This is a genomic window from Ureibacillus sp. GCM10028918 (genome assembly GCF_042666115.1).
In the GTDB taxonomy this organism is placed as follows: domain Bacteria; phylum Bacillota; class Bacilli; order Bacillales_A; family Planococcaceae; genus Ureibacillus.
The window spans coordinates 173,014-219,217 of record NZ_JBHTFK010000041.1; the positions used below are offsets into that span (position 1 = coordinate 173,014).

The following is a 46,204-nucleotide window of genomic DNA, read 5'->3' on the forward strand; positions in this document are numbered from 1 at the left end:
CGAAATTCTTGCCTAAAAAGAATACACCTGCAATAAACAGCGGAATATTAAACGCATATTGAACAATACCTGCATTCCATCCAAAAAGACCATTCAAAATGGTACTAATCCCACTGACGCCTCCGGAAGCTACTTGATTGGGGAATAAAAATGCATTAAATCCAAATGCTATTACTGCTGCTCCCAGAAGTACATAAATGTATTCCTGAATAATATCTTTTGTAGAATTAGATACATTATTCTTATTAATTTTACTCATATATTTCCTCACTCACATCAATTTCTCATTTTCAAAATTTCATCTGCATGATTATAACAAACAACCTGGGAAAAGAGAACTTTAGTAAGATGAAGGAATTTTTGCTAACGAAATTTACTTTGATTTCATATCTTTTCAACTAAAAAAGACAGCCTCAAAATAAGGCTGCCAAACAAATCACATACTTAGTCTTCTTTAAAAATAGTCGACCTTTGGTTACGGTTTTCAAACATTTCTGCCGCTAATTCTTTTGCTCCTTCATATCTACAACGCAATCAGTATGGTTGCGGATATTTTCTGCCATCAAGTGCTCGAGTGAAGAGCATCCATTTTTACTATGCTTTTACTAAATAGTCTTCAAACCATGACACAATATGTTCTAATCGTTCAATTCGTAAATTTGGCGTTCCCGTACGAGACAGATTATGATTATTGTCTGGGAAGCGAACAAAGCTTGTTTCTTTCCCCATTGATTTTAACGTGATAAATAACTGCTCTGCTTGTTCAATCGGGCAACGGAAATCAAGTTCACTATGCAGGATCAATAGCGGTGTCTCGATATTCTTGGCATATTTCAACGGAGAATGCTCCCACAGTTTTTCCGGGTCGGTCATATCTGTACCGATTTGCCATGGCGTGAAGTAATAACCGATATCCGAGACACCAAAGAAACTTACCCAGTTTGAAATACTGCGTTGTGTTACTGCTGCTTTAAAACGATTTGTCTGTCCAACAATCCAGTTTGTCATAAAGCCGCCATAGCTGCCACCTGTTACACCTAGACGCGTCTCATCAATCCATGTTTCCTCACCTAGAACAAAATCAAGTCCAGCCATAATATCCTCATAATCTCCACCACCATAGTCTCCACGCACACCATTAACAAACTCCTGGCTATAGCCATGGCTGCCGCGTGGATTTACATAGAGGACACCATAACCTTGTGCAGTCAGCAATTGAAGTTCATGGAAGAATGAGTTGGCGTACATCGTATGAGGTCCACCATGTATTTCAACAATTAATGGATATTTCTTATTCTCTTCAAAATTAGCAGGTTTCATCAACCAGCCATGAACTTGTACATCATTTGTACTCTTATAGACAATCGGCTCTGCTTTAGATAGTCTTACTTCATTTAGCCATTCTTCATTGAAATGAGTGACTTGGTTTCTCTCACCTTTTGCAATTTCATAAACAAATAACTCACCGGGGAAGGTCGGGTTCGATACTGCTATAATTGCAAATTGGCCATCCTTTGAAACTGTATAATCATAGACATGCTCACCCTCCGGAGAAGCAGGATAAATGGCCCCTTCTAAGCTGGCATAATAAAGCTGCACATCTCCTAAGTTTGAAAGTTGGAAGTATAGGTCATTTGTGTCTGTCCAAATAATGCTTGGAGCATTCACCCCTTGCTGCGTATCCGCAACCGCATAATCACCAACCGGGCAATCAATACTCTCTGTTAAATTATGAGTAACGCCATTTTCGATATCATAAATATAAACATTTGAATGGGTCGCATTTTTGAATGTGGCATCACTGCCAGAATAGGCAATATATCGTCCATCATATGAAAATTTCGCGCCACCATAGTAGCCCTCATGATTCACTAACACCGTTTCTTCTTTCGTTTCGACATCTACCATAATTAATGGCTGGCTAAAATCATAATCATTCTGCTCCTTGCGATTTACACCAATAACCACCTTTTTACCATCTGGTGAAATATCATATAAGGAATGAGAATGATTTCCTTCAGAAAATTGTTCGATAGATTCGTCCTTTAAAGAAAGGATGGCAATTTGGGAGTGGACTCCTTGTTTTGTTAACCCATGTCCCTTCAAACCATCCGCTTTATATCGCATTTTATCCACTATATAAGCTTTTGGCTTTTCTTTATCTTCATTTTCTTTTTCGGCTTTGTCCGTAAATGCAGCATCCTCTTTCAAACTGCTTGTAATCCAGATTTTCTCACCGCATGGAGACCATAGAAAGGAGTTAATATCTGATTCAACATTGGTGATCTTTTTAGCTTCCCCACCACTTTTATTCATAATATACAATTGACTTTTTTCATTGCGATTTGAGATAAAGGCAACCTGATTACCATCCGGCGACCATTTCGGCGAGGAAATGCGTTCATTCCCAAAAGTCCATTGAGTTACTTTTTGAGTCTCCACATTAAAGTGAAAAATTTCCGAGAAATATTGATTTTCCTTTTCATCTATCTTCGTTTTGATAAATACAGCTTCTTTGTCATTTGGAGAAAGCTGTGGATTTGTAACAGATTGAATTTTGAACAAATCCTCTTTTTCTACTACTCTTTTTTCTACCATCATTTCCACCCTTTCAAAATAATATTTCGATTTCCGTAATATAAATTTTATCACTCCTTCATCCTATGTCAAACAATTTCTAAAAATCAAAATTGTTCGGGTGCCAGGCACCCAAACAACTAAAAAAAGTGATGTCTCGTTTCTGAGGCATCACTTCAATACGCTATTTAGCTTTGACGATTTCTTTTAAGGAACGACGAAGTATTTTCCCGGTTGAGCTTTTTGGGAGTTCATCCAATAGCTCAATTACTTTGGGTACTTTATATTTCACAAGTCGCTGTGCACAGAAGTCCTGGAGCTCTTCTACCGACGTTTCGCCATCTTTTAATACGACATAAGCATGAACTGCTTCTCCTAGATTTACATCCGGAAAACCAACCACTGCCGCTTCGACTACATTTGGATGTGTAAACAATACTTCTTCTACTTCACGCGGATAGACATTGAACCCTCCAACGATGATCATATCTTTTTTGCGATCTACAATGTAGAAATAGCCATCTTCATCCTTTTTTGCCAAATCCCCGGTATATAACCATTCGCCCCTTATAGCATTCGCTGTTTCTTCAGGCATTTTATAATAGCCCTTCATCACATTTGGACCACGAACGATCAGTTCTCCAACTTCACCTACCGGCACTTCTGTCCCGTATTCATCCACTACTTTGTTTTCAACATTTAATATGGACATTCCAATGGAGCCAGCTTTTCGTTCACGATCAAGTGGATTAAAGCACGTTACTGGTGATGCCTCTGATAGTCCATATCCCTCTGAAACTTTAACTTTAAACTTCTCTTCAAAATCATGCAGGACTTGAACCGGTAATGGTGCTCCTCCAGATACAGCGAGTCGTAAAGTAGAGAATTGTCCAGCATCCCCATCAAATTGATACAGGAAATTATACATTGTCGGTACACCAGCAAAAACGGTTGCTTTTTGACTACCCGCAAGTTCATAAATTTCACCCGGGCTAAAACGAGGTGCTAACAATACTGTAGCTCCTTGAAGAAGTGGTGCATTAACAACAACCGTTAAGGCAAATACATGGAATACCGGCAATGTCGCAATTACCCGATCTTCAGGAGTCATGCTTAGGTATTCGCCCACATCACGGGCATTAGAATATAGATTGCGATGTGTCAACATAGCACCTTTCGGATATCCAGTTGTTCCTGATGTATATAAAATAACCGCTACATCCTCTTCTTCTACGTAAACCGGGTCAATCGATTGTGTTGTTTGAGCAAGCATTTGAGAGAAAAGTTTCGTTTTCTCTTGTGCACTATTTGAGAGCGCATTCAATTTTTCGCCTATATCTTCGCTTGTTTCACAAATGATATAGTTTTCTACCTGTGGTAATACTTTCACCCCTGTTTCCACTAAAGGCAGTAACAAATCAAGTGCAATAACCGTCTTTACATCACCATTTTGAAGAATATAAGCAATCTCATCTTGCGTGTACATCGGATTTACAGGAATTGCCGTTGCTCCGATTCGCATAGTGGCATACAACGAGATTAAAAAATGTGGTGTATTACCTAACAAAAACGCCACATGATCCCCTTTTTCTATCCCTAGATGCCTAAGACCTGCTGCAAATCTACTAACAGTTTGTTCAAATTCACCGTATGTAGTGTCTCTCCCTAAAAAATGATATGCATGTTTTTCGGGTTGTTCTAATGCGGTTTGTCGAACACGTTCAACTAAATTCAAAACACCCATCCCCTTTGCATTTGGCTTTCGTTCACAATTTATGTAAACAAAGCAAAAATGAATAACTATTCATTTACCAAATATTATAAATTAAATATATTAATAAAACAATAAATTTTTGTACCTTATGTCGCATTTTTTATCGAAAATCAGATATTATTCTATTTATAACATTCTCTTTGCTAATCTCTTACATGTGCGATATATCGCCATCGTATTAAATTAAAATATATAATCTCTATAATAATTAAAAAAACAAATGCAAATACAACTTCTTTTACAATGGAGACATTTGCAAAATTCTTCATTATATTTTGCAGTGCGAAAAACGCGAATAGACTATGACATAGAGCGATACCCCAAGGCAAGAAAAATTGAGGAAATAGTAGCTTTGTTACTAAGGATTTCAACTCATTATTTGAAATCCCCATACGTTTTAAGACATCGAATTTCTTCTTCTCCGCCTCTAAGCTTGTGTGGAGTTTGAAATAAATAAAGCTTCCTGCTGCCAGTAAAAATACTGCTGCTACTAATAACCCCACTAAAGTAAATAAAGAATAGGTGGATAATATATAGGAATAATTCAATCCTGCATTCTCAAAATAATATGGCAGTTTATATTCTTCCTTTAAATACTCTTCCGACACTTCTTGTTGAAGAGCTACTGCTATATTCTCCGCCTCCATCCACTGTGGAATATCAAAAGTAAATAAGTGGTATCCTGGTTCTACATGTGGATATATATTATACGGCTTTACTAATCTTCTAAAATCTACATCACTTACAATAATGGAATTTAAGCTTACGATAGATGAAGGAAAAATAAGCTCTGGATACACTTGATCAATCGTAATCTCAACATCATTTTCAAGTAAAACGGTTTCTACCCTTTTCTTTGACAATTCTTTGATCGAATCCTCCGAATAGGGAATAAACATCGCTTCTCCTCTAGCTAATCGAACCAACGGATATCCATAAGAAAACAGCAAATTATTGATATCTGACTCTTTAAAAACCTCTACTTCAAACTTTGTGAAGGAAGATGTCTGCTTTAATACTGTAAAACGTGTTAAATTATAAGATAATTCTTTATCCTCCAACTCAGCTACAATAGAGGAAATATGCTCGTGCTCTTTTGGATTATCAATATGGCCTTTATAAATTAACCCTAAGGGATTCAATTTATCATATTGAGAAGTATAGGAAGATAGAGTAGCAAGTAACCCAATCGATAGGAAAGCCATTGTTGTTACGATTGTCATAACGAAAAACATCTTCCCATTATTTTTCAGTACAAAAGTTTGTTCTGCCAAAGGTAGCATTCTTGATTTTTTCCAATAGATAAGCTTTCTATTTTTTACTTTGTCAACAAAATACTGCGTTGTATCTGTAAAGAACAAATAGGTTCCAAATATAATCAAGAACGGGATAAAAACTGAAAATATAATCATCGTGGATCGTGTCGTCAAGAGTGCCAGCACATATCCACCAAGAATAAGAACAATGCCAAGAATTGCTTTCTTTCTCGTAAAGTCTACATCGATTTGAATATTTTTGTATCCATTTAACAGATCAATTACTTTTCGTTCAGGTGAAAAATGTACACTAAATACCGAGATAAGGATAAACGCACTAAAATAAACTGCAATGGTTAATAAAAACGGCTCCCAGGATAGGTATAAAGGCAAATCTTCCAGCATGAGAATTTCACGAACAATCATAAAGAAAAATTTTGAAAAGGCATAACCAAAGATAATTCCAAGTAAGATGGAGATTGAACCAATGATAATGGTCTCTAAAAAAATCAATCTTGAAAGCTGTTTTCTTTCCATTCCTAAATGAAGCAGGATGGCAAATTCCTTCGCTCTAGCCTCCAAAAAAGCTTTCATCGAGTAAAATATAAAGAACCACGAAAACACCACTAATATGACTTCCGCCACAACCATCCAAATAATCGGCACATTTCCTAAAAACCCATTTTCAATTTCAGGGTGAAACATGAGCATGGAATAAATGAAAAATACGAATACCGAAAAAAAACTCGCCATAAAAAATGCCGCATATATCCGGATATTTCGAATGACGTTACGGTAAGCGAATTGATGAAAGGTCACCTACTTGTCCTCCCCCTAATAAACTAAGTACATTAAGTATTTTTTGGAAAAACGTTTGGCGCCTGTCATCACGGTGAATTTCATTGAAAAACTCCCCATCTTTTATGAACAGCACCCGATCACAATAACTCGAAGCTATTGGATCATGCGTTACCATAATGATGGTTGACTGCCTTTCTTTATTAATATTGCTTAACAATTCAAGAACTTCCCGTGTATTATTCGAATCTAGATTACCGGTTGGTTCATCTGCTAAAATAATGGCGGGTTCATGGATTAAGGCCCTGGCGATTGCCACTCTCTGTGCCTGTCCCCCTGAGATTTCATTCGGCCGTTTATGTAGAATGGCCGTTAAATCCAACCTTTCAGCCAGAAGCCTTAAACGTTCTTCCATTACCTTCACCGGTATTTGGTCTAATGTTAATGGGAGCACTATATTTTCTTCTACTGTAAGCATTGGCAGTAGATTAAAATCCTGAAAGACAAATCCAAGCTCTCGCCTTCTAAAGTAAGCTAGTTCTGTTCCATTTAAATTTTGCGGCTTCATATCATTGAAAATAATCTCTCCCGATGTAGGTCGATCTATCGTTGAAATGAGATTGAGCAATGTCGACTTACCACTGCCCGATGGCCCCATCACAGCTAAAAATTCTCCCTTTTCAACCTCAAAAGAAAGCTGGTTTAGTGCACGATTTGTCACTTTCCCTTCATATACCTTTGTCACATCTTGTACTTGTAATATTGACATCGTTTCTTCCCTCTCTGACTTAAAGTTCATTCTAGGAGAGTGGCCGCTGCTTACTGAAATGTAAGCGTGATTGTCGTACCTACCCCTACTTCTGATTCAATTTCGAATTGATGACCCAGTTTTTCACAGATTTCACTTGCCAAATATAAGCCCATTCCTGTGGATTCACCTGTTTTTCGTCCATTTTCCCCAGTGAAAAAGGCTTTTGTCACTCTCGTTAAATCAGATTTAGGAATCCCGATTCCTTCATCACGAATCGTTAATTTTACTGCCGAATTGTCTTTCGTTGCTGCGACAATAATACGTTTATTCTGTTCAAATGTGTATTTTACAGCATTTGTTATAAATTGCCCCAGAATAAATTTTAACCATTTTGAATCGCTGGCAACGATTAAATCCTCATCTATTTGCGTTTCAGGGAAGACGCGATTTGTAATAAATAAACGCTTATTTTCATTGATAGTTGCATTCACGATATGTTTGAGGCACACTTGCTCAATTTGCATATCATCCTCAAACCTATCAAGCCTCGCATTCATTAACACCATTTCAAGTCCTCTTTTAATGCGATCCACTTCTTCCTGAACACTTTTCTTATCAAGTGGTTCATCTTCCTGCAATAACAATTCCAATACGGATACAGGTGTTTTCATTTGGTGTATCCATTGGTTTAAAAACTTTTCCTGTCTATTTTGAGAGGCATATAAAACCTGCACCTCATGCTGATACACACGATACAACTCTTGCAGATAGCTTTCCGTTTGGCAATGTTCTGATGACTTTGCATTCTTTTGCAGGGCATCCTCCATTGTTTGGGGTAAATAGGTGATTTTATTTAGGTAGCTTTGTCGTCTAAAATACCGTAAACCTAGAAATGAAATGATGAGAATAATACTAATAATCATTGTGTAAATCGCGGTACTCATATTTCGAAATCCATCTAACCAATACAGCGACAAAATAAAAAGCACAAGAAGTACTTCAAACAATACGAAGGAAAGATGCTCCCTAATAAATAGCTTTAGCCCCATTACTCTTCCTCCGAATTGAGAACAAAGCGATATCCCGCTCCTCGCACTGTCTCCACCACAGAATGCACACCATAATCAGCCAACTTCTTCCTTACTCGCGTCATATTCACATTAAGTGTATTTTCATCTACGAAGGCTTGATCGTCCCAGAGTTCTTCAAGTAATTTTTCTCTCGAAACTACCTTTGGAGCTTGTCCCATAAGCAAGTCCAAAATAATGCATTCCTTTTTTTGCAATGGAATCTCAATATCTTTTTTGTGCAATTCCATTCGTTCAAGGTATAAAGTTAGTTGTCCCAAAGAAATTGTTCTTTCTTCTTGTCGAGAAGAGTATTCGCCATAAGTTCTTCTTAAATGACTTCGAATCTTGGCCAGGACAATCTCATAATTAAACGGCTTTGTGATAAAATCATCTCCACCATTTTCCAATGCGAAAATTTGGTCCATTTCTCCTGAACGTGCTGAAATGAAGATGATTGGGCATTTTGTATGCTGTCTTAACTGCCTGCACCAATAATACCCATCATAAGAAGGCAAATTAATATCCAACAAGATCAGATGAGGTGCAAAGGCTACGCTTTCTTCCACAATCCCTTCAAAGCTTTTAACTATTTCAACTTCATATTGATATTTTCTTAATGTATCTGCTAAAAGTGAGGCGATTTTTTGATCATCCTCGACTATAAAAATTCGTGTCGTTTCCATATTCATTCCTCCATTCTTCTACTGGAATGTTTTTTATTTTAAAAGTACGGCATATTTCCGTTTCATTATGATTCTCTAATGTATTTCATGATTTCATGCTACCTTAACAGTGTATCAAAAAACAGGTCCTCCATAAACAGGAGCCGACGTATGCAAATTCATCTTGTTAATTAATTTTCATTTGGTGAATCTAGATCAAAGTAATCCACACAGAAATTTTTACAATAAAAAAAGACTCTAAAACATTTAGAGTCACTTTTTTTATAATTTTAAGAATATCTAGGCCCGCTATGAAACGCGTTCACTTTTAATAAATTAACTTTAAAAATTCTTCTTTTGTTACTGCGCCAAAATAATGTGTTGTGTCAATCTCTTCTAATGCTTGAGCGATGCTTGAACGCTCATACTTCACACCGACTAATCGGTTCTCAATATCCGTAACGTCCCCAACACCAAAGAAGTCACCAAAAATTTTAATTTCTTCAATAATGCCTTTATTCACCTCTAGGCGGATATCAATTCCACCTGAAGGGAATCGATTTGTTTTTTGAATATTAAAGCGTGGAGATTTCCCATAGTTCCATTCCCATTTTTGATAGCGTTCTTCCGAAATTTCATGGATTCTTTTCCAATCTTCTTCCGTTAGCTCATAATATTGAATATACTCTTCTCCACCAAAGATGGATTTTAATATTTCCATTCTAAAATCTTCAATTGTCATTGGCTCTTTTAAGTAGTCCGATATATTCCCTACACGAGAGCGAATCGACTTGATTCCTTTTGATTCAATTTTATCTTTTTTCACCTTTAGAGAAGACGCTACTGCATCAACATCTGTTTTAAAAAGTAAAGTACCGTGGCTGAACATTCTACCTCTAGTTGAATACTGCGCGTTCCCGGAAACCTTGCGACCTTCTGCTAATATATCATTTCGCCCCGATAATTCTGCATTGACCCCCAATTTCTCCAATGCATCCACAACAGGCTGCGTGAACTTCTTATAATTATGGAAGCTGTTTCCATCGTCTTTTGTTAAAAAACTGAAATTCAAATTATTCAAATCATGATAAACCGCGCCACCACCAGATAAACGTCTTACAACAATGATGCCATTATCTTCAACATAATCTGTATTAATTTCTTCGATTGTGTTTTGGTTTTTCCCAATAATGATGGATGGTTGATTAATATAGAACAATAAAAAATCGTCCTTTTCAATATCCATATTTCGTAGTACAAATTCTTCAATTGCTAAATTTATGCGTGGGTCCGTAATCCCTTTGTTATCAACAAAATACACTGTCTTCACTCCTCTATAGCCTTTATTTTACACGAAAAATTAAGAAAATCACGGTATATGCCATTTATATTGTCTATGGATGCATTTTTATATTTTCCATCTAATTTTACTTCACTTTATTTGGCTTTAAACTCTGTGTAAAACTTACCTGAATGAACATAAATAATATTCCGATACCAATTATGCTTATGATTTGCGAGTTTCCAGAGAACACGGAATAATACATCAGGGCAAACGCCAATATAAATAATCCCCATGAAACAAAAGAATAAATTTTATAAAGTCCCTTTAGCATGACATACTTTTCTCCATCATCAAATTGGTCAAAATATTCTTGTTGATAGTTTTTAGATGCAGGATCCGGCATTTTAAATGTCGGATTTGTAATTTTAGTAATTTTATCACTAGGAAACAAACTTAAGAACGATATCGCCATTAATATAAAACTAACAAGAACAATACTCGGTTGGCTGTCTCTTAATAAAATAAATCCAACAAGTGTTGCAACAGTTGCTAAGGAAAAGGCAACTTGTATGTATACCGTAGCTGAGTAAGCTTTTCTTTCCAACTCCACTTGATGATCATCTTCATCTTCACTTTTCACTTCGAGCAGACTTCCTCGTATTGCTTTGTTTATTTTAAATCGAGCCATTATTAAACAAAAAACAATCAATAAATTAACGGTAAATAATATATTTTCCTCAAGCAGTTGATCGTTAAACCTCGAATTTAGTTCGAATAAACCAAATAAGAAAATCACTGTGTGTATCCCCAACATCTTCACGATAATTCCTCCTCACTAAAAATAAATACATTTTCAATCGGCTCTTGAAATACATTCGCAATTCTCACAGCAATAATTAGGGAGGGCATATATTCGTTTCTTTCAATTAAACTTACCGTTTGTCTAGAAACTCTTGCTTTTTTCGCTAGTTCAGTCTGATTAAGCCCATCCCTCGCCCGTAATTCTTTAAGTCGAGTTTTCATTAATTCACCTCAAATATAGAGTAAATGATTATCGTCATTTTGACAATTATACTAGTCAAAAAGAAAAGTAAACGTTACATATTATGCTAATAAACAAATCATTTACTATCGGTTTTGATAATTTTTATAAATGGTAATCCGTTTTCTGAGTTTAACGCTTAAAAATTATTTTGAAAATTAATATTTTAATAGGCAAATATGTATTGACGAATCCAAACTGTTATAATACAATGAAAATAATTAAATCAGTAATATAACAGATATCCAAAAGGAGGGACGAAGGCATGTTAGAAAACGTTGTTGAGTTTTTCAAAAATTTACCTGACAAAGTATGTGTACAATGTGGAGATAAAATTGAAGAACAAAGCGAATGCTACAGCAGCACTTGCGAGAAATGTAACGCTCTATAGTCGTCGTCAGTTGTTTTATTATTGATTTTGGACCCTCATCTATGAACAGATGAACCTATAAGTAAACTGCTTACACTACAAACCCCTCAAGGCACGCTCATGCTTTGAGGGGTTTTTCGTTGTAGTATTATTCTGGAGAAAACTGCAGTTTAGATGTGTTCATCTTTCATGTGAAGTACTTATAAATGGATGAGTATGTGGCTTCTATCGTACTGTTCTACCTAATTGGCGCTTCCTTTCATCTTACTGATAGTTTTTTCGAAAACCATCCAATGTATTTAAGCATTTCAAAGCTGAGCCCTGCTAAAACGTCCTTCATCAACCCTATGATGGCCATTTTAAAGCTAAATCCCTCTCAGAACGTCCTTCATCCTCCTTATGAAGCCCCTTTCAAGTCTATATCCTGAACAAAACGTCCTTCATTCACCCTATGAAGCCCCTTTCGATGCTAAATCCTGACCAAAACGTCCTTCATCACCCTTATGAAGTCCTTTTCGATTCTAAATCCTCCCCAAAACGTCCTTCATCCTCCTTATGAAGCCCCTTTCAAGGCTAAATCCTCCCCAAAATGTCCTTCATCCTCCTTATGAAGCCCCTTTCAAGGCTAAATCCTCCCCAAAATGTCCTTCATCCTCCTTATGAAGCCCCTTTCAAGGCTAAATCCTACTCAAAACGTCCTTCACCAATAAAATGAAACGCATCAACTTATCTGTAAATCGTCCCCATTAACCAAATGAAACACGTTTCATATAATAACCCGCACTCACTCGAAAAAAACTTCACTAGTTCACCCAAAACATGTTACTCAAACATGCTTTACTTTTAACCGGCATCGGCTTCTTACAGTAAAACCTCGTATACACAAAACAGGTTGTAGAATAACAATCCGTTTTCTACAACCTGCTATATATACATTTACTTTTATTCGTGATCATGTTCACTTTCATCTTGAGCGCCATGGTCCTCATGGTTCATTTCCTCTTCTGTTTCTGAGGTATCATTGCCAGCCCCATGTCCTTCCATATTCATGTCTGTTGAATTGTTGCTATCGTCTTCTTTTACTTGGCTCATATCTGGTTGGCCCACAATAATTTGCTGTTTTGGCATTACGTGCAATCCGCGTGCTGTCGTATGCGCATACATGTAGTACACTCCATCATGATCAAATGTAATTTCTGCTTTATATACACCGTCGGCATCAAGCTCCCCGTCGATCATTTGTGCATCATCGCGGTAACCAGATTCCCACACTTCAAACTCTACAGACTCTGCATCGTTCACATTTTCTTTATTCTGAGTTACATGGGCTGCTAATTCTACTGTTTCGTTAGCCTCTACTTCCTCGGGTGTTTGGATGTCCACAATTACTTCCAATGCAGCAGCATCTACCGGCTCTTTGTTTGTATCTACTTCTGACTCATTTGATGAGCAGCCAATTAGTAATGCCGGCACTGCTACTAAACTTAGTAACCATTTTTTCATATATCTATCCTCCATTGCTATTATGTCATGCTAATGTTTGGCTTTTCTAATACTATTTTAGTCAAAATGGGAATGTTTGAACCACCCATAGTATAACGTACTCACGCAAAAATACTATCGATAAAATTGTGAACTATTCTAACGATCAATTCTTTTGCCAACGCTTCGTCTTGTATAAAAAAAAGAGTTGCCCCTGTATTTGTGAGGCAACTCCTCAGACTGTTGAAAAACGCTCGCATACAGCGTTGGTTGCCTCGTTCGTCCCCTCATGAACATTTTGTTCTATTCGGGTCTTCACTCGTCTGCCGCCATGTCTGGCATACTTTTCAAGTCAGTCTGGTTATTCATCCTATTCAAGCCTTATCTATATATTAAGCATTTTGTAATTCAAACATATTATTCAACAATTCTATAGCAATCTTTTTACCTTGCAATACACAATCGGGTACACTTATTCCATCGTAAGAACTGCCGACAAGCTTTACATTTGGAAATTCAGCATATAAATACTGTTTTATGTCTTCGATACGGTGGTCATGGCCAACAGTATATTGAGGCATTGATTCCTTCCATCTTGAAACGACTGTAAATAAAGGAGCCTGACTTAACCCAATTGCTTTTTCTAGATCTTGCAATACCGTTTTCTCGATATCGCTATCTGATAGCTCCACAATGGCTTCATCTCCAACACGCCCAATGTATACGCGGAGCAAATCGTATCCATCCGGTGCCACATCGTTCCATTTATGATTGCACCATGTACATGTCGTGATGGCAAAGTCACTATTTCTCGAAACAAAAAAGTTCATGGCGTCCTTATACTTCTTGGAATCTTCCTGTTTAAAAGCCATAGTAACCGTGGCAATCGTTGCATATTGCATTTTTGGAAGTCCATCAAATAGCCCTGAATGATCTAATACCGCTTTAGCTTCATTAAAGGGTGTTGTCATAATGACCCCATCACATTTAATAGGTGCAATATTGTTTGAAAAAATTTGAACAGTTCCATCATTCAGTTGGTCGATGGATTCTACTTTTACACCTTTTAAAATTGTACTTGGAGATAATTGCGACACCAAAGATTCAATTAAAGTTTCTAAACCATTTTGGAATGTCTGATAGTTTTCAATATGGTCATTTCTTAATGTTTCACTGGATTTTTTTAAGCCAAGAATCAAACTGCGATGTTGTTTCTCCAGTTGATAAAACTGAGGGAACATTGCCTTAATACTTAAATGGTCAATATCTCCTGCAAAAGTTCCTGCAAGTAATGGTTCAACTAAATTTTCTACAACTTCTTTGCCAAAGCGACGTCTGAAGAAATCACCAATTGGTTCATCCTCATCATCTTTTATCTTTGGTAATAGTAAGTCTCCTGCAGCTCGAAGCTTACCACTTAAAGAGAATAAACTGGAAGTAATGAATGAAGAGACTTCAAGTGCCCCACCGTACATTAGGAGATTCGGTATGGGATGCAAATTACTACCTACCGCTACATAAGTTCGCCCATTGTTATTCTGAACCATCTGCTGTTCAATTCCCAAATCCTTCGCCAATTCGCGAACACTGTTTTTATAGTCTAAAAAAGATTCAGGACCACGTTCAACGATAAACCCATCTTTTCGTAAAGTTTGGATTTTCCCACCTAGACGTAGTGAAGATTCGATCAAAACAACATCAACCGGCAAGTTGTTAAGTTCTGCTGATCTTTGTAAATAGTATGCTGCTGTTAGCCCAGTGACGCCACCACCTATTACAGCGACTTTTCGTCTCTCCCCTGTCACCCTTATCACACTTCCCACATTCGATTTAATGCGCTAATTTATTATAAATCGCGTCAACCATTGCATCTATGAATAGAGGATGCGTGTTTGGCATAGGAGGACGATGATAATTCGCTCCAAGCTCATCACATACCACTTTACATTCATAGTCATTATCATATAAAACTTCTAAATGCTCCGTAACAAATCCTACTGGAATATATACAAATGAACGGTAACCTTTTTCCTCATAAAGTTCACGAGTTAAATCTTGAACATCCGGCCCTAACCAAGGCTCTGGCGTTTGACCAGCTGATTGCCATCCTACTTCAACGTTTTTAACGCCCGTAGCTTCTTGAATTAAACGAGCTGTTTCAATCAACTGCTCTTCATATGGATCGCCTGCTTCTTTAATCTTCTCTGGTAAAGAGTGGTTCGAAACGATTAAGCACGCTTTTTCTCGTTCTTCATCAGACATATCCGCAAATGCAGCATTTACGGCTTGCTTCCAATATTCTATGAACTTTGGTTCGTAATACCAAGATTCTACTGATGTTAACTTCAGATTGCTGCCTAATTTTTCGATTGTTTCTTTTGCACGGCCATTGTAAGATTTGATGGAAAATGTTGAGAAATGTGGCGCCAGTACGATAGAAACTGCTTCTTCAATACCTTCATTGACCATTGCTTCTACTGCATCTTCAATGAAAGGATCAATGTGCTTTAAACCGATATATAATTTATATTCCACTTCATCTTGCACTTCGTTTAAACGAGCCTCCAAGCTTTGAGCTTGTTTTTTTGTCATTTCAGCAAGGGGGGAAATGCCGCCAATTGCTTTGTAACGGCTTTTTAAATCTTCTAGATGCTCTTCTGAAGGTTTACGGCCATGACGAATATGTGTGTAATATCTTTCAATATCTTCTTCTTTGTATGGCGTTCCATATGCCATAACTAATAATCCACGTACTGGTTTCAATTTGTTCACCTCATAATTTTATTCAATTTATGATTATTTTCTAGTTAAGTAACACCATTTTTCTTAAGCTAAACTATTATCAGATCGTTTACTCTTGCCTGCTAGTTTAGTTGGCTTACGCGCTCACGGCTATACTCATGAATGAAAGTTGTAAGACGTTTTAACACATCCGGATTTACTTCAGGGAAGACTCCATGACCTAGATTGAAAATGTGGCCAGGTACTTCAAGTCCTTGATCGATAATATCTTTTGTTCGTTGCTCAATTACAGACCAATCTGCAAGCAGCAATGAAGGATCAAGGTTACCTTGCACTGTTTTCATAACACCTAACTCACGTGCTTTTCGAATTGGCATACGCCAATCTAAGCCGACAACATCGATTGGAAGGTCATTCCATTCGTTGATTAAGTGACTTGCCCCAACACCAAATTGAATTAATGGTACGTTTTCTTTGCGTAGCTCGCCAAAAATACGAGTCATTACTGGTTTAATGAATACTCGGTAATCCTCTACATTTAATGCACCAACCCAAGAGTCGAAAATTTGAATTGCTTTAGCGCCTGCTTCAACTTGTGCAGCAATATCTGCGATAATCATATCACCAAGTTTGTCCATTAAAGCAAACCAGCTACGCGGTTCTGATACCATAAATGATTTCGTTTTATTGTAGTTGCGAGAAGGACCGCCTTCAATCATGTAACTTGCTAAAGTGAACGGCGCACCTGCAAAGCCAATTAACGGAACATTCAATTGCTCTTGCGTCAGCAATTTAATTGTTTCCAATACAAATGGTGTATGTTCTTTCGCATTGAATTCCCCGAGTTTTTCAACATCGGCAACTGTACGGATAGGGTTCGAAATGACAGGGCCAACGCCTGCTTTAATTTTCACGTCAACACCAATTCCTGGGAGTGGCGTTACAATATCCTTATAAAGAATTGCCGCATCCACATTATAGTTTTCTACCGGTAATCTTGTTACATAAGCACATAATTCCGGCTGATGTGTAATTTCTTCAAGAGAATACTTTTCTTTAATTGCACGGTATTCGGGTTGAGAACGGCCTGCTTGACGCATATACCATACTGGAGTGTAGTCTGTACGCTCGCCCTTTGCTGCGCGCAGTAATGTATCATTAAATGCTTTCATCTTTGTACCTTCCCCTCAATCATTAATCAATTCAGTTTTGGCATATTTCGTAGCCTCTTCCAAGTAGGCGTTTTAGGATTGTAAGCCTTTTCTTACCAAAACGAATTTTATTCAACAAGATCGTTATTTTCATTAAAATAACTATTTTAACCAAACAAACATTGTAAATGTGTCATTGATATCCGTTTTCAAATATATACTTTTAGCGAGATATTGTATAGTTTTATCGACCAAATGTCATAAAATTGTCCTATACACTAAGGTTTTCCATCATAAGTTTTGACAAAAAAATCTTATTTTGTTCTTATTAAAATAAGAAAAGTCAAAGCAGGGTTTTAAGATAGTTTAATTGAGGTATTTTTAACCTACTGACACTTTCGAAATGGATTGTAAATTTCAGGTAAAAGGGGAATGATGCAAATGTTTATCTACTTAACTTCCGGAACTGCTGATTTTATGGAAAACTTGAGAAAAAAATATTTACCTAATGAGTTGATGATTGTGCTGCACGGTACAGGCAATTCCGTGCTTCTTCACGAAACAGAAGGCAAAACAAAGTTTGCGACACCCCGCAAGTATGAGGTGATTGACAGTGTGAACGCGATAGAACAAACGGGCTATTTTGTGTTTAATAACATTCCCGTGTCGGATGAAGGTCGACCAATTTTTGAAAAACGCTTCTTAAGTCGCTCCGGTGCGATCGAAAACGAACCGGGTTTTATTGCCTATCGATTACTGCGTCCCATTGCCTCAGATACGTATATTGTCCTTACCCAATGGACTGGTCCAAGCTCCTTTGAAGCATGGAAAAACTCTAAAGCCTTTAAAGAAGCTCATAGTAAGCCTGATCACACTACACCAGGAGTACAACAACAAAATATCTTCAATGCAGCAAGCTATGTAACAACTTATTCAGGTAAACTAGCTGAAGACCAAAAGTAACCTTTAGGTGCACTTATGTAGTTATGAAAAATCCTATACTTACTTTTTTTCTAAATGAAAATAAGCTGACTAACTTAGTCGTTGGCAAAAAGACTTTGTCGGTCAGCTTTTCTATTCATTCACTTCAAAGAATCACACATCAATAATAGAGCCTTTTCCATTATTCAACACTTGCTGATAAACCCCTTTTGCAACAGCAAGATCATAATAGGAAGCCCCTACCGATTTAAAGAAGGTGATTTCCTCTCCATTCTCTCTCCCCTGTACCCGGCCACTTACTAAATCTTGCAGTTCCCCATAAACTTGATGAAATGACCAAATTCCTTCATTGCTCGCTTCCATTAATTCTCCCGCTTCTTCCATCGCTCCATGCAAATCATCCACAACGATTTTGGAAGCTGTTGTAATTGTTGTGCTGTCAATCTCATGCATATGTGGTAAGTATGAGCCTACACCATTTACATGTGTACCAGGTTTTAAAGATGCACCATCAAACACAGGTTTTGTTGAATTCGTCGCACAGCAAATAATATCTGCTTTACTCACCGCTTCATTGGCTTCATCTACAATATGAATCGATGCATCCACACCTATTTCTTTTAACCTTTGAGCGAATAACTCCGCCCGATTTGCCGTACGATTAAACAAAATAATTTCCTTTATATTACGAACAGCCAAAACCCCTAAAGCCTGTTCAAATGCCATGGCCCCCGTACCAATTACAGTTAATACTTCGGCTTCTTTCCTAGAAAGATATTCAGTTGCAATAGCTGTCATTGCACCTGTTCGAAGACGGGTTAAATAAGAAGCGTTCATCATGGAAAGGTGCTCGCCATTTTCTGTACTCGTTAAAACAATGATCCCTTGTGTGGTAGGCAAACCCTTGTCTGGGTTACTTGGGAAAATTGTTACTACTTTTACCGCTGCTACATTATTTTCCAGGTCTGCACTCGGCATATAAATCGATGTACTATTTCTATCCGGAAATTTCAATACCGTTCGATGAGGTGAGAGCACCTTATCTTGCACTTTCGCTTTTAACGTTTGCCGAATATCATTAATCGCATCTTCTACCTTATAGAAACTTTTAATCTCTTGCTCATTTAATATAATCATCGTAACACTCCGTTGTTTAAATTATCGTCTTCTACTGGTGTACCACCTTTTCTTTACTGGCAACATTTCCATCCTGACTGTCCATTTTTCCATTAATAAATTCATCAAGTTCCTGATTGCTTTTCTCTTTTACAGCTAAGACTGCAATTAAGGAAATCACGGCAGTTAGAATGATATAAAGTGCTACCGGAACGTAAGAATTATCAAATCGTACTAATAAGGCAGTAGCAACTAATGGGGCAGTTCCCCCAGCAACAGCAGCACCAATTTGATAGCCTAGGGAAACACCTGTATACCGTACTTTTGCATCAAAAATTTCTGAGAACATCGTTCCTAATACAGCTGTTATCGGCGCCCAAATTATACCTAGGCCAATAATTGTAGCAATTAAAAGTGTGGCAAATGTCCGTTGCTCGAGTAGCCAGAAATAAGGGAATGCATAAGCCATCATAGCGATCGTTCCGTAAATATAAACTTTCTTGCGTCCAATCTTATCTGATAAACTTCCCATTACCGGCATTAAAATTGTTGTAACAATTGTACCAATCATTACAGCTACTAATACTTGTGTACTTGTAAACCCTAAATTATTTGTTCCATATGACACAATAAAAGTCGCAAAAATATAGAATGGTGCTGTTTCTACTACCTTCCCACCTATTGCAATCAACACTTCTTTCCAATGGTATTTAAAAATATCTACGATAGGTAGCTTAGGTATTTCTCCTGATTCTTGCACCTTTTTAAATGAAGGTGTTTCATCAAGGCCTTTTCGAATCCACAATCCAAAAATAACCAGTATACTACTTGCTATAAATGGAATGCGCCATCCCCATGAAATAAATGCTTCTTGAGAAACTACCGAAGTGATTAATGTTAATGCACCCGATCCTAAAAACATACCGATTGTGACACCCATTTGAGGGAAAGCTCCGAATAATCCACGCTTATCCTTTGGCGCATATTCCACTGCAAGCAACAGTGACCCACCCCATTCACCACCAATTCCGATACCTTGTATTAAACGTAAAGTAATCAATAAAATGGGAGCAGCTACACCAATCGCTTGATAAGTAGGAAGCAAGCCCATTAATACAGTGGCAACACCCATAATAGTCAAGGTCATAACCAGCGTTTTTTTCCTTCCAATCCGATCCCCGATATGACTAAAGATCACGCCCCCTAAAGGTCGTATAAAGAAAGCTAATGCTAATGAAGTATAAGCTAGCAATAATCCTACAGTCGGGTCTTCAGTAACAAAGAAAACTTGGTTAAATACTAATGCCGCAACTGTTCCGTAAAGAAAATAATCAAACCATTCAATCGAACTACCTACCAAACTAGCAATCCAGACTTTCGTCATTTGACTTTTACTCATAAATTTCCTCCTTTTCATAATTAAAGCCCCACTTAAATTTACAAGTAAAAAATAAATGCAGGGACCCTATTTAAGTGACACTTAAATTTATTAAGAGAATTATTACATACTTTAGAATTTTCAGTCAACAGTTTTATTTCTTTGAGCAACTTCCTTTTCTGGAGTATAATTTTGGTAGCTTAGTAGAGGACGTGTTGCGCATGACCATAGGTGAAATCTTGCGAAAAATTAGAAAAACAAAGAAGATGACACTTAAATCCCTTTCTGAAAAGACAGGTGTGTCGATCAGTTTTTTATCTCAAGTTGAACGGGATAAGTGTAATGTCACCCTAGAATCATTAAGGAAAATCAGTGATGCATTACATGTCAATCCAAGTATATTTTTTTCCGACTCCAAGAATGAAAGTTTCGGAGAAAAAATATTTCCATTCTATTATGATGATCTTTCAAACAACATAACTCAAGCTTCCTTCCACCCTATACTTGTTACTTTAAAACCAAAGGAAAACGTGGGCAGCGAATTTACCCACTATGGCCATGAATTTATCTATGTCATTAAAGGGACGCTAACCATTTCATTGGAAGGTAAAATAAGAGAGCTGCATGAAAAGGATTCGATGATGCTCGAATCCACTCGCAATCATTATTGGTGGAATAATAGCGACGAAGAAGTACAATTTCTGCTAGTTTCTACTTTATAAAAAGCAAGGAGTACTAAAGCAAAATTACAAGCTTTAGTACTCCATTTTTATTAGTATTCGATTGAAGGGTCCTTTGTCATTTGGAAAGTTAGTTCACTTATAGCAATAACGATTATACCCGTTACAAAGAATAGCGGCTGTCCAAGAGAACAAAGCATTACAATGATAGCTTGTACGACCATAAAGAGCCGCAGCACTTTGCGCACAGCATTTTTCCTTTGAGCACCATCAACAGGGTAAAGTCGGTCCATACGGAATTCGCCTGATGATAATAAAGCATATTTTAATTGAATCGTTGTCGCAAATGCCAAAGCTGCTGCAACAATCCATGTAACAATCGGAATATTAACAAACAATGCGATTAAACCTGAGATGGCTGTTAAACGAACCCATAAATAAAAATGATCATCCGTTCGGATAAACGTACGGTACACCAAGTAGCTTTGTGTACTTTTTGGGCCGTATTGCACAATGGAATAGATGAAATTCAACCAACCTCTTCTTTTGATGGATCCTTGTAAATGTGGAACGTCTGTAAAATAGTTGGCAAATCGATAAAAGCCCATCATGCGATTTTGCTCCACCTTTACAAAATGCTCATAAGGGATTGGCTGCAATTTCACTCTTTTTGCAAGGGTACGATTATAGACAAATAATAAGACGATAAAAATGATCACATAGGAATACCCCTCGGTAAGAGCAGATTGAACGGTTAATATAGAAAGAATTCCTCGAGTAATTCGATCTATAGTTAAGCTGGCCCCACGATTGGCATATCGATAGTTAAATTCGATGTGTACATTCAAATACTTTAAAACGATGATAATCGCTAGGCCTAACCAAATTTTCCCAGGAGCTAATTCCGTTACGGTTTTCAATAATGGCATTGCTACGATATAAATAATGAAAGCAAGTCCCATCTGTGACCAAAATGTCCATTTAAGCGCACTATTAAAATAGCGAGACATTTTTGACTCCAATGGTAATAAGTACACTTGGTCAGGTTCTCTGAGCAAAGTAACTGGACGACTCAAAGCTAATATGAAACCGATCACGATTGCTACAATCCACTCTGCGGGAAAAGTCTCCGCTACCTCCTTTAACCACTCGCTATATTGATAGCCTACTGCCCCGATGACAAAGACCAGCACGATTGCCAAATGCCCCGTGAACACAAAGCGCATATATTTTTGCACTTCCGTCATATAGTGATTAAATCGCTTTGACCATACCTCCTGCAAATTATTCATGGTCTTGCTCCTTTGTCATGGCGATATAGAGGTCATCTAAAGTAGCATTTGGCATTTGGAAGGCGCGTCGAAGATCATTCATCGTTCCTTGAGCTCGCACTCGGCCTTCATGTAATAAAATAATCCGGTCACAATGCTTTTCCGCTGTCGATAATATATGCGTAGACATGAGGATGGAAGCTCCATCCTTTTTCTTCTCATCCATTTGGTCAAGCAACGATTGAATCCCAAGCGGATCTAGCCCTACAAATGGTTCGTCAATGATATATAATTGTGGATTTACTAAAAAGGCACACATAATCATTACTTTTTGACGCATACCTTTTGAGAAATGGGAGGGAAACCAATTTAACCTTTTCTCCATGCGAAATTCCTTCAGTAGTCCTTGTGAGCGTGATTCCAATGTTTGTGCATCGATACCATAAGCCATTGCTGTTAACTCTAGATGTTCTTTTAGTGTAAGTTCGTCGTATAAAACGGGTGTTTCAGGAATATAGGAAAATGAAGAGCGGTATTTATCAAGATTTTCATTTAAAGTCACTCCATTTAAGCGAATTTCTCCTTTTTGAGGCAGGAGTGTTCCGATAATATGCTTAATCGTTGTACTTTTCCCAGCACCATTCAAACCGATTAAACCTACCAGCTCTCCTTCACCGATTGAAAAAGATAATTCTTTAATAACTGGTTTTCTTGTATAACCACCTGTAACGTCTGTTAGTTCTAGAACTGTCATAATTTTTTAGTCACTCCATTCTTTCTTCAGTTTAACAAAAATTGTGAATAGAATCAGTTCTCATATGTTAAAATTACTTTAAAATGTTTTTGAAAGGATGTTCCAAATGAGCGATTGCATTTTCTGTAAAATTATTGATGGATCCATTCCAAGCACTAAAGTGTATGAAGATGAAAACGTCTATGCATTTATGGATGTTTTTCCTCTTACAAAAGGTCATACATTACTTATTCCAAAGCAGCATGTACAAGACCTATTTGAAATGCCGGAAGACGTGGCTAAAAACCTTTACGCCGCTGCACCTAAAATTGCAAATGCAATTAAGGCGGCCTTCCAGCCACAAGGTCTGAATACCATTAATAATAATGGAGCTTTTGCAGGTCAAACGGTGTTCCACTATCATCTGCACTTCATTCCACGTTATGATGAAAAGGACGGCTTAAAGGTTAAATGGGAAACAAAGCAAGAAGATTTCACACCTGATGTCCTTCAATCCGTGGCAGCACAAATTAAAGAGAATCTAAAATAGGAATACTAATAGTAGTATTCTATTACATGAGCTTGCAAAATATATCTTTAGAGATTAAAATCAATGTAAGTTTCGCTAACGGCAATGAGTGCACGTTAGGAATCCAAGAGTATAGAATTGTAGAGGAGAGTTTAGAAATGAATACGAAAAACTTGGTTTTAATGGCACTTTTAGTTGGTGTAGGTGCAGCACTTTATCTGATTATTCCGGGCTATGGAGAAGGAATGAAACCCGATTTTATGCTAACAATGATGTTTATAGGGATCCTGTTATTCCCGACTTTTAAGGAAACGTTCTTATTAGCAATTACAACGGGCGTTCTTTCTGGTCTTTTTTCAACATTCCCGGGTGGTTTTTTCCCAAATATCATTGATAAATTGGTAACTGGTATGGTGTTCTTTTTGATTGTAATGGTGGTGGGACAGCTCATTAAAAAGGTTGCAGCAGGCACAGCACTTGTTGCAGTATGTACAATCCTTTCGGGAACTATCTTCCTATCAATGGCAATGTTATTAGTAGGTTTACCTGGAGGAGCGGCATTCGGTGCATTATTTGTAGCCGTTGTACTACCTGGTGTTGTATTAAATTCTATTGCCTTTATCATCATTTACCCAATTATTACGAATCTATTAAAACGAGCAAATTTCAAAACATCTGTGTCACAAGCATAATACAAGTGTAGGCAAAGTTTAAACCGACTTTGCCTACACTTTTTTGTTGCTCCATAAATCCTCAGCTCTTGTAGTTCTTTTTAAAATGTTGATTTCATGGTTTAATATGGGTAAGAATAGGAAATTTTATATTCAAGGCTATAATGTATTTAGTACGTTACATATCTAAAGGAGTGGAATAAATGCAGGCAAAACCTTTTTTAATCGGACTATCAGCGGGAGTTATTGGTGGACTTACAGCATTGCTATTAACAGCACCTCAATCAGGAAAACAACTTAGATCGAATATCGCAAAAAATTCTAAAGTGGCTAAATCGTATCTTGGAGACGTGAAACATCATTCTAGAAGTGTTAAAGACTCTATTACAACAATAACAAATGAAGTGAAAAATAATATCCCCGAAATAATGAACGAATTAAAACACTCCATTTCAAGATTTACACAAGAAATTGAACCAGATACAGCGAAGTTAAAAGAAGAAATAGATGGTTTACAGAAATCTATTATAGAAATCGAGAATAATTTATCAGATTTAAATAATAAAAAGAAGAAAGAAGAAGAAACTGAGTAATGCTATATCCCTAAATAATGGATATTATTTGAGTAGAATTCAACCTATTTTTACTAATTTATAACATTTTTTCACCGTAATTCAATTATTTAATTTTTCTAACTTTAAACTTTTTTCTTTTACTGCTATAATATTTTCATAATGTAAATGAAAGAAGGTGTTTGCTTTGTCAGAAAATTCCTACACTATGAAGGAAGCAATGCTTTATAGTCAACGAATTGCACAACTCTCCAAAGCATTATGGAAAGCGGTTGAAAAAGATTGGCAGCAATGGATTAAGCCTTACGATTTAAACATCAATGAACACCACATTTTATGGATTGCGTTTCACTTAAAAGGAGCCTCAATTTCAGATGTTGCTAGATTTGGTGTAATGCACGTTTCAACTGCTTTTAACTTCTCGAAAAAACTTGAGGAGCGAGGCTATTTAGAGTTTTCAAAACGTGATGACGACAAACGTAATACGTACGTTGAGCTTACTGTAAAAGGCTCTGACTTGATTTTGGAAATGTACGACCATTATTACGATACACATCATTCAATCCTTGATGGATCTCTAGCATTAAAAGAGCTATACGGAAGATTCCCCGAGTTCCTAGATGTTATGGCTGTCATTCGTAACATTTATGGTGAAGATTTTATCGAAATATTCGAACGTTCTTTTAAAAACTTCAAAGACTCTATTGTTGAAAACGATAATCAACAACTGATCGTAAAAAGATAAAGTTTATACAATTTACGCTTGCTTGTATGAAATACTAAATTGAATGTCAAGGATTATTATGAGTGTAGCGATACACTCTTTTTCTTTTTTAGCGGAGAAATTTTTTCCTAAATAGAGTAGCAATTCCCTTTCATATCATTTACAATATTTTCACTGCAAAAGTTAGTTAAAATAAAATTATTTGTTCAAAATATAATAAATCAATTGTTTAATTTTGCGGAATATTAACTAAAAATTTTTCTTAAATCTGCTAAAAAGGGGTCGTCCATCTTGCATTGTTGGAAAACAATAAACATAAAAAAGGAATATGGTTCTACATGGCTAACAATTATGGCTATTTCTTTATTTATAATTGTTTTTTCTATATCGTTTCTAGCATTGGGTCGTGTTCATCCAACATTTTATCGAGATGATTTTTTTTGGTTATTTGCACTTTGTTTTGTGCTAATCTATCCAATCCACAAGCTCCTGCACTATTATTCATTATTCGAATATAGAAAGTCGGTAAAATTAAGACTTAAAGTCGAATATAGGTTCATACCAATCATAAGAATGCGAATAAAATCAATCATCCCAAAGAAACGCTATGTCATCACTCTACTTGCGCCATTTGTTATTATTAATGGTGTACTTATATTTGTTGCTGTTTCTTATAAGGAATACGCTCATTTGTCGTGCTTATTATTGGCTTTCCATTGCAGTATTTGTCTTATCGACTTTTTGTATATTAAAAATTTAATCCATGCACCAAAAAATTCTGTTATTGAAGAAACACCAAGGGGCTGCGAAATATTGGTTCCAACAATTTTTTAAGCTAGGAGCATACGCAATCGGTCCATTTACTTGTGTTATATTGACATTTTTTGTATCCTTAAAGGAAGTGAAAGAGGGGAGGAATAGACTTGCTACTATTAGTTGTAGTGCTATTCTCAGTATTTTATTTATTCCAAATTAATCGAATGACGTATGCATTAGTCACGCAGAAAGATATACCAGAAGAAAAACACGAAAAAATTTTCCGAACTATAAATATATTAATCACAATTTTATTAGTATCATTTTATGTTGAAGTGTATGTAGCATTGTAGTGACTTGTAATCCATTTTGGTTTATGGGGACATTAAAGGTATTTGGAAAAGATCAATTAGATTTAGAATCATAGCTATTCGCTAACAAAAGGAATTAGCGATAGTTGAACTTAATGAGATATGGAAGCTTATCTTTCTAAGCACCAAAAAAGAGCTAAAGGCTGCTGCCTTTAGCTCCCTGTCTGTTTCGTTACATATTGTTATCTATTAATTAGTACATAAATGCTGCACCAACAATAATTAATAGGATGAACAATACAACCAATAGAGCGAAGCCATTTCCACCACCATAGCTATTTCCCATTACGACACCCCCTTTCAAAATCTATATTATGCTTGCGTGCAAACCCTGCTTAGGCAAACAAACACGCAACCATTTTGTTTTTGAAGCGTTTATGATATAGTTACTATTGATTTCAATCGAAGTTAGGAGAGTATAAACACATGAAAAAACCATTTTTAGCACTGACACTGGCTACTTCTGTTTTCGCTTTAGCAGCTTGTAGTAATTCTGGCGATGAAGTAGTAGTATCCTCAACTTATGGTGATATTACAAAAGATCAATTTTATGAAGAAATAAAATCACTTGCTGGAAAAGCATTACTTGAGCAAGTTGTTGTTGAACAAGTTTTAGAAAATAATTACAAAGTTACAGATGAAGAAATTGACGAACAATTCAGTTCTGTAAAAGAACAATATGGTGAATCTTTTGATGCCGTTTTAGCACAAAATGGTTTAACAGAAGAAGCATTTAAAGATAATGTACGCTTCCAACTTTTACAAGAAAAGGCTACTAAAGATGTAGAAGTAACAGATAAAGAAATCGAAGAATATTATAACCAAGCTAAATATGAACTAAATGCTCGTCATATCTTGGTTGCCGACGAAGAGACTGCCTTCACTGTAGTTGAAAAATTAAAAGCTGGCGGTGATTTTGCAGCATTAGCAAAAGAATACTCTTCTGATGGTTCTGCTTCTAACGGTGGAGAACTAGGATGGTTTACAGTTGGTTCCATGGTTGACGAATTCAATGATGCTGCTTACGCACTTGAGTTAAACCAAGTTAGTGAACCAGTAAAATCAGAATTCGGTTATCATATTATCGAAGTAACGGACAAGCGTGAAGTTGAAGATTATGGTACTTTAGAAGAGAAAAAAGAAGAAATTAAAGAAGCAATTGCTGCAACAAAAGGTGATTTTGCAGCTAAAATCACTGAATTATTAAAAGATGCTGATGTAGATATCAAAGACGAGGATTTAAAAGAAGCTTTAGATACTTATTTAACTGCTGAAGCTGCAACAGAAGATACAGAAACAGAAACAGAAACTTCTGAAAAATAAGCTGAGATAACTGCTAATTTAAGATGCAAAACGCGTAAACTAAGTTTACGCGTTTTTTTTTCAATCTAGATTTTCTTAACAAACTCTGATTTTAATTTCATCGCTCCGAACCCATCAATTTTACAGTCAATATTATGATCTCCATCAACAAGTCGAATATTTTTCACTTTAGTCCCGATTTTCAGAGTAGAAGAACTTCCCTTTACCTTTAAATCTTTAATGACCGATACTGTATCACCATCTGCTAAAACATTTCCATTTGCATCTTTTACAACTAATAATTCTGCTTCAAGCGGTTCTTCTCCCATCGTCCATTCATGGGCACATTCTGGACACACACAGAGCTCTCCGTCTTGGTATGTATACTCCGAATTACATTTAGGGCAATTTGGCAAACTCAAATCTATTCTCCTCACTCTCTATTTAAGTCAAGTCTTAATTATATAGAAAACCCTATCTTTCATCTATTAATTCTAAATATCACGCACCCAAATTCTTTTTAAAGGACAAAAATTTATCATTTTTGTACAAACTAAGATTTAAAAGAAGGTGTGTTATTTTTGAAAAGAATTTATTTTACCTTTTTAGTTTGTCTTGCCATTCTTTCTGGATGTTCCTCTACGAAATTTGAGGCAGAACATGATTTTGAAGTAAAAGCTTTTGAATACACCAATCATCGAAACGAACAAATATCCTTAGGAAGTTTGAACGGGACTCCTTGGCTTGCCATGTTTATCTACACTCGCTGTAGCACAGTCTGCCCTCCTATGACTTCCAATATGGTAGATGTACACACGGCGATTGAAAAAGAAGGTATTGAAAATTATAAAATCGTTGGGTTTTCGGTAGATCCTGCTTATGATACACCAGAAGTTTTAAGTAACTATTTATCCTACTATCCCATAGAAAATGAAACGAAATGGGAGTTGCTAACAGGTTACGAGCAAACGGAAATGACCCAATTTGCACTACAATCTTTTAATACGGTCGTAAAAAAGTTGAGGGGCTCGGAAGATGTCGTCCATGATATTAAGTATTTTCTTGTAGATCAGAACGGAACAGTCGTTAAATCCTATGATGGCTATAGTCAAATTCCTACCGAGGAAATAGTGAATGACTTGAAGAGTTTACTACAGCAAGCAAAACGAAAAAGCTAGTTATACTGCAAGGTTTGTCAGCACTTAGAAGGCACTCATATGTTGAGTGCCTTGTATAATTTCCTATTCAAATGTTGGTTTATAGAAAGATCGGTTATCTAACGGGAATAACCTTTCTGTAAATTCACCCGGTTTCGTTTTGGCCAACGCTCTTGTTAGCATGTTCATTTTGGCATCGATATTATCAATATAGTGAAGGATTTCAGCCTCTTGAATCATTGGTTTCTTCGGGCTCCCCCACTCTTCTTTTCCGTGGTGGGACAATACAATATGCTTAAGAATTACCACTTCTTCTCCATCAATGTTTAATTCTTTTGCAGCTTGGCCAATTTCATCAACCATAATCGAAATATGGCCAAGTAAATTCCCTTCTACTGTATAAGTAGTAGCAATTGGACCAGTTAGTTCCTTTACTTTTCCGATATCATGTAAAATTACACCTGCATAAACTAAATCACGGTTTAAAGAAGGATATAAATCACAAATGGATTTCCCAAGACGCAGCATTGATACAACATGGTCAATTAAACCCGATGCATAATCATGATGGTTTTTGGAAGCTGCCGGAAATACAGTGATTTCAGCTTGATACTTCTTGAGAATGTATCTAGTGATGCGGGAAATACTTGGATTTTTGATTTCAAAGAAGAATTGCGTTAATTCTTCATACAATTCTTCTTTCGGCGTTGAAGCGGAAGGGAGAAGGTCATTAATTTGAATTCCCTCTTCTGGTTTCGCAATTCTGATTTGTTTAATGCGTAGTTGGTTTTTTCCTCTATAATCGTGAATTTCCCCACCAACTTGTACAATGACCTCAGGACGGTACATTTTTTCATGCTCATCATTCGTGTCCCATAGCTTTGCCTCAATATCCCCACTCTTATCTTGTAGGATGAGTGTCATGAAAGGTTTTCCTACGGTTGTAACTCCTTTAGTAGCTTGCTTGATTAATAAAAATTGGTTTACTTGTTCACCCGCTTGGAGTTGTGTGATTCCTTTCATATAGAAAACACTCCTTTTTATATACTAGTTCTAAACTGATACTACTATTGTAACATGCAAACCCGACTGTTACGATTTAAATTCGCAAGAACTGGTTTCTTCAGACATCAGACATCAACAGCGGGTTTGTGAAGATTGAATTTTCTCTAATTTCAATGAATTATCTCTATATTTCTTGTATAATGTACTATATCTTCTATAAAAGGGGTAGGGATGATATGGAAAACTTTCGATTCACAGCTTTTGAAAAAACAGGGGAAATTCTACTTGATGAAGTATGGACATTTGAAAATGAGGAAACAGCAAAAGCTGAAGGACAAAAACAGATTGAAGAAAAAGGGCTGGAGAATAAAACTCATCGCCTAGTAAACTCAACTGGAAAACTTATTTTATTCCATGTTTAATAATGAAAGGCGCCTCGAAAAGTCGGGGCGCCTTTGTTTTATTTTCCTTTAAACTGCTGTGCTCTTTTTTCGATAAATGCCTTAATTCCTTCTAAGTGATCTTCTGTTTTGCGCATCTTCACTTGCCCAGCTGCTTCCCTTTTTAAAATGTTCGTTAACTCGGAAATTTTTTCCCCGTGAAGTATTTCTTTTGTTTCTAGCATTGCTAAAATCGGAGAAGATAAAAACTTCCCAACTAACTGGTCTACAAAACTTTCCGCTTCTCCTTCGTCTACCTGATAATCAATAAGCCCCAAGCGATGCGCTTCTTTTGGATTCATTATATCCCCGGCCCAAATCAATTGTTTTGCTTTTGGGGTACCTACTCGTTCTCTCATAAAGAAATGGCCGGCACCATCAGGTATTAACCCGATACCGATGAAATTCATGGCAAGTTTACTATTCTCTTCGGCCACGATAAAATCACATCCTAACGCCAGACTAAAACCTAGGCCTGCTGCAGCACCTCGTATTTGGGCAATGGTAATCATCGGTAACTGATACAGAGCTAGAACCATTCGAGTTATATAGTTCATAATGTTCTCGAAGTCTTTTGGTTCACCTGAAGTTACCATCATTTTTATATCGCCGCCAGCTGAGAAAATATTTCCTTCTCCTTTGATCACCAAAATTTGAGCTTCAGGATTGTCCCTTAAAAATTCCAGGCAATCTGCAAGCTCCTGCATCATTAATAGATTCATTGAATTGGCAACGTTTGGTCTGTTAAATGATAAAGTTGCACGTCGATCGGCAATCTCTACTTTTATTGTTTCATAAGCCATTTTCTTACCCCCATGTTTTTAATGAATATCTATTCAGTGAATATATTCAATTTTTCGCTGCAATTTCCCTTTATTTACTTAAATATTTACCGACTTTTCTTCCAGTGAACAGGCATCCTCCGACAAAAGTCCCTTCTAAAGATCTGTAGCCGTGAACGCCGCCTCCGCCAAACCCGGAAACCTCGCCTGCTGCGAATAATCCTTGAATTGGCGTTCCCCTCTCATTAAGAACTTGTCCATTTAAGTCTGTCTGTAACCCACCTAATGTCTTTCTCGATAAAATATTCAATCTTACTGCAATTAGTCGTCCATTATTGGCATCTAATAATTTATGTGGCTTAGCAACTCTGATTAATTTATCGCCTAAATAGTGTCGTGCACTTTGTATCGCCATTACTTGCATATCCGTGGTAAATTTATTATCCAGTTCCCGATCTCTTGCCAGTATTTGATCTTTTATTTTTATAAAATCAAGCAACTCATCTCCAGCCAGACGGTTCATGCCTTCCACTAAATCTTTTAAGCTATCTGCTATTACAAAATCTTCCCCATGATCCATAAAGGCTTTTACTGGTGCTGGAGGGCCTGGTAATACCCTTTTAAGTATTTGCTGTATACTTTTATTTGTAATGTCTGGATTTTGTTCTGAGCCCGACAATGCAAATTCCTTTTCAATTATTTTTTCCGTTAATATAAACCAAGAATAATCATATCCGGTTTTCATGATGGCTTCCAAGGTGCTTAAAGTATCAAACCCAGGAAAATTTGGTGCACTAAATCGATTGCCTAATGCGTCAAACCATAAAGAAGAAGGGCCTGGCAATATTCTGATTCCATGATTATGCCAAATTGGATTCCAGTTTTTAAGCCCTTCTGTGTAATGCCACATCCGATCTCGATTTACTATAGATGCACCTACATTCCCGGAAATTTTTAACATTCGACCGTCCACAAAGGCAGGTACTCCAGTGACCATATTTATAGGCGGTTTTCCCAATCTACTTGGCCAATTTTCACGAACAAGCTCCAAGTCTGCTCCAATCCCACCACTTGCCACAATGACAGCATCTCCATAATATTCGAAATCAGCCACTTCTATTCGCGAACTTTCCTGTCCCCGGTCTATTGAACTTTCTTCAAGGATTTTTCCTTTTATTCCGACCACGACACCATTAGCAGTAATAAGTTCATCAACTTTATGACGTGGTTTATAATCAAGTTTCCCTACTTGGGATGCTTGCTCTATCTTTTTGGCAAATGGTTCAACAATTCCTGGGCCCGTTCCCCAAACAATATGAAATCGCGGGACTGAGTTTCCATGACCGCCTGCCAGCGAGCCTCCCCTTTCTGCCCATCCAACAACAGGGAAAAATTTTATGCCAAGTGAGCGCAACCATTCATATTTTTCCTCGGCTGCAAACTCGACATATGCCTTTGCCCATTGATAGCCCCACTTATCCTGATTTTCTAATCGATCGAACCCGGCAGTCCCCATCCAATCCTGCCACGCCAATTCTTTGGAGTCCTTAATCCCAAGTCGTCTCTGCTCTGGAGTATCCACCAAAAATAAGCCACCGAACGACCAAAAAGCTTGTCCACCAATTGAATTTGCTGGTTCCTGATCTACCAGCAATACATTCTTATTGGCATCGATTAGTTCACAAGCTGCTGTTAACCCTGCAAGTCCGGCACCAACAATCACAACATCATACTTCACATACCCACCCCTTTTTGGTTTAACGCCTATCTAAAGATTTCTTGATTGATTTTTTGATTCCTTTTTATCTTTAGTATTTTATTTTTTGGGAGAACGGCAATATTCGCTTTATCGCGTTACTAGTGCAAAATGATAAATTCAGTTTTTGACACATATTGTGAGCTTAATCGCAATAATATTCTGACTTATCGAGCTATTTCTTGAAATCATGGGGTTTTTATCATTTTGACGGTTCTCATAAAATACGAACATTTCCAACTAATAATAAAATAATATTCGTATATAAGTTGATTAAGTAAGCCTTTTCATACTATTTTTTAAACTTTTCAAGAAATGATGTTGACAGAACTGAACGATAGGGATTATGATGTTAACAATTAAATCAACGAAAAATATTATGACGGAGACATGCTCGTTCGTCCTGAAATCTTCAGAGAGCTGATGGTTGGTGAAAATCAGCGTTTTCTACGATTGCGGTTCCACTCCAGAATAGATTGGCTGAAAACTCAAGTATGCCAATCCGTGTCATGCACGTTACGCATTTGCTTAGAGGTTGCACAAATTGTTTTGGCAACGAATAAGGGTGGTACCGCGTGAGTATGATAAGTTAGCCTTTCGCCCCTTACATTATATGTAGGGAGTGGAAGGCTTTTATATTTTTTGCGAGATTTTAAAAAGTAGTCATTATTTTAGTGGTTTATGGGATTCAACACCAAGTGTCAACGTAATTGTCTAAATCTTTCGTAAAATTGAATTTAAAGGAGAGTTTTATCAATGGTAACAAAAACTGCAACTGCTACTAACTTAATTAACGTATTTATTGCTGATCCACTTAGTGAAGATGGAATCTTCCCTCTTCGTCAAGAAACAGAATTAAATCTAAATGTTGTGATTGAAACAGGTCTTACAGCTGAACAACTCATCTCTAAAATCGAAGATGTCCATGTACTATTAGTACGTAGCCAAACTAAGGTCACGCGCGAAATTATTGCGGCTGCTAAAAACTTAAAATTAATTGGCCGTGCTGGTGTTGGGGTTGATAACATTGACTTGACTGCTGCTACTGAACATGGGGTGATTGTTGTAAATGCACCAGATGGAAATACAAACTCAGCCGCAGAACATTCAATTGCAATGATGACATCACTTGCTCGCCATATCCCGCAAGCCTATAACGCATTAAAAAATGGGGTTTGGGACCGTAAATCTTATGTAGGTGTTGAACTTAAAAATAAAACTTTAGGTGTCGTTGGATTCGGACGTATTGGAACTGAAGTAGCTTACCGTGCAAAAGGTCAACGTATGAATGTTATTGCCTATGATCCATTCTTGACAGAAGAACGTGCAAAAGAACTTGGCATTACAAAAGGAACAGTAGACGAAGTTGTTCAAGCTGCTGATTTCATCACAGTACATACACCATTACTACCTGAAACACGCAACTTAATAAATAAAGATAAATTCGCTATTATGAAAGATGACGTACGCATTATTAACTGTGCTCGCGGCGGAATCATTGACGAAGATGATTTATATGATGCAATCGTAGAAGGCAAGGTTGCCGGTGCTGCCCTTGACGTTTTCGTAGAAGAACCAGCAACTAACCACAAACTATTAACATTGCCTCAAGTAATTGCTACACCTCACTTAGGTGCATCAACAATTGAAGCCCAAGAATCTGTAGCAGTTGACGTTTCTAACGATATTATTAAATTCTTTAAAACTGGTACTGTGACGAACCCAGTTAACATGCCATCCATTCCAAAAGAATTACTGGCTCAAGTAGAACCATTCTTTGAACTAGCTGAAAAATTGGGTACTTTCCTATCTCAAGTAACTACTGAGCCAATTAAAGAAATCAACATTTCTTATGCAGGTGAAGTAGCAAACTATGATGTACGTCCTTTAACTTCAAACAATTTAAAAGGCTTATTACAAAAAAATCATGGTGAGCATGTAAACGACGTAAATGCTCGTTACTTATCTGAAAGAATCGGCATTAAAATTAATGAACATAAAACTACAACGGCTAAAGGCTTTACAAATCTAATAACAGTTGAAGTGAAAACTGAAAACGAAGTTCATACTGTAGCAGGTACGCTTCTAAACGGCTTGGGCGCGCGTATTGTAAAAGTTGAAAATTATGTTGTTGACGTGATTCCTCAAGGACACCTTCTTTATGTTAAAAATACTGACAAACCAGGTGCAATCGGTCGCGTAGCAACAAAACTTGCTGAAAAAGATATTAACATCGCAACGATGCAAGTAGGTCGTGATCAAGTTGGCGGAACAGCCATTATGATGCTTACAATCGACAACGACGTAACTGAAGAAGATTTAAACTATGTAGCACAGCTTGAAAATATCGATGAAGTAAAAGCAATTACACTTTAATAGAACAGAAATGGGATGCCTCACTATTTATTGGTGAGGCATCCCATTGTTGTTTGTGTTGCCCGTTTTGCCATTAGTCCTGTGGGAAAATCGTGCGCTTACTTTTAGCTGTAAACCTATGATTTTAATATTTCTGTTTGGGATTCAGTTCTATAATCAGCGGGCATTATGTGACAATTGAGGCTACGCATTGCTTCGATTTGTCAGATTAACAAGGGCTTCGTGACAATTCAGGCTTCGCGTTGCTTCGATTTGTCAGATTAACAAGGGCTTCGTGACAATTCAGGCTTCGCATTGCTTCGATTTGTCAGATTAACAGGGGGTTCGTGACTGTTCGGGCTTCGCATTGCTTCGATTTGTCAGATTAACAAGGGCTTCGTGACTGTTCGGGCTTCGCATTGCTTCGATTTGTCAGATTAACAAGGGCTTCGTGACAATTCAGGCTTCACGTTGCTTCGATTTGTCAGATTAACAGGGGGTTCGTGACAATTCAGGCTTCGCATTGCTTCGGTTTGTCAGATTAACAAGGGGTTCGTGACTGTTCGGGCTTAGCATTGCTTCGATTTGTCAGATTAACAAGGGCTTCGTGACAATTCAGGCTTCGCGTTGCTTCGATTTGTCAGTTTAACAGGGGGTTCGTGACAATTCAGGCTTCGCATTGCTTCGATTTGTCAGATTAACAAGGGGTTCGTGACTGTTCGGGCTTGGAGCCGCACTGGTTTGTCCGATTAGCACTCTCAATTGACCACTTTCAGAAAAGTGTTCGCTTGAATTGTCTAATAGAAGGAGTCTAAAAGACAGTTTGAGTAAAATCAGCATTGGATTCGTAGTTTTCATCCTATAAGAACAACTATTTCTTTCGTGTCATTTACTTACATAACAAAAACAGATGGAGAAAATAACTATTTTCATCCATCTTACAATATGCTACGATTATATACTCTCGATAAGCTTCAAAAACTCTGTTAACGATGCTACTTCATAGGTTGGTATTACTTCTGTATCGTTCACATTGCCCTCACGATTTATCCATACATTTTTCATGCCAACACTTGCAGAACCTTTAATATCCGTGTTTAAGTTGTCGCCAACCATAATTCCTTCACTTGCAGTAATCCCTAGCTTGTCCATCATATAGTGGAATAATTGTGCATCCGGCTTTCCTTTACCAAAGTCGCCTGAGATGATGACATAATCAAAATAAGGTCGAATCTCCGGGGTAATTTCAAGTTTTAAATTTTGCAAGCTTGGTGCACCGTTAGTAAGTAACACCAGTTGATATTTATCCTTTAGTGCATCCAGCACAGCATATGTATCTTCATAAACAAAAGGAGACTTTTTGCGTTCTTCTACAAACCGCTCTCCAAGTTCAGCCCCAAGCGTTGGGTCGTCAATCCCTAAAACTTTTAGGCCCTTTGTCCAAGCTTCTTTGCGATATGTCGGAATAATTTCTTTCATTCTCTGAAATGATTCCGTTGGATCGTCAAACGTTCCCCATAGCCCCTCGAAAGGATTAATTCCAATCAGGACAGTGTGATCATACGTTTCATAAGATTCATATAACTTACGTGCTTCCACTCGTACTGCTTCTTCAAGTTCTACAGAATCAATCTCACATTTTTCTTGTGCATATGCACATGTTTTCTCGAAAGCAGTTTTAATACTCTGCTTATCCCATAATAATGTATCGTCTAAATCAAAAATAACTGTTTTTAATGACATGCCCTATCTCCTAAATTGATGTATTTGCTAACATTTCCTTCATTCGCTGCACTTTTATTTTACCATATTTTCAGAATTATTAGGATAAGAGATTGGTTAACCTGAATCAATTTGTTTAATCTTTTTGCATAAAATACGCTCTCTGAAATAGTAGTTATACAAGCTATAAAAATAGCATATGTTCCTTTAAACACCAATTTGCTACAAGCAGAAGGAGAGAGAAGATGATTAAAAAGTTTGCATCTGACGCTCTAAGACTATCGGATATTGGGAAAGTAATTGAACCATACGAATATGACAAAACAGATTCTGATGTTTACCTTCTATATGAAAAAGGTGAACATATTTATTTTCTTATTAAAACAAAGACCGATGAATATTGTTTCACTAATCTAGCATTGATTCATATGGACGGCGATTCTGCCGTTAGCAAAAAACGAACATTAAAACGCTATGACTATAAATTTAATACAATACGACAAGTCTCCTTTGAAACCGCAGGAACAATTGATCAGGATCTTGAAATTCACTTTACCATTGGTGAAACGGCTTTTTGTATTAGTCTTCATAAAAATTTTTCAAAGAAAGCGAAGGACTTATATAAATGTCTAGTTACGATGGAAAGAATGATGCGTGAAAATGAAAAGCATCGAAACTATATGTTCGATAGCCTGGAATTTGCCACAAGAAGTCTCGGATCCTCCGGACATGGTCAATCTTCCCCTGGAGAATCCTTCAAATCCATCGTTGAATTTACAAATTATTGGTTACAGGAAAGCAATAGAAACTACTCAAAAGAAGATTATAGTGATGTATTTGAGCTTTATATAAGAAGAAATTAAATAAAATCGTCAAAAACCCGTACGCTTTATTTTTCAAGCACGGGTTTATCTTTTTTTATTTGTATGATATCGCCTTCTTTTACTTGCTTGACTATTTGGGTACGATGGATGAGCAATTGCTTTGTTTCTTCCAGGTCCTTTTATAAAAATCGCATACTCCCCTTCCCTTTCTATCTGCTAACTACTTTATGCGTAGTGTAGTGTAAGCCAGTAATCTTTAGATACACTATTTTAGCAAAATAAAAAGAATAGCATTTTTATGCCATTCCTTTTATCCATTCACTGTATATTGATTTCGCCCATTCCGCTTTGATTCATACAGGGCATCATCAGCTAATTTAAAGATTTCCTTGTATTCCGTAATCATTCCATTACTGTTTGTACTAACACCTAAACTAATTTGGAGGGCAATCTTTTCTTCATCGAGTTCAATGATTATATTTGAAATATGTTTAAATAGATTATCAATAATTTCCATCAGTTCATCCTTCGATGAAACTTTAACAATTGCAACAAATTCATCCCCGCCATACCTTGCAAAAATACAATCAAATGCAGATAAGTACTCATTCGCTCTATTTGATATATGTTTTAAAGCATCGTCACCTACAAGATGGCCATGTCGATCATTGATTTGTTTAAAATAATCCACATCCAATATGAAAAAGCCTATTAATTGGGCAGTCGTTTCTGCATCCTTTAACCACTTTTTAATATTTTCCTCAAAGTACCGACGGTTATAGCAAGTTGTTAATGGGTCCTTTGTTGAAATGGATTCATACTGTTTTTCATTTTGAGTCATTTCGATCTGTATTATATTTTGATTTAAATTAATTTCTTTTAGCTTTAATAGAATATCAATATAATCTTTTTGAATGGCAATTAAATGATCCTTATCTTTCAACTCTGCAATAACTTCTACCAAAATTTTATTGATTTCTTCCAATAAAATATAATCATTATTTTTAGAAGCAAATTCCTTTGCTTTCACTAGGATTTCATTTGCTTCTTCATAACGCTTTTGGGCTTTAAACCATAATCCCTTATATTCTAAGACATAAATTGATGTTTTGATCATTTGCTTACCTTCAATATAAGAAAATAAAAAATCAAAAAGCTTCTCAGCTTTCTGAAATTCCCCCAAATCCGTATAGCCCTTCGACAGGTTTAATCTTACATAAACCATTAATTCCTCTTCTTGCTCGTCATCAAGTTGCTTCGATAGGTCTAGAGCCTTTAGAAGAATATCTACAGCTTCATCTGGTTCTTCTTTATCCAGATAATAGACACCTAGGTTATTATAAATTTTACATAGTGAATAGATATCATTAGTATCGATAGCTAATACTTTTGCTTTATTTAGATATTCTAAATACTTCTCTTGGTTCCCGAGCTCTCCACAAACGCTTGCGTACGTGTTTAGATAGGTAATTCTTTGACCATCCGTACCATGATCATCGATCCACTCGGTAATTTTTTTTAAGTCTGCAATGCAGGATTGTATGTCTCCTATATTGTAATATATTTTACTTCTATTTAAATTCAGATCTATCAATAAGCTGTAATTTTTTTCTTGTAATGCAAGGCTTGCTGTTGGATCAAATAAGTTAAAAAATTCATTAAACCGCTCTTCCCTTACTAGAGCATTCAGCGTGATTTTCAATTCTTCTAGTTCTTGCAACTCATCACTCCCTAACCAATCCCCACTACTTTTCTCATAACTATCATAATTAATTTATACATGATTTACTACATATTTACAATTAATGTAAGATAAAAATCTTACAAAATAGAATTTTCTGTCTTTTATTTACAATACCATTTTAACTATATAAGTAGAATTATAAAGTTAATTATAACCTTAGATTTGAATTAAAAGTTTACGAAAGTTAGATTCAGATGATATAAAAGGTTACGGCTCCCACTAACTTTATGATATTTAGAATTAACTAGAGGCCCTCGTGCATTAAATAAAGAGGCTTCTCAAAAGTCATTTCAACTAATGAAAGCCTCCAATCCTCTATGTTTTGTTGTCTCATTATATGAAACCTTTATAGCAAATTACTAGTGAATATTGATTCTAATCGTGGCTGGAATTTCTTTTTAATGGATTGATATTGATCTATTATCACAGCTTCACTCTTTTCAATAATTCCCACTCGTTCCAATACTTCTTGGCTTAGTTGTTGTGAATCTGTAGAAACAACTAAATGCTGTAATCCAAGTGAAGCTGCAGCATCAAATACTTTAAAGCGATACCCCAAAGCAATTGCTGGAACATTAGCAGTCAAAGATAAAAAGTTTGCATGCAGTTTAAAGTTAATGGTTGCCTGATAACTAGACAATTTTTCTATGAGCTCATTTTCTGTATAAAGATTTTTATCAAGCGTTACATTTTTGGGGTCATTTATCTTTTCGTATAATCTTGCACAAGAAGGTATATCATCCTTCCAAACAGTATAGATCATGATTTTATACTCTGACTTGATCAAGTGTCTAGCTGTTTCAACTAAGTGCTCCTCAACTAAGCTCTCGTTCCCCCCATACAAACGATTGAATGTTGTTCCCCAGTTGATGCCAATGACTTTTTCTTTTTCACTGGTATTTTTAGGATTCGGTTCTTGCAACAATAGTCCAGGATCCCCAATAATTTCAACTTTTTTGGCTTTGTCGCTTCCAAGCATAATTTCAATTGCCTTTTTGGTTAATGGACCCCTAACCCCTACAAACAATGCCTTTTCAATTACTTCATCTAATACTTCTATATCCTTTTGTTGAAAATTCCGTTCCAAGGAGTGTAATTTATCGTTTACTAATAAATCTAGATCTTGCTTCCCAATCCAATCTAATCCTGTTCCCCATATGATGACTGATTTACCCTTATGGATAGCACTTTGAAGCATCTGAAGATACCCTGGCAATAATAGAGAACCACCCCCTAAAATTACCGTATTATATTTTTCGAGATTTTTTAGATCGATGCCAGGTACAGAAGGAATAATATCGATTTGATCCTTATCTAAATATTTACCGCTAATATCTTTAAAGATGTTCCATAATAATTCGTCTCCTAAATTATTAAAACCAACCCATCCTATATATAGGAGCTTTTTCAATTTACGCTTCCTCCTTTAATTGTATCGGAGTAAATTTTCACAATATCCATTACTACATTTTGGATATTAAATTTCTCTTCCACCATTTCTCTGGATTCTATTCCATAAACCTTAAGGTTTTCTTTATCTAATAAAAGTTTTTTTAGTTCATCCCTCAAAATATGTCTGCTGCAAGAGGTTTTGGAGCCATGATCTCCAAAATAATGGTTCCATGCTTCATCAATATTTGTCTTATTTACAGTTCCAAAATATCCATGGTTTCCAACTGCTATAACCGGCTTTTCCGATGCCATTGCCTCGAGGGCTACCCGTCCAGTTCCAACTATACAATCCGCAGCCGAATAATAAGCATGCATATTCCTCTGTTCCCCAACAATGTGGATGAAAGAATCTTTGCACTGTTTCTCAATCATTTGCGATAAGTTTTGTATGTCACTTAATCTGTCTCCATCGCCTACTACAATCACATGAAGATTTGGTATAGGATTTAATTTAAGATCCTTGCAAGCCCTTAGAAAGATCGAACAAACACTGGCCTTTGACCAAGTAATCCTACTCGCATAAAGTACGACTAAAGACTCTTGCGGTATATTTAATTCATTTCTTAAATCTTCATATAAGGGTTCTCGAGGATATTCCTCTAAATTAATACCATTTGGGACCAAGTTAGGATTTTGTATACCAAACGTTTCTACATAATTACATAACGGTGGACTAACACAAATAACTGAATCGGATAATTGAAGAAGTTTACGAATTTCATGGTTTGGGTAATAAGTACCATGTACAGTTAAAACTGCTCCAACTCCCTTATTTTTTGCAGCCTTACCCGCCAAGTATCCCGAGGGTGATTGGTGGAAGTGGACTAGAGATATGTTTTCATTCTCAATAATGCTTTCAATCTTTCCCACTAACTCTTTTTCAAGTTTTTCCTCAAGATCTAAAGTACGAGGAAATTCAATATCATAAATCGGGCAATTAAGTGATTCAAAGGAACTTACCAACGTACCTGCCTTCCTAGCTGCGATTGCTACAAACAGATTATTTTTTATTAACTCCTTTGCCAAACCCAAAACATGGGTTTCAGTACCACCAACATATAAAGCATCTATTACAAGTAAAATCCTTTCTTTATTCACTTTTGCCACTTCCATAAAACAATTTTGAACGCTGCTTTTCATGTAGACGATAGTAATACAAGACTTCTTTTAGATTCTCTATTTTCAAGTTAGCATTTAGAAATTTTACGATAAATTCATAATCCTCTGCTCCAGTGATCCTTCTGGTTGGTCCGCCAAGTAAATCAAAATACTTGCCGTGAAATAAAATAGTTCCATGGCAGACACAGTGCTTCCCTAAAGCATATATTTTTCGAATGGAATCTCCATAATGCAGCCAATCTGCTACTTTACCACTCTCTTTATTCCCATCGCTAAACGCCCTATAATTTGTTCCTACTAAACTATACTCTGGATTTTTTAGTAAGAACTCTACTTGTTTTTCAACACGTAAAGGATGTGAAATATCATCAGCATCATTAAGTGCGATAAACTCCCCAGAACTCATGAAATAGCCGGCAGTGAGCGCCCCCGCAAAGCCTGTATTTACAGGAAGATTGCATATAATAGTTGGAAAAGAAGGTTTTGTATTCTCTATCCACTGTTCTACTAGCTCCATAGTATTGTCTGTCGAAGCATCATTTACAAGAATTACTTCTATATTTTTATAAGTTTGAGATAGTAGACCGTTTAAGCAATCTTCTATATAAAGCGATGCATTATAGCATGGGATCACAAAACTAACTAATCCTTCTTCTCTTTTCTTCATAGTTATCACCTCTCAATTAAACTATGAAATCTATTTCACAATGTTTGTGCGTTCTACTTATTTTTTAAATTTTTTAAGAAACTATGAAAATTACATCATGTTCACCCAAACACAATCTATCAAGTAAACATATAATTCAACATACTGCAAAAGAAAGGAGATAAATATGTGGCAATTACGTTTAATTCTTAAGTCTTTAGAAGGTTCCACAATTGAGATTTCAACAGAATATTCTAGTTTAACTGGAATATTAATAGAAGTCGAAGAAGACTACATTGTTCTCAGAACAGCTGCTCATTTACTGTATGTTCCGTTAACAAGCATTAAAAGTTTATCTTACTAAATAGGAGGTGCTAATGTTGTTTGAAAACTATTTATACAACCAGCTTCGTAGATTAGTTAATCAGGATGTAACAGTTGCGGTTGCTGAAGAATTGTATAGCGGGAGACTACTATCCGTTAATAATTCCGTTCTTAGGTTATCCGAGTCAACTGATAACTATGAGAGAGAGTTTAGAAATGTAGTAGTACTGTTATCAGAGGTAAGTTTTATCCAAGTAGATGCTAATTAAACGGAAGAATATTGTAAGTAAAATAATGAAGTAGGTAGTTACTCTATTGGTAAATATAGTAAAAAACCGGGCAGATTCATGCCCGGTCCTTTTTTTAGCATAATAAAAGATAGAGGGTTACTCTGCCTTAACGTTTATTGTTTGATTTGCGTAGAATACAGCTCATTTAACATGTCAATTTTTTTCTCAATGGCATCTTCGAATGTCATAATGTACGCTGCCGGATCTTTAGGATTATGGAATTGAGTAATCTTTCCTGTTTCAGGATTCACAAACTTAGTTGAAGCTCCACATCCAATTCCAAGTATCGTTTGAACTTCTTCCATAATGACAATATTATAAATACTCTCTTCGCCTGGTTTACAATAACCTACGTTCTCCAAGTTTCCGAGGATATTCTTTTGACGATATAAGTAATAAGGAACATATCCATTCTCTACTGTCCAATTGCTCGCCATCTCCATCATTTTTGTTACGGTTTCACGGTCGGCCACTTTGTACTTATCCTTATTATGTGTCATTTCAGATGCTCGCTTGAAGGACAAAGTATGAACCGTCAGTGATTCCGGCTGCATTTTTGCACTTTCATCTAGTGAATGCTGGAATTCCTCGATACCTTCATTTGGAAGACCGATGATTAAATCCATGTTGATATTATTCATTCCTGATTCTCGAGACAGCCAGAATTTATCGATTGTTTCCTGAACAGTATGGTGCCGACCAATTGCTTTTAATGTTTCATCTGTATAGCTTTGTGGATTAACTGAAATTCGGTCGATTCCCCACTTTTTGAGAACTTCAATCTTCTCGGGAGTAATTGTGTCAGGTCTGCCGGCTTCTACTGTAATTTCACGAATCTTATCTGGATTTGGGAAGGATTCAAACATTGTTTTGTATAAAGCATCCATTTCATCTGCTTCGATGGATGTAGGTGTTCCCCCACCCCAGTAGACAGAAGTGATATTCATATTGTTCTCCTTTAACCATTTACCCATTGCGCGGATTTCAATATGCAATCCATCAATAAAGGATTCTACACGACCTGCTTTACGATTGCTTTGAATCGCATAGGCCGGGAAAGTGCAATAGGCACATTTTGTCGGGCAGAATGGTACGCCAATATACACGGAAAGCTCTTTATCTAATTCATCCAAGTCAGGAATTATGACTAGTTGTCGTTTAACAATTTCACGCATTAAAGCAATTTTCGAATCTGATATTCTGTAGTCTTTCTTTAAAATCGCATAGATTTCTTCATCGCTCATGCCCTGTTGACGATATTTATGATAAAGCTTTGTCGGACGTACTCCTGTCAGAATACCCCACTGCTGCGTCATTCCTGTGTATTGTTCAAGTACATCGAGCATGACATGGGAAAGGGCACGCTTCATACGTATTCCCTGTTCTTTTTCCGTACCTTCAGTTTCATACTGAATGGAATAATTACTTGTATATGTTAGTCCTTCCACTGCTAATTCACATGCAGTATGGATTGTATAATCTTCATCTATTGAATGTTGAAAATGGAAAGATAGTTCTGCATCTTCAGCCGTCACGACAATCTTGGAATCTTCGTAGAATAAATTGGCAATATGGTTTAAAACTCGGTTCCAATCCTCTTTAAATACTTCATTTACTTCGATTTTCTTCATCGCTTATGTCTCTCTTCCCTATTAATTTAAGGTATTTCCGTTAACAACAAAGGAGAAATTACTCGGCTTCGAGTAATTGTTTGAATTTCAAACGTTAATTATAACATGTCTTTTTAATATAACAAATGATGTGGAGGAATTGATAATTATTTTACTGTTACCTTTTGTGGTAGCAATCCGCTTGTCGTTGCCCGGTTCCGTTTGATTACACTATTTAGGGGCTGCGAGATTGCTTGTGGTTCCCCCGTTCCGCTTGATTCACTATTTACGGGCAGCGAGATTGCTTGTCGTTGCCCCGTTCAACTTGTTTACACTATTTACGGGCCGCGAGTCTGCTTGTCGTTCCCCTAATCCGTTTGTTTACACTATTTAGGGGACGCGAGATTGCTTGTCGTTGCCCCGTTCCTTTTGTTTACACTATTTAGGGGCAGCGAGATTGCTTGTCATTGCCCCGTTCCGCTTGATTACACTATTTAGGGGCAGCGAGATTGCTTGTCGTTGCCCCGTTCCTTTTGTTTACACTATTTAGCGGCAGTGAGATTGCTTGTCGTTGCCCCATTTCGCTTGTTTACACTATTTAGGGGCAGCGAGTCTGCTTGTCGTTAACCCATTCCGTTTGATTACCCTATTTAAGGGGCAGCGAGATTGCTTGTCGTTGCCCCGTTCCGTTTGTTTACACTATTTACGGGCAGCGAGACTGCTTGTCGTTGCTCCGTTCCGTTTGTTTCACAATTTAAGAGCAGCGAGTCTGCTTGTCATTGCCCCATTCCGTTAAATCACACTATTAAGGGGCAGAGAGGAACTACTTTAATTATGATCCGCGACCCAGCTATGCCGTACTGGTTCCAAAATCGAGTAGGAGGGAGTGATGAACTCCCGACCTCTCACACCACCGTACGTACGGTTCCGTATACGGCGGTTCAATTAAGATGGACAACGCAAAGTTTCGTAA

General features: G+C 36.7%; 45 protein-coding genes and 1 other annotated feature (1 of these 46 cut by a window edge). Of the genes, 16 read left to right on the top strand and 29 right to left on the bottom strand.

What is annotated here, in order from left to right:
• The 10 genes from ACFQU5_RS20080 to ACFQU5_RS20125 all read right to left on the bottom strand — a co-directional run.
• A protein-coding gene (locus ACFQU5_RS20080; RefSeq protein WP_390291999.1) for a YitT family protein crosses the window boundary here: on the bottom strand, window positions 1–259 show its 5' portion. It extends 608 nt beyond the left edge of the window; only the first 259 of its 867 coding nucleotides appear in the window; its start codon is at window positions 257–259; its stop codon lies beyond the left edge, outside the window.
• A 335-nt stretch (window positions 260–594) separates the two neighbouring features.
• The gene (locus tag ACFQU5_RS20085; protein ID WP_390292001.1) at window positions 595–2,598 is read right to left on the bottom strand and encodes a S9 family peptidase; all 2,004 of its coding nucleotides are present in this window, start codon (window positions 2,596–2,598) and stop codon (window positions 595–597) included.
• A 163-nt stretch (window positions 2,599–2,761) separates the two neighbouring features.
• A complete protein-coding gene (locus tag ACFQU5_RS20090; protein WP_390292003.1) occupies window positions 2,762–4,312 on the bottom strand; it encodes a fatty acid--CoA ligase family protein in 1,551 nt (516 codons plus the stop codon).
• Between the two features lie 182 nt (window positions 4,313–4,494).
• Entirely contained in the window at window positions 4,495–6,426 is a 1,932-nt protein-coding gene (locus ACFQU5_RS20095; protein WP_390292005.1) for an ABC transporter permease, read from the bottom strand.
• Window positions 6,398–7,174: an ABC transporter ATP-binding protein gene (locus tag ACFQU5_RS20100; RefSeq protein ID WP_390292007.1), complete on the bottom strand. Its 777-nt coding sequence runs from the start codon at window positions 7,172–7,174 to the stop codon at window positions 6,398–6,400. The genes ACFQU5_RS20095 and ACFQU5_RS20100 overlap by 29 nt, the downstream gene beginning before the upstream one ends.
• Before the next feature lie 50 nt (window positions 7,175–7,224).
• Window positions 7,225–8,205: a sensor histidine kinase gene (locus tag ACFQU5_RS20105; RefSeq protein WP_390292009.1), complete on the bottom strand. Its 981-nt coding sequence runs from the start codon at window positions 8,203–8,205 to the stop codon at window positions 7,225–7,227.
• A complete protein-coding gene (locus ACFQU5_RS20110) occupies window positions 8,205–8,909 on the bottom strand; it encodes a response regulator transcription factor (RefSeq protein WP_390292011.1) in 705 nt (234 codons plus the stop codon). The genes ACFQU5_RS20105 and ACFQU5_RS20110 overlap by 1 nt, the downstream gene beginning before the upstream one ends.
• Window positions 8,910–9,216: 307 nt before the next feature.
• Window positions 9,217–10,209: a lipoate--protein ligase gene (gene lplA / locus ACFQU5_RS20115; RefSeq protein WP_390292013.1), complete on the bottom strand. Its 993-nt coding sequence runs from the start codon at window positions 10,207–10,209 to the stop codon at window positions 9,217–9,219.
• Window positions 10,210–10,315: 106 nt separating this feature from the next.
• Window positions 10,316–10,987 (bottom strand): DUF3169 family protein, encoded by a 672-nt coding sequence (locus ACFQU5_RS20120; protein ID WP_390292087.1) that lies wholly within the window; start codon window positions 10,985–10,987, stop codon window positions 10,316–10,318.
• A gap of 2 nt (window positions 10,988–10,989) precedes the next feature.
• Window positions 10,990–11,196 (bottom strand): helix-turn-helix transcriptional regulator, encoded by a 207-nt coding sequence (locus tag ACFQU5_RS20125; RefSeq protein WP_390292015.1) that lies wholly within the window; start codon window positions 11,194–11,196, stop codon window positions 10,990–10,992.
• Between the two features lie 284 nt (window positions 11,197–11,480).
• Between ACFQU5_RS20125 and yhfH the strand changes: the two genes are divergently transcribed.
• Complete coding sequence (gene yhfH / locus ACFQU5_RS20130) at window positions 11,481–11,606, top strand: protein YhfH (RefSeq protein WP_282991232.1); 126 nt, start codon at window positions 11,481–11,483, stop codon at window positions 11,604–11,606.
• 921 nt (window positions 11,607–12,527) lie between these two features.
• On the opposite strand, the gene ACFQU5_RS20135 is transcribed toward yhfH, so the two are convergent.
• The 4 genes from ACFQU5_RS20135 to hemE all read right to left on the bottom strand — a co-directional run bounded on the left by ACFQU5_RS20135 (window position 12,528) and on the right by hemE (window position 16,981).
• Complete coding sequence (locus tag ACFQU5_RS20135; protein ID WP_390292017.1) at window positions 12,528–13,088, bottom strand: FixH family protein; 561 nt, start codon at window positions 13,086–13,088, stop codon at window positions 12,528–12,530.
• Window positions 13,089–13,459: 371 nt separating this feature from the next.
• A complete protein-coding gene (gene hemY / locus ACFQU5_RS20140; protein ID WP_390292019.1) occupies window positions 13,460–14,881 on the bottom strand; it encodes a protoporphyrinogen oxidase in 1,422 nt (473 codons plus the stop codon).
• A gap of 16 nt (window positions 14,882–14,897) precedes the next feature.
• On the bottom strand, window positions 14,898–15,830 hold the full coding sequence (gene hemH, locus ACFQU5_RS20145; protein WP_390292021.1) for a ferrochelatase: 933 nt from the start codon (window positions 15,828–15,830) through the stop codon (window positions 14,898–14,900).
• Window positions 15,831–15,931: 101 nt separating this feature from the next.
• Window positions 15,932–16,981, bottom strand: coding sequence for a uroporphyrinogen decarboxylase (gene hemE / locus ACFQU5_RS20150; RefSeq protein ID WP_390292023.1), 1,050 nt, complete (start codon window positions 16,979–16,981; stop codon window positions 15,932–15,934).
• Between the two features lie 420 nt (window positions 16,982–17,401).
• On the opposite strand from hemE, the gene ACFQU5_RS20155 reads away from it, so the two are divergent.
• Window positions 17,402–17,923 (top strand): antibiotic biosynthesis monooxygenase family protein, encoded by a 522-nt coding sequence (locus ACFQU5_RS20155; RefSeq protein WP_390292025.1) that lies wholly within the window; start codon window positions 17,402–17,404, stop codon window positions 17,921–17,923.
• 132 nt (window positions 17,924–18,055) lie between these two features.
• Here the strand turns inward: ACFQU5_RS20155 and ACFQU5_RS20160 are convergent, their stop codons facing one another.
• Window positions 18,056–19,039: an ornithine cyclodeaminase family protein gene (locus ACFQU5_RS20160; RefSeq protein ID WP_390292027.1), complete on the bottom strand. Its 984-nt coding sequence runs from the start codon at window positions 19,037–19,039 to the stop codon at window positions 18,056–18,058.
• 31 nt (window positions 19,040–19,070) lie between these two features.
• Window positions 19,071–20,417, bottom strand: coding sequence for an MFS transporter (locus tag ACFQU5_RS20165; protein WP_390292029.1), 1,347 nt, complete (start codon window positions 20,415–20,417; stop codon window positions 19,071–19,073).
• Window positions 20,418–20,617: 200 nt separating this feature from the next.
• On the opposite strand from ACFQU5_RS20165, the gene ACFQU5_RS20170 reads away from it, so the two are divergent.
• Entirely contained in the window at window positions 20,618–21,118 is a 501-nt protein-coding gene (locus ACFQU5_RS20170; RefSeq protein ID WP_390292031.1) for a helix-turn-helix domain-containing protein, read from the top strand.
• A 50-nt stretch (window positions 21,119–21,168) separates the two neighbouring features.
• Here ACFQU5_RS20170 and ACFQU5_RS20175 read toward each other — a convergent pair whose 3' ends face one another.
• Both ACFQU5_RS20175 and ACFQU5_RS20180 read right to left on the bottom strand, forming a co-directional pair.
• Window positions 21,169–22,368, bottom strand: a complete 1,200-nt coding sequence (locus ACFQU5_RS20175; protein WP_390292033.1) for an ABC transporter permease — start codon at window positions 22,366–22,368, stop codon at window positions 21,169–21,171.
• Window positions 22,361–23,101, bottom strand: a complete 741-nt coding sequence (locus tag ACFQU5_RS20180; protein ID WP_390292035.1) for an ABC transporter ATP-binding protein — start codon at window positions 23,099–23,101, stop codon at window positions 22,361–22,363. Before ACFQU5_RS20180 ends, ACFQU5_RS20175 begins: the two co-directional genes overlap by 8 nt.
• Before the next feature lie 106 nt (window positions 23,102–23,207).
• Between ACFQU5_RS20180 and ACFQU5_RS20185 the strand changes: the two genes are divergently transcribed.
• From ACFQU5_RS20185 to ACFQU5_RS20210, 6 genes are all read left to right on the top strand, one after another.
• Entirely contained in the window at window positions 23,208–23,630 is a 423-nt protein-coding gene (locus ACFQU5_RS20185) for an HIT family protein (RefSeq protein WP_390292037.1), read from the top strand.
• Between the two features lie 137 nt (window positions 23,631–23,767).
• Complete coding sequence (locus tag ACFQU5_RS20190) at window positions 23,768–24,301, top strand: tryptophan transporter (RefSeq protein ID WP_390292039.1); 534 nt, start codon at window positions 23,768–23,770, stop codon at window positions 24,299–24,301.
• 182 nt (window positions 24,302–24,483) lie between these two features.
• On the top strand, window positions 24,484–24,873 hold the full coding sequence (locus ACFQU5_RS20195; RefSeq protein WP_390292041.1) for a YtxH domain-containing protein: 390 nt from the start codon (window positions 24,484–24,486) through the stop codon (window positions 24,871–24,873).
• Window positions 24,874–25,039: 166 nt separating this feature from the next.
• Window positions 25,040–25,597, top strand: coding sequence for an HTH-type transcriptional regulator Hpr (locus ACFQU5_RS20200; protein WP_390292043.1), 558 nt, complete (start codon window positions 25,040–25,042; stop codon window positions 25,595–25,597).
• A 330-nt stretch (window positions 25,598–25,927) separates the two neighbouring features.
• Window positions 25,928–26,410, top strand: a complete 483-nt coding sequence (locus tag ACFQU5_RS20205) for a DUF3267 domain-containing protein (protein WP_390292089.1) — start codon at window positions 25,928–25,930, stop codon at window positions 26,408–26,410.
• A gap of 89 nt (window positions 26,411–26,499) precedes the next feature.
• Window positions 26,500–26,685, top strand: a complete 186-nt coding sequence (locus ACFQU5_RS20210) for a hypothetical protein (RefSeq protein ID WP_390292045.1) — start codon at window positions 26,500–26,502, stop codon at window positions 26,683–26,685.
• A gap of 211 nt (window positions 26,686–26,896) precedes the next feature.
• Here ACFQU5_RS20210 and ACFQU5_RS20215 read toward each other — a convergent pair whose 3' ends face one another.
• Complete coding sequence (locus ACFQU5_RS20215; RefSeq protein WP_390292047.1) at window positions 26,897–26,989, bottom strand: YjcZ family sporulation protein; 93 nt, start codon at window positions 26,987–26,989, stop codon at window positions 26,897–26,899.
• A gap of 140 nt (window positions 26,990–27,129) precedes the next feature.
• Here ACFQU5_RS20215 and ACFQU5_RS20220 point away from each other — a divergent pair, with 140 nt between their 5' ends.
• Complete coding sequence (locus tag ACFQU5_RS20220) at window positions 27,130–28,026, top strand: peptidylprolyl isomerase (protein WP_390292049.1); 897 nt, start codon at window positions 27,130–27,132, stop codon at window positions 28,024–28,026.
• A gap of 65 nt (window positions 28,027–28,091) precedes the next feature.
• On the opposite strand, the gene ACFQU5_RS20225 is transcribed toward ACFQU5_RS20220, so the two are convergent.
• Window positions 28,092–28,427, bottom strand: a complete 336-nt coding sequence (locus ACFQU5_RS20225; RefSeq protein WP_390292051.1) for a zinc ribbon domain-containing protein YjdM — start codon at window positions 28,425–28,427, stop codon at window positions 28,092–28,094.
• Window positions 28,428–28,586: 159 nt separating this feature from the next.
• Between ACFQU5_RS20225 and ACFQU5_RS20230 the strand changes: the two genes are divergently transcribed.
• The gene (locus ACFQU5_RS20230) at window positions 28,587–29,183 is read left to right on the top strand and encodes an SCO family protein (RefSeq protein WP_390292053.1); all 597 of its coding nucleotides are present in this window, start codon (window positions 28,587–28,589) and stop codon (window positions 29,181–29,183) included.
• Between the two features lie 63 nt (window positions 29,184–29,246).
• On the opposite strand, the gene yhaM is transcribed toward ACFQU5_RS20230, so the two are convergent.
• A complete protein-coding gene (gene yhaM, locus ACFQU5_RS20235) occupies window positions 29,247–30,185 on the bottom strand; it encodes a 3'-5' exoribonuclease YhaM (protein ID WP_390292055.1) in 939 nt (312 codons plus the stop codon).
• A gap of 218 nt (window positions 30,186–30,403) precedes the next feature.
• Here yhaM and ACFQU5_RS20240 point away from each other — a divergent pair, with 218 nt between their 5' ends.
• A complete protein-coding gene (locus ACFQU5_RS20240; RefSeq protein WP_390292057.1) occupies window positions 30,404–30,589 on the top strand; it encodes a YhzD family protein in 186 nt (61 codons plus the stop codon).
• Window positions 30,590–30,627: 38 nt separating this feature from the next.
• Here ACFQU5_RS20240 and ACFQU5_RS20245 read toward each other — a convergent pair whose 3' ends face one another.
• Together ACFQU5_RS20245 and ACFQU5_RS20250 are read right to left on the bottom strand one after the other, a co-directional pair.
• Window positions 30,628–31,410 (bottom strand): enoyl-CoA hydratase, encoded by a 783-nt coding sequence (locus ACFQU5_RS20245; protein WP_390292059.1) that lies wholly within the window; start codon window positions 31,408–31,410, stop codon window positions 30,628–30,630.
• A gap of 70 nt (window positions 31,411–31,480) precedes the next feature.
• Window positions 31,481–33,127, bottom strand: a complete 1,647-nt coding sequence (locus ACFQU5_RS20250; RefSeq protein ID WP_390292061.1) for an FAD-binding dehydrogenase — start codon at window positions 33,125–33,127, stop codon at window positions 31,481–31,483.
• A gap of 388 nt (window positions 33,128–33,515) precedes the next feature.
• Window positions 33,516–33,753, top strand: a binding site (T-box leader).
• Between the two features lie 148 nt (window positions 33,754–33,901).
• Between ACFQU5_RS20250 and serA the strand changes: the two genes are divergently transcribed.
• Window positions 33,902–35,521, top strand: coding sequence for a phosphoglycerate dehydrogenase (gene serA / locus ACFQU5_RS20255; protein ID WP_390292063.1), 1,620 nt, complete (start codon window positions 33,902–33,904; stop codon window positions 35,519–35,521).
• Window positions 35,522–36,454: 933 nt separating this feature from the next.
• On the opposite strand, the gene ACFQU5_RS20260 is transcribed toward serA, so the two are convergent.
• Window positions 36,455–37,243 carry an HAD family hydrolase gene (locus tag ACFQU5_RS20260; RefSeq protein ID WP_390292065.1) on the bottom strand — a complete coding sequence of 263 codons (789 nt, stop codon included), beginning with the start codon at window positions 37,241–37,243 and terminating at the stop codon, window positions 36,455–36,457.
• A 224-nt stretch (window positions 37,244–37,467) separates the two neighbouring features.
• Between ACFQU5_RS20260 and ACFQU5_RS20265 the strand changes: the two genes are divergently transcribed.
• Entirely contained in the window at window positions 37,468–38,085 is a 618-nt protein-coding gene (locus ACFQU5_RS20265) for a PH domain-containing protein (RefSeq protein WP_390292067.1), read from the top strand.
• Window positions 38,086–38,356: 271 nt separating this feature from the next.
• Here the strand turns inward: ACFQU5_RS20265 and ACFQU5_RS20270 are convergent, their stop codons facing one another.
• From ACFQU5_RS20270 to ACFQU5_RS20285, 4 genes are all read right to left on the bottom strand, one after another.
• On the bottom strand, window positions 38,357–39,766 hold the full coding sequence (locus tag ACFQU5_RS20270) for a tetratricopeptide repeat-containing diguanylate cyclase (RefSeq protein ID WP_390292069.1): 1,410 nt from the start codon (window positions 39,764–39,766) through the stop codon (window positions 38,357–38,359).
• A 370-nt stretch (window positions 39,767–40,136) separates the two neighbouring features.
• Window positions 40,137–41,201: a polysaccharide pyruvyl transferase family protein gene (locus tag ACFQU5_RS20275; RefSeq protein WP_390292071.1), complete on the bottom strand. Its 1,065-nt coding sequence runs from the start codon at window positions 41,199–41,201 to the stop codon at window positions 40,137–40,139.
• Window positions 41,198–42,340 (bottom strand): glycosyltransferase, encoded by a 1,143-nt coding sequence (locus tag ACFQU5_RS20280; protein WP_390292073.1) that lies wholly within the window; start codon window positions 42,338–42,340, stop codon window positions 41,198–41,200. The genes ACFQU5_RS20275 and ACFQU5_RS20280 overlap by 4 nt, the downstream gene beginning before the upstream one ends.
• Window positions 42,333–43,028, bottom strand: coding sequence for a glycosyltransferase family 2 protein (locus ACFQU5_RS20285; RefSeq protein ID WP_390292075.1), 696 nt, complete (start codon window positions 43,026–43,028; stop codon window positions 42,333–42,335). Before ACFQU5_RS20285 ends, ACFQU5_RS20280 begins: the two co-directional genes overlap by 8 nt.
• A 166-nt stretch (window positions 43,029–43,194) precedes the next feature.
• On the opposite strand from ACFQU5_RS20285, the gene ACFQU5_RS20290 reads away from it, so the two are divergent.
• Both ACFQU5_RS20290 and ACFQU5_RS20295 read left to right on the top strand, forming a co-directional pair.
• Window positions 43,195–43,371: a DUF2642 domain-containing protein gene (locus ACFQU5_RS20290; RefSeq protein ID WP_390292077.1), complete on the top strand. Its 177-nt coding sequence runs from the start codon at window positions 43,195–43,197 to the stop codon at window positions 43,369–43,371.
• Window positions 43,372–43,387: 16 nt separating this feature from the next.
• Window positions 43,388–43,600 carry a hypothetical protein gene (locus tag ACFQU5_RS20295; RefSeq protein ID WP_390292079.1) on the top strand — a complete coding sequence of 71 codons (213 nt, stop codon included), beginning with the start codon at window positions 43,388–43,390 and terminating at the stop codon, window positions 43,598–43,600.
• A 134-nt stretch (window positions 43,601–43,734) separates the two neighbouring features.
• Here the strand turns inward: ACFQU5_RS20295 and ACFQU5_RS20300 are convergent, their stop codons facing one another.
• Window positions 43,735–45,252 carry a coproporphyrinogen III oxidase gene (locus tag ACFQU5_RS20300; RefSeq protein WP_390292081.1) on the bottom strand — a complete coding sequence of 506 codons (1,518 nt, stop codon included), beginning with the start codon at window positions 45,250–45,252 and terminating at the stop codon, window positions 43,735–43,737.
• Window positions 45,253–46,204: the final 952 nt, after the last annotated feature.

What these genes read in the sequence shown, in the direction of transcription:
- ACFQU5_RS20085 (WP_390292001.1), bottom strand. Translation starts at nt 2,598, where the DNA reads ATGGTAGAAAAAAGAGTAGTAGAAAAAGAGGATTTGTTCAAAATTCAA.
- ACFQU5_RS20100 (WP_390292007.1), bottom strand. Translation starts at nt 7,174, where the DNA reads ATGTCAATATTACAAGTACAAGATGTGACAAAGGTATATGAAGGGAAA.
- ACFQU5_RS20105 (WP_390292009.1), bottom strand. Translation starts at nt 8,205, where the DNA reads ATGGGGCTAAAGCTATTTATTAGGGAGCATCTTTCCTTCGTATTGTTT.
- ACFQU5_RS20110 (WP_390292011.1), bottom strand. Translation starts at nt 8,909, where the DNA reads ATGGAAACGACACGAATTTTTATAGTCGAGGATGATCAAAAAATCGCC.
- ACFQU5_RS20120 (WP_390292087.1), bottom strand. Translation starts at nt 10,987, where the DNA reads ATGTTGGGGATACACACAGTGATTTTCTTATTTGGTTTATTCGAACTA.
- ACFQU5_RS20125 (WP_390292015.1), bottom strand. Translation starts at nt 11,196, where the DNA reads ATGAAAACTCGACTTAAAGAATTACGGGCGAGGGATGGGCTTAATCAG.
- yhfH (WP_282991232.1), top strand. Translation starts at nt 11,481, where the DNA reads ATGTTAGAAAACGTTGTTGAGTTTTTCAAAAATTTACCTGACAAAGTA.
- ACFQU5_RS20135 (WP_390292017.1), bottom strand. Translation starts at nt 13,088, where the DNA reads ATGAAAAAATGGTTACTAAGTTTAGTAGCAGTGCCGGCATTACTAATT.
- hemE (WP_390292023.1), bottom strand. Translation starts at nt 16,981, where the DNA reads ATGAAAGCATTTAATGATACATTACTGCGCGCAGCAAAGGGCGAGCGT.
- ACFQU5_RS20155 (WP_390292025.1), top strand. Translation starts at nt 17,402, where the DNA reads ATGTTTATCTACTTAACTTCCGGAACTGCTGATTTTATGGAAAACTTG.
- ACFQU5_RS20160 (WP_390292027.1), bottom strand. Translation starts at nt 19,039, where the DNA reads ATGATTATATTAAATGAGCAAGAGATTAAAAGTTTCTATAAGGTAGAA.
- ACFQU5_RS20165 (WP_390292029.1), bottom strand. Translation starts at nt 20,417, where the DNA reads ATGAGTAAAAGTCAAATGACGAAAGTCTGGATTGCTAGTTTGGTAGGT.
- ACFQU5_RS20170 (WP_390292031.1), top strand. Translation starts at nt 20,618, where the DNA reads ATGACCATAGGTGAAATCTTGCGAAAAATTAGAAAAACAAAGAAGATG.
- ACFQU5_RS20175 (WP_390292033.1), bottom strand. Translation starts at nt 22,368, where the DNA reads ATGAATAATTTGCAGGAGGTATGGTCAAAGCGATTTAATCACTATATG.
- ACFQU5_RS20180 (WP_390292035.1), bottom strand. Translation starts at nt 23,101, where the DNA reads ATGACAGTTCTAGAACTAACAGACGTTACAGGTGGTTATACAAGAAAA.
- ACFQU5_RS20185 (WP_390292037.1), top strand. Translation starts at nt 23,208, where the DNA reads ATGAGCGATTGCATTTTCTGTAAAATTATTGATGGATCCATTCCAAGC.
- ACFQU5_RS20190 (WP_390292039.1), top strand. Translation starts at nt 23,768, where the DNA reads ATGAATACGAAAAACTTGGTTTTAATGGCACTTTTAGTTGGTGTAGGT.
- ACFQU5_RS20195 (WP_390292041.1), top strand. Translation starts at nt 24,484, where the DNA reads ATGCAGGCAAAACCTTTTTTAATCGGACTATCAGCGGGAGTTATTGGT.
- ACFQU5_RS20205 (WP_390292089.1), top strand. Translation starts at nt 25,928, where the DNA reads ATGGCTATTTCTTTATTTATAATTGTTTTTTCTATATCGTTTCTAGCA.
- ACFQU5_RS20215 (WP_390292047.1), bottom strand. Translation starts at nt 26,989, where the DNA reads ATGGGAAATAGCTATGGTGGTGGAAATGGCTTCGCTCTATTGGTTGTA.
- ACFQU5_RS20220 (WP_390292049.1), top strand. Translation starts at nt 27,130, where the DNA reads ATGAAAAAACCATTTTTAGCACTGACACTGGCTACTTCTGTTTTCGCT.
- yhaM (WP_390292055.1), bottom strand. Translation starts at nt 30,185, where the DNA reads ATGAAAGGAATCACACAACTCCAAGCGGGTGAACAAGTAAACCAATTT.
- ACFQU5_RS20240 (WP_390292057.1), top strand. Translation starts at nt 30,404, where the DNA reads ATGGAAAACTTTCGATTCACAGCTTTTGAAAAAACAGGGGAAATTCTA.
- ACFQU5_RS20245 (WP_390292059.1), bottom strand. Translation starts at nt 31,410, where the DNA reads ATGGCTTATGAAACAATAAAAGTAGAGATTGCCGATCGACGTGCAACT.
- serA (WP_390292063.1), top strand. Translation starts at nt 33,902, where the DNA reads ATGGTAACAAAAACTGCAACTGCTACTAACTTAATTAACGTATTTATT.
- ACFQU5_RS20260 (WP_390292065.1), bottom strand. Translation starts at nt 37,243, where the DNA reads ATGTCATTAAAAACAGTTATTTTTGATTTAGACGATACATTATTATGG.
- ACFQU5_RS20265 (WP_390292067.1), top strand. Translation starts at nt 37,468, where the DNA reads ATGATTAAAAAGTTTGCATCTGACGCTCTAAGACTATCGGATATTGGG.
- ACFQU5_RS20285 (WP_390292075.1), bottom strand. Translation starts at nt 43,028, where the DNA reads ATGAAGAAAAGAGAAGAAGGATTAGTTAGTTTTGTGATCCCATGCTAT.
- ACFQU5_RS20290 (WP_390292077.1), top strand. Translation starts at nt 43,195, where the DNA reads ATGTGGCAATTACGTTTAATTCTTAAGTCTTTAGAAGGTTCCACAATT.
- ACFQU5_RS20300 (WP_390292081.1), bottom strand. Translation starts at nt 45,252, where the DNA reads ATGAAGAAAATCGAAGTAAATGAAGTATTTAAAGAGGATTGGAACCGA.